Origin of the sequence: Streptomyces sp. NPDC048197 (assembly GCF_043202395.1) — a bacterium.
Classification (GTDB): Bacteria; Actinomycetota; Actinomycetes; order Streptomycetales; family Streptomycetaceae; genus Streptomyces; species Streptomyces siderophoricus.
On record NZ_JBIDAJ010000052.1, the window covers coordinates 1 to 42,576 of the forward strand.

The following is a 42,576-nucleotide window of genomic DNA, read 5'->3' on the forward strand; positions in this document are numbered from 1 at the left end:
GGGACGTAAAGCGTCAGCAGTCCCAAACACCGGCCCCGCAGGCCCGTCACCGCACCCACCACAAACCCAGCCCGCCGCAGGCGCAACGGCGAGACGACCCGCGGCGCCGCAGACAGCTACGTACGGGGCGCCGCAAAGCGCAACGGCGACCAAGCCCCGCGGCGGGACAGCCAGCTACGTACGCGGCGCCGCAAAGCGCAACGGCGAGCAACCACCGCGGCGGGAGAGACGGGTACGTACGCGGCGCCGCAAAGCGCAACGGCGGGAAAGCCAAGTACGTGGGACCCTCTCACCTGCCGGTACCTGGTCCACCCGAACACAGGAGAGCGCACATGCGGACACCGATGACGATCGCGGACTTCCTCGACCGTGCCGAGCTGGGGTTCCGGGACAGTCCCGGCGTGGTCGACGAGCCGCGGCAGCCTGCGCCGCCGGTGGCCGTGGCGAGTTACGGGCGGTTCGCCGAACGGGTCCGTGCCTGGCAGGCGGGACTGGACGCCCTCGGGGTCGGTGAGGGCGAGCGGGTGGCCGTGGTGAGCCACAACTCCGCGCGCCTGCTGGAGTTGTTGTTCGCGGTGCCGATGAGCGGCCGCATCTGCGTCCCGGTGAACTTCCGCCTCAAGCCGGAAGAGGTCGATTACGTGGTGGCGCAGAGCGGGGCGTCGGTCCTGCTCGTCGACCCGGAACTCGACGCCGCGCTGGCCGAGGTGAAGGCCCGCCACCGCTTCGTTCTCGGCGAGGAGACCGAGACCGGGCTGATGCGGTTCGGGGTCGAGCCGCGCCCGTGGTCGCAGCCGGACGAGGACGCCACCGCGACGATCAACTACACCTCGGGTACCACCGCCCGCCCCAAGGGCGTGCAGCTGACCCACCGCAACATCTGGGTCAACGGTATGACTTTCGGGCTGCACACCCGTGTGTGGGAAGGCGACGTGTACCTGCACACCCTGCCGATGTTCCACTGCAACGGCTGGGGCATGCCGTACGTGATGGCGGGTCTGGGCGTCAAGCAGGTGGTGTTGCGCAAGGTCGACGGCGCCGAGATCCTGCGGCGTGTCGACGAGCACGGGGTCACCCTGATGTGCGGTGCCCCGGCCGTCTGGAACATGGTGCTCGACGCGGCGGCGACCTGGGAGGGCGGGATCCCGGGCCGCGACCGCGTGCGGATCGTCTGCGCGGGGGCCCCGCCGCCGACCAGGACCATCCAGCGCGTGGAGGAGGAACTGGGCTGGGAGTTCACCCAGCTCTACGGCCTGACCGAGACCTCACCGATGCTCACCTTCAACCGCACCCGGCCGGCCGATGCCGCCCTCCCCGCCGAGGAACGGGCGCGCAAGCTGTCCCGTGCGGGGCTGCCCGCGCTGGGGGTGAAGCTGAAGGTCTCGGCGTCCGGTGAGGTCCTGGCCCGCTCCAACACGGTGCTCGACGGGTACTGGGACAAGCCGGAGGAGACGGCGGAGGCCCTGGAGGACGGCTGGTTCCACACCGGCGACGGCGGCGCCCTCGACCCGGGCGACGGCCACCTCACCATCTCCGACCGGAAGAAGGACGTGATCATCACCGGTGGGGAGAACGTGTCGTCCATCGAGGTGGAGGACACGATTTTCAGCCACCCGGCGGTTGCCGAGGTCGCGGTCATCGGGGTGCCGCACGAGAAGTGGGGCGAGACGATCAAGGCCCTGGTGGTGCTGGCCGAGGGCGCGACGGCCGACGAGTCCGAGATCATCGCCCACTGCAAGCAGCACCTGGCCGGCTACAAGGCCCCGACCTCCGTGGAGTTCCGCGAGTCCATTCCGCGTACGGCCACCGGCAAGATCCAGAAGTTCAAGCTCCGGCAGCCGTATTGGTCGGGGATCGAGCGAGAGGTGAACTGAGAGCGAGAACTGAGAGCGAGGGGTGAACTGAGGGAGCGTACGTTGCTCCTCGCGTGTCCGAGGGCGCCCGGGGCGGGGCGGGGTGCGGCCGTACGGCGGCACCGTGCCCCGCCGCCGCGCCGGGCCGTCAGGTGGCGGCCGGCGGGGTCGGCCGTACGGCGATCGCGTCGACCTCGAACAGCATGCCGGGCAGGGCGAGAGCCGCGACACCGCTGAGCGTCTGGGCCGGCAGCCGCTCACCGAAGCGCGCGTGCAGCGCCTTGCCGAGGACCTCCAGTTTGTCGGTGTCGTGGTCCACGACGTACGACCCGAGCCGGACGACGTGGTCGAAGCCGAGCCCGACGCCTTCGAGCGCCAACTGGAGCCGGTCGAAGGCGAGTTCCACCTGGGCGGCGAAGTCACCGGGCACCGGCGATCCGGTGGCGTCGGAGGCGTACTGGCCGGCGATGAAGACGACTTCGCCGGGCGCCGAGGCGGCGTGACTGTAGCCGAACGGCGTCGGGTCGTGGAGAGTGGCCGGGTTGGTGATCGTGCGCAGGTCGCTTGTCATGATCAGTGGAACATCACCTGTCGCCCCCTCCATTCCCCGGTCCGCGGCCTCGGGGCCGCTAGTGGCGCACCGTCACCACGATCTTGCCGATCTGGCTGTTGGACTCCAGATGGCGGTGCGCCTCGACGATCTCCTCGAAGCCGAAGGTGCGGTCGATGACCGGATCCAGGGTGCCCGCCCGTAGGCCGGCGTCCAGGAAGTGCCAGATCCGGCGCCGCGTCTCCGGATCCCCGGTGACCTGGAGGTTGCCGTAACCGAGGATGCGCAGCGTCCAGTTGAGCGGCAGGGGCGTCGGCCTCGGGTCGAGCCAGCCGTAGACGATCAGCAGCCCGCCCGGTGCGACCGCCCGGGCGACCTCCGCCAGTCCGGGGCCGGACACCGGGTCGAAGACGATCTCGGCCCCGCGCCCGCCGGTGACCTCGGCGACCTGGTCGAGCAACCCGCCCTCGTCGAGCGCGATCACATGCGCCGCGCCGAGCTGCGCCAGACGCTCCCGCTTCGCCGCGCTGCGGGTGACGGCCACCGGGATCGCGCCGAGGTGGCGGGCTATCTGGATCGCCGCCACCCCCACGCTGCTGGAGGCTGCGGTGATCAGTACGGTGTCGCCCGGCCGCAGTCCGCCCTTCTCCACCAGCGCGCCGTAAGCAGTGCTGTACGACAGCCAGAGGGCGGCCCCCGTCGCCGCGTCCGTGCCGCCGGGGCGACGGAGCAGGCTGTCGGCCGGGATGCGCAGGTGGTCGCCGTACACGCCGTGGGTGCTCATGTCACCCGCGCCCGCGGTCAGCACCGGGTCGCCCACCGAGAAGCCGGTCACGCCTGCGCCGACCGCCAGCACCTCCCCGGCCGCCTCGTAGCCGATCCGGGACCCCGGGAGGGCGGCCTGGTAGTAGTAGCCGCCAGAACGGAACAGCGCCTCCGCCCGATTGAGGCCGAGTGCGTCCACGCGGAGCAGCACCTCGCCGGGACCGGGCGCACCGAGTTCCACGTCCTCGATCCGCAGTACTTCCGGGCCGCCGAGCTCGTCGAACACCACGCGTTGGGCCATCATCACCGTGAATCCGTTCCTGTCATTTTTCTGTCCTGCGACATGCGTGAATCACCTGGGAAGCAGGGGATTTCGCCTCCGTCGTGGAGGCGTGGATCCACCGTAGGAAGAGCAGGTTCGCCGGCCCATGCCACAACGTCTTGCGATCATGTGCAGGCGTCTCCTCGGTACGCTCACCGGCATGGACGTACTCAGCGACGCGATCACCGCGATGCGCACCGGGCGGCCGCACGCCTCCCGCAAGCAGCGGCACGGCTCGTGGGGCCTGCGCTTCCCGGCCACGACCGGCGTCGGTTTCCATGCCGTACTGGAGGGCTCCTGCTGGATGCTGCCCGAGGACGGCAGCCCGCCTCTCCGGCTCACCGCCGGTGACCTCGCGTTCGTCCATGGAGTCGGGCACGGCCTGGCCGACGACCCGGGGACGCCGCTGGTCGAGGTCCGTCAGAACCCGGACGGCTCGTGGCCGCCCGGTCCGGACACGCCCGACGACGGAACACCCCGCACGCTGACGCTCTGCGGCGCCTACCGCCTGAACCGGTCCCGCCCCCACCCGCTGCTGACCTGTCTGCCAGGCCTGGTCCGGCTGCCCACCCACGGCCGGCCGCTGGGCGCGGTACTGGACCTGCTCCGCACCGAGACGGCCCACCCGCGGCCCGGGGCGGAGGCCGCCGTCTGCAACCTGCTCGACACCGCCCTGCTGTACATCCTGCGGGCCTGGTACGAGGAACACGCCGCGGCCACGAACGGCTGGGCGGCGGCCTTGCGCGACCCGGCGGTCGGACGGGCCCTGAGCGTGATCCACCACGATCCGGCCCACCCCTGGACGGTGGAGGAACTGGGCGCGGTGGCGGGTCTGTCCCGGGCGGCCTTCGCGAAACGCTTCACCGCTCTCGTCGGCGAGCCGCCGCTCGGCTATCTGACGTGGTGGCGGCTGACCCTGGCCGGCCGTCTGCTGCGCGAAGGGGACCAGCCGCTCCGCGTCATTGCCCAACGCACCGGCTATGCCTCGGAGTTCGCTTTCGCCAAGGCCTTCAAGCGGGAATACGGCACCGCCCCGGGCCGCTACCGGGCAGAGCCGGTGGTTCTGCTCGGCAACGCCGGCTGAGCGCTCGACTGCCCCTCGCCGGCCGCCCCTGAGGTCGTTCCGCGGCCACGTGCGCCTCAGGCGCCACGCGCGCGGTTCCCGTCCGGGTCAACTTGCCGAAAAGGGGCTTCGCGCGGCCGCGTCGAGCCTTCACGATGGCGATCGTGAATGGTGATCGCCCTCGTGCCATGGACCGTAGCCGGGCTCTTCGGGCCGGTCTGGCCACCCTCAGCCTGCTGTCGCTCCTGTCCGCCCTGCCCGCCGCCGCCCAGCCGACCAACTCCCGTCCGCGGTCAGCGCCTTCCGTACGTCCGCGCACCGCGGCCGAAGTGCGGACCGCCGCCTATCTGGAGTCCATCCGCCAGGAGCCGAGCAGGCTCCGCGATTTCTTCCGGGCCCTGCCCAAGGGCGGTGATCTGCACAACCACCTGTCCGGCGCCGTCCCCACCGAGTACCTGATCGAACTCGCCGCCGCGGACGGACTGTGCATCGACGAGAAGACGATGACCGCCGTCGTGCCGCCGTGCGGTCCGGGGAAGCGGTCCGCTGCGGACGCCCGGACCGACCGGGCGTTCCACGACGCGCTGGTGCGTGCCTGGTCCATGCAGGACTTCCCGCCGGGCCGGTCGGGGCACGACCACTTCTTCGACGCCTTCGGGAAGTTCGGGGAGGTGACGTGGCGCCACCGCGGCAAGCTGCTGGCCAGGGTCGCCGACGTCGTCGTCGCGCAGAACCAGTTCTACCTGGAAACGCTGGTCACCCCCGCGTCCGAGGAGGCCAAGCACCTTGCCGATCAGGTCGGTTGGCAGGACGACCCCGGCCGTATGCACCAGGCGCTGCTTGCCGACGGCAAGCTGGACCGCCTGGTGGCCACCGCCCGCAAGGAGGCCGACGACGCGGACGCCGAGTTCCGTACCACCTCGCACTGCGGCACCTCCCGTCCCGCGCCCGGCTGCCGCCTGACCGTGCGCTGGAACGCCCAGGTGTCCCGGGGCAGCAGTCCCGAGCGGGTGTTCACGCAGATGGAGCTCGGCATGCGGCTGGCCGAGCGGGACCCGCGGTTCACCGCGGTCAACCTGGTGGCGCCCGAGGACTGGGACAGCTCGCTGCGCAACTACACCAGCCAGATGCGGATGCTCGACTTCCTGCGCCGGAAGTATCCGCGGGCCCACCTCACCCTGCACGCCGGCGAGCTGTGGCCGGGCCTGGTCAAACCGGAAGACCTGAAGTTCCACATCAACCAGGCCGTCACCCTCGCCCACGCCGAACGCATCGGCCACGGCGTCGACCTCGTCCACGAGGACAACTGGCAGGAACTGGCGAGGACCATGGCCGCCCGCCAGGTGGCCGTCGAGGTCCCCTTCACCAGCAACGCCCAGATCCTCGGCGTCAAGGGCGCCGAGCACCTCTTCCCGGCCTACCGCGCGTACGGGGTGCCGATCGTGCTGGCCACCGATGACCCCGGCATCTCCCGTATCGACATCTCCCACGAGTACCGGTACGCGTCCACGACGTACCACCTCGGCTACGGCGACCTGAAGGACCTGGCCCGGGCCTCACTGCAGTACGCCTTCCTGCCCGGCCGCAGCCTGTGGCGGGGCAACCCGACGCGGGACGGCTACCGGCCCGTCGACGCCTGCCGCGGCGGGCTCCCCGGCACCGGATCGCCCGGCGCCGCCTGCCGGCAGCTGCTCGCGTCCAGTCCCAGGGCGGCCGTCCAGTGGCGGCAGGAAACCGCCTTCGCCGCCTTCGAGCGGCGCTTCACCACCCACCGCTGAACCGCCCCTCTCCCGGCCTCGGCGCCCCCGCCCGCAGCGGGACGCCGAGGCCGTCCGCTGCGACAGCCCGGACGGTCTCGAACTTTTCTTCATGAGGCGAACGGATGGGTGGTTGTGGTCCCGTCCGGGCACGCCGGACGCCATCCTGTACACGGCGCGCACCGGGTGTCCTTGGAGCGGCTCGTCCCTTCCGACGGGCAACCTTGCGGGTGTGTGGCAGCGATGGCCGATGCCGGGCTTCTGGGAGCAGCTGATGAACGCAGTGGAGGCGCCGCGGGACGCGCCGCCGGAGGGGGAAGCGATGCTTCTGCCCCTTGAGTCACGGGGACGCACCGTCCCCCGGCCGAGATGCTCGGAGACGATGAAGGCGATCACCGAGCGCACCACCTACGAAGTCCCGGCCCCTTACCCGCACATCCGGCGTCCTGAGGTCGCCGTCCTGCCGAAGACCGTCCCCGGCACCCTCGGCCGCAGTGAACGGCCCGCGCGCACCGCGCCGGGCGGCGGTGGTGCCGCGTACTGGGAGGAGAACCACCGATGAGCCCGTCGCACCAGGAGCTGTCGTACGCCAGCGGGGCCGCCGAGCGGCCGCTGCTCGGGCACACCATCGGCGCCGACCTGGCCCGCACCATCGCCCGGTGCGGTGACCGTGAGGCGCTGGTCGAGAGGGCCGGCGGCCGCCGCTGGACCTATGCCGAACTCGGCCGGGCCGTCGACGAGGTGGCGCTCGGCCTGCTCGCCAAGGGGGTGGCCAAGGGCGACCGGGTCGGCATCTGGGCGCCCAACTGCGCCGAATGGGTGCTCGTCCAGTACGCCACCGCCAAGATCGGCGCCATCCTCGTCAACGTCAACCCGGCCTACCGGGTGCACGAGTTGGCGTACGTCCTCCAACAGGCCGGCATCACCGTCCTGGTCTCCGTGCCCCGGCACCGGACGAGCGACTACCGCCGGATGATCGAGCAGGTCCGCGCCGAGAGCCCGGCGCTGCGCGATGTGGTCTACATCGGCGACCCCACCTGGGGCGGACTGCTGGCCGCCGGCGCCGGGGTCCCGCACACCCGGCTCGCCGAGTGCGAGAAGGCCCTGACCGCGGACGACCCGGTCAACATCCAGTACACCTCGGGCACCACCGGCTTCCCCAAGGGCGCCACCCTCTCGCACCACAACATCCTCAACAACGGCTACTGGGTGGCCGAGACGCTCGGCTACACCGAAGCGGACCGGGTCTGTCTGCCGGTGCCCTTCTACCACTGCTTCGGCATGGTCATGGGCAACCTCGGCATCACCTCGCACGGCGGCTGCATCGTCATCCCGGCCCCCGCCTTCGACGCCGGCGCCACCCTGCAGGCCGTCCAGGACGAGCGCTGCACCTCGCTCTACGGCGTGCCCACCATGTTCATCGCCGAGCTCAACCACCCGGACTTCGCCGACTACGACCTGACCTCCCTCCGGACCGGCATCATGGCGGGCTCGCCCTGCCCCGAGGAGGTCATGAAGCGGGTGGTCTCCGAGATGCACATGGCCGAGGTCGCCATCTGCTACGGCATGACCGAGACCTCACCGGTCTCCACCCAGACCCGCCGCGACGACGACCTGGAGCACCGCACCGCGACGGTGGGGCGGGTGCTGCCGCACATCGAGGTCAAGGTCGTCGACCCGACGAGCGGGGTGACCGTGCCGCGCGGCACCCCGGGCGAGCTGTGCACCCGCGGCTACAGCGTGATGCTCGGCTACTGGCAGGAGCCCGAGCGCACCGCCGAGGTCATCGACCCGGCCCGCTGGATGCACACCGGCGACCTCGCGGTGATGAACGACGACGGCTACGTCCGGATCGTCGGCCGCATCAAGGACATGATCATCAGGGGCGGGGAGAACGTCTACCCGCGGGAGATCGAGGAGTTCCTCTACACCCACCCCAAGATCGCCGATGTCCAGGTGGTCGGCGTCCCCGACGACAAATACGGCGAGGAGATCGCCGCCTGCGTCATCCTCCGCGACCCCCAGGACCCGCTCACCCGCGACGAGTTGGCCCGCTACTGCCGCTCCCGCCTCGCCCACTACAAGGTGCCGCGCTACCTGGAGATCCTCGACGCCTTCCCGATGACCGTCAGCGGCAAGGTCCGCAAGGTCGAGCTGCGCGAACGGCTGGCGGAGGGGGTGGCGAAGGTGGGGAAGGCGGCGCCCTGACCGGTACTCAGTGGTGAGGTGTCGGGCCCCCGGTGGGGTCGTCCAGTGCTCCGTAAATCGCTGGACGGCTCCACCCCTCGATGTAAAGATATGCATCATGACGCATACGAATGCAACAGGGTCCGGCGTTGAGGCCGGCTCCCTCTCCTGGCCGACCGGATTCCGTGCCTACACCGGCCACGGCGGGCTGCGCGACCAGGGCGATGACATCTCGGTCGTCGCCTCGGACCGCCCGGCGGTCAGCGCCGCCATGTTCACCCGCAGCCTCTTCGCCGGCCCCGCCGTCGTGCTCAGCCGCACGCACGCCGCCGGGCGGGACCTGCGTGCCGTCACCACACTGGCGCAGAACGCGAACGTCGCCACCGGGCGCCAGGGCGAGGCCAACGCCGCCGAAGTCGTCGGCCGGGTCGCCGCCCTGCTGGGCATCGACGACCGCCAGGTGCTCATCGGCTCCACCGGAGTCATCGGGCGCCCGCTGCCGATGGACACGATCCGCGCCCACTTCGACGGCGCGGCAGGATTCGGACCCGGAGCCTTCGGAGCCGGGCCGCTGGACGTGGCCCGCGCCATGATGACCACCGACACCCGCCCGAAGACCGCCGTCCGTACGGTCGGCGCCGCACGGATCGTCGGTGTCGCCAAGGGCGTCGGCATGCTGGAGCCGAACATGGCCACGATGCTGGCCTACCTCTTCACCGACGCCGAACTGCCGCCGGACGACCTGGACACGGCGCTGCGCACCGCCGTCGACCGGACCTTCCACTGCCTGAGCGTCGACACCGACACCTCCACCTCCGACACCGTCGCGGTCCTCGCCAACGGCGCGGCCGGGCCGGTCGACCCGGCGGAGTTCACCGCGGCGCTCACCGACCTCTGCCTGGACCTCACCCGGCAGCTCGCGAGCGACGGGGAGGGCGCGACCAAGCTCCTGCGCGTCACGGCCGGCCGGGCGCGGGACGAGGCCCAGGCCCGGCGCATCGCCAAGAGCGTGGTGAACTCGCCCCTGGTCAAGACGGCCGTCCACGGAGCCGATCCCAACTGGGGCCGGGTGGTGATGGCCATCGGCAAGAACACCGAAGACCGCGACATCACCCCGGACCGCGTCACGGTCGCGTTCGGCGGCATCGAGGTGTATCCCGAGGAACCCACACCGGAGACCCTGGACGCGCTCACCGACGCCATGCGGCAGCCCGAGGTCGCGATCACCCTCACCCTCGGCCTCGGAACCGCCGAAGCGACCGTCTACGGCTGCGACCTGTCCGCCGGCTACGTCCGGGTCAACGCGGACTACACCACCTGACCGAAGAGCGCGCCGTCGGGGTCGAGTACGGCACGCCCGCCCACGGGCGGTCAGCGGCGCCGCGACTCGCCCGGCCAGTCGAGCAGCAGGCGCTGGGCCCGCGGCAGCGAGGCGACCACCAGGTCGTAGGAGTCCTCGATCAGGTCGCGGACGAGTTGGTCGGGCAGCGCCCCGGCCAGCGAAACGGTGTTCCAGTGCCGCTTGTTGAGGTGGTAGCCGGGCACCACTTCCGGGTGGGCCGCCCGCAGCCGCTCGGCCAGCTCCGGGTCGCACTTGAGGCTCACGCTGAGCGGCGTGTCCGTGAGCGTCGTCAGCGCGAAGATCTTGCCGCCGACCTTGAAGGTGCAGACGTCCTGATGGCGCGGGAAGGGGAAGTCCTCGGTCGCACCGTTGAAGGCCAGGCAGTAGTCCCGGAGCGCACTCGCGTCGATCATGTCCTCATTATGGGCGGACGATGTTCATGACCGCTCCGGCACCTGACGGCTCATCAGCTGTGCGCCCGGGCCGATCGGCCGCACGCCCGGCTCGCGGCGCATGCACACCCGCGGCCAGCGGTCCAGGCCCAGCGCCGCTTCCTGCGCCCGTACCGCCCTGATCCCGGGGGTCAGTTCGGCGTCGGTGAGCACCCGGAAGCCGAGGCGGGCGTAGTACGGCGCGTTCCACGGTACCTCGGCGAAGGTGGTCAGGGTCAGCGGCACCGGGCCGCCGTCGCGCGCCGCCCGGTCGATGAGGGCCCGCCCGATGCCCCGGCGGGCGTGGTCCGGGTGCACCGACACCTGCTCGATGTGGGTACAGCCGTCGACCGGCTCCCAGAGGAGATAGCCGACCGGCCGGCCGTCCCGCCCGGCCCCCTCGTACGCGGCCAGGGCCCGGCCGGCCCGCTGAAACCGCGTCAGGTCAGCCAGCGGGGGCGGTTCATCGTCCGCGACCGGGACCATGCCCAGGTGACGGAACGGCTCGCCGGCGGCACGTTCCAGGTCGCGCAGCAGGGGGAGTTCGGCGGGCGACGGGACAGAGATGATCACTCCGCCAGTGTCGCCGGTTCCGCCGGGCCGGGCGAACGGGTTTCCGCGGCCCGCGGGGCGAGGGTGTCGTGGCCTGCGGCGTCGCGGACGGTGGCCTCACGGGCGGGCCGCGCCGTACCTGATCAGTTCGTCGGCCGGGTCGTTGACCGGCTGGGGGGTGCCTGTGAGGTCCATGACGAACAGTGGGATGTGCAGTTCGTCGGCGCGGGTCCGGGCGTCCCTGGCGTAGCCGGCGAGTGAGAAGAAGACCGCGATGGCGGAGTCGTTGAGGCCGTTCAGCCAGACGCACTCGATCTCGCGGAGCTGGGTGGCGCGGGTGGTCGGGTCGACCTGGGCCACCACGCCGGTGCCCCGCAGGTCCACACCGGTGGCGGTGCGTTCCTGGGCCCGGGCGACGTCGGCGTAGCCCAGCCACTTCAGATACTGCTGGGCGGCGGTGACGCAGTCACGGGCGGTACGGATCGTCACCGGGCGGAAGGCCGGCCGGAGGACCGCGCGCCGGGGCTCGGCGACGGGTGGTGCCTCGGGGGCCGGCCGCGCGGGCGAGGGGAAGTTCGGCGGGGGCGGGGTGGGCGCGGGGACGACCGGGACCCGGACCACCGTGCCGCACACGCAGCCGGACTCCGGCGCCGGCCATTCGTCGTGCCGGCCGCACACGTCGCAGCGCACCTCCACCCAGGACGCCTGCCAGGTGCGGTGGAGTATCTCGACCGGCACCCCGCCGCGCAGCACGGGCATGGTCAGCGGGGCACCGCATGCGCACGGGAAGGTGGGCGGGGTGAAAGCGTTCTCGCGGCGGCACGTGGGGCACCGCACCGGCACGCTGTCGGCCATGGTCGGCTCCTGGCGGTAGGGCGGCAGGCAGTTGGGTTCTGCTGCTGTCCCATAGTCTCCGTAAACAAGGGTGCCGTGGGGGGGAATTACGGCGAGAGGGCGCGGGGCGGGGAGATTCCGCGGAGGAAACCACGGCGCACGCGGCGCACCCGGCGCGCACGGCGGCGCACGGCGGAGTGCACAACGGAGCCGGTCGGTGGTGGCGCGTCAGCAGCGAGCCCCGAGCGGGCCAGCGGGCCCGGCACCGGCCCGAGGTCCCGGCATGACACAAGGCCCGGGATCCGTGACCGTACGGATGCCGGGCCCTGTGCGGTGGTTCCCGTCCGACAGTGCGAGAGTTGGGCGCGACGGGACATCGCACCGCCGGACGGAGTCTGGGGGAGGGGTCAAGGAAGAGGGAGCAGGCGGGCTCCGCGGTGTGGGGAGGTGGCTCGCCCTTCCTGTCGGGCGAGCACTGCCACCGCACTGGACTCCCGGTGACCGCGGAGCTCGCGCTACCTCTCCGTACCGGCCGACCACCCCTCAACGGGCCGGCCGGTACGGAGTGCGCAAGGAAGCTGACCTCCCGTCAGTCCTCGCGCAGTTCGCGGACCCTGGCCTCGACGCGCTTGCCGTAGTCCTGGTCGGCGGCGTGGAAGTGGGCGAGGTTCTTCTCGATCACGTCGTCCCGGCTGACCTGGGAGAGACCGCCGGCGATGTTGTCCACCAAGCGCTTCTTCTCGTCCTCGGACATCAGGCGGTAGAGCTCACCGGCCTGGAAGAAGTGGTCGTCCTTGGTGTGCAGCGGCGCCTCGTGGGTGCCGGTGTGGCCGGCGACGGCGAGCGGGGCGGAGAGCGCCTCGTTCGTCTGCACCGGGCCGCCGTAGGAGTTCGGCTCGTAGTTCTTGGCGTGCCGGTCGTAGGCGTTGGTCGCCATGAAGCCGTCCCGGCCGTAGTTGTTGGCCTTCGCCGCCTTGGGGGCGTTCACCGGCAGCTGGGTGTGGTTGACGCCCAGGCGGTAGCGGTGCGCGTCGGCGTAGGCGAACAGCCGGCCCTGGAGCATCTTGTCCGGGGACGGGCCGATGCCGGGCACGAAGTTGTTCGGCGAGAAGGCGGCCTGCTCGACCTCGGCGAAGACGTTGTCGGGGTTGCGGTCCAGGACCAGCCGGCCGACCCGCTGCAGCGGGTAGTCCGCGTGCGGCCACACCTTCGTCAGGTCGAACGGGTTGAAGCGGTAGTCGGCCGCCTCGGCCGCCGGCATGATCTGCACGTAGAGCGTCCAGGAGGGGTACACGCCCCGCTCGATGGACTGCAGCAGGTCGGTCTGGTGGCTGTTGGGGTCCTTGCCGGCCAGCTCGGCGCCCTGCTCGCTGCTCAGGCAGCGGATGCCCTGGTTGGTCTTGAAGTGGTACTTGACGAAGAAGGCCTCGCCGTCGGCGTTCGTCCACTGGTAGGTGTGCGAGCCGTAGCCGTTCATGTGGCGGTAGGAGGCCGGGATGCCGCGGTCGCCCATGAGCCAGGTGATCTGGTGGGTGGCCTCGGGGGCGTGCGCCCAGAAGTCCCAGACGTTGTCCGGCTCCTGCTTGCCCGTGAAGGGGTCGCGCTTCTGCGAGTGGATGAAGTCCGGGAACTTGATCGGGTCCTTGATGAAGAACACCGGGGTGTTGTTGCCGACGAGGTCGTAGTTACCCTCCTCGGTGTAGAACTTCAGGGCGAAGCCGCGCGGGTCGCGGGCCGCGTCCGGGCCACCGAGACTGTCGGCGACGGTCGAGAAGCGGAGGAACGTCTCGGTCCGCTTGCCCACGGTGTTCAGGAAGTCGGCCCGGGTGAAGGCCGTGACGTCGTCGGTCACCTCGAAGTAGCCGTACGCGCCGGATCCGCGGGCGTGCACCACGCGCTCCGGGATGCGCTCGCGGTTGAAGCGGGCGAGCTTCTCCAGCAGGTGCTGGTCCTGGAGGATGATCGGGCCGCCGACGCCGGCGGTTGAGGAGTTCTGGTTGTCGGCGACGGGGGCGCCAGCCTCCGTAGTGAGAACGCGCGCCGTCGGCGTGGGCTTCGACATGGTGACCTTCCGTACGAGAGCGCGGAAGTTGACTTCCGCATGTCGGAGCGTAAGAAGAGCTCCGACCAAACGTCAACAGTTTGTTGAAACAAACCTGGGTGGGTATTCCGGGCGGCGGCCGCGCCTGGGCGCGACAGGACAGGTGTCAGCGCAGCCACCGCCCGGAAGTTCGGGGGCCGGGCCCTCGGCGGGTGCCTAGGGCCCGTGGGTGTACGCGTGCACCGGCTCGGCGGCCGGGCCGGCGGGAAGGCGTACCGCGGGACCGGTCCGGACGTCGACCAGGACCGGCCGCCGGGTGGAGACGGCCTCCTTGCGGGCCCACTCGACCGCCGTGCGCAGCTCCGCCGGATCGACGAGGTCCCGGCCCGTGCAGCCGTACGCCTCGGCGAGCTTCACGGGGTCCGCGAAGTCCTCGCCGGCCCGGTCCGGGGTGTGCAGGAGCAGCACCATCGGGACGCCGAAGCGTGCCGCGGCAGCCAGTTCCCCGGCCAGGGACGGGAACCCGTCGCCGTCGAGGACCACGACGACCTCGGCGTCCCGCTCGCCCCGGCCGTCCAGGGCCTTGCGGACCCCGATCGCGGCCGGGACCTCCCAGCCGGGCGGCCCGCTGCGGCCGTAGAGGTACCGCAACCGGGAGCCGCCCGGACCGACCGCGGACGGTGCTTCCGGAGGGCCGCTGACCAGGTACGTGTCCGACGCGGTGGCCGGGTCCTGGCCGGTCCCGAAGATCGCGGCGAGCTCCGTCAGGAACCAGGGCGGCGCCCCGCGGACGGTACCGGGGTCGGCATGCCCACCACGGTCCGCCGTCAGGCCCGCGGGCGCCGCCGCCCTGGTCGGCGGGACGGACCACCGGCCGCCACCGGTGGCCCGCCCCGCGTCGGATGCGATCTCCGCCACGGCCAGATCGGCCGGGACGTCGATCAGCACCGGGCCGGGACGGCCCTCCCGTGCGATCCGGAAGGCCTCACGGAAAGCCCCCGGGATGCGCGCGGGATCCTCGATCCGCTCGGCCCGCTTGGTGACCGGAGCGGCCAGCCGGACCAGGTCCGGCGGACGGTGGGCCGCCCGGCGCGGCGGCCCGGCGGCGGTCGGCCGGCCGGTGAGGCACACCAGCGGGACCGCGTCCTCGGCCGCCGCGCACAGACCGGCGACCAGCCGGGCCGCTCCCGGCCCCGCGGCCACCGCGACGACCCCGGGCCGGCCGCTCGTCCGGGCCCAGCCGTCGGCCATGTGCACGGCGGCCTCGGCATGGCGCACCGGCAGGTGGGCGATACCGCCGGCCTCCGCCATCGCCGCGTACAGCGGGAGCAACGGGCCACCGGGGCAGCCGAAGACGAGGTCGATGCCCTCGTCCCGCAGGATCTGCACGGCCGCCCGTGCGGCCGGGATCCGCTGCGCCGGCATGGACGTCAGGCCCCGGTCGGGTATCCGGAGAGGCGTTCGACGCCGCGGAGGAGGGCGGAGTGGTCCAGGCCGCCGTCGCCCTGGGCGCGCAGGGAGGCGACGAGTTGGGCGACGACGGAGCCGACGGGCAGGGCGGCGCCGACGGTGCGGGCGGCGTCGGTGACGATGCCCATGTCCTTGTGGTGCAGGTCGATGCGGAAGCCGGGGGCGAAGTCGCGGGTTTTGAAGTTGTCCTTCTTGCGGGCCAGAACGGTGGAGCCGGCCAGTCCGCCGCCCAGGACGTCCAGGGCGGCACCGAGGTCGACGCCGGACTTCTCCAGGAAGACCACGGCTTCGGCGCAGGCTTGGATGTTGACGGCGACGATGAGCTGGTTGGCGGCCTTGACGGTCTGGCCGGAGCCGTGCGGTCCGCACCGCACGATGGTCTTGCCCAGGGCTTCGAGGATCGGGCGGGCGGCGTCGAAGTCGGCCTGTTCGCCGCCGACCATGATGGACAGGACGGCTTCGATGGCGCCGGCCTCCCCGCCGGAGACGGGGGCGTCCAGGACCCGGATGCCCTTCTCGCCGGCGGCGTGGGCCAGGTCGATGGAGGTCTGCGGGGTGATCGAGGACATGTCGATCAGCAGTGCGCCGCGCTGGGCGTTTTCCAGGATGCCGTCGGGTCCGTAGGCGATGGCTTCGACCTGGGGGGAGGCCGGGACCATGGTGATGACCACGTCCGCGTCGGCGACGGCCTCGGCGATCGAGCCGGCCGCACTGCCGCCGGCCTTGGCCAGCCGGTCGAGCTTGTCGGCCTCCAGGGTGTAGCCGGTGACGGTGTAGCCGGCCTTGATCAGGTTCTCGGCCATGGGCGAGCCCATGATGCCCAGACCGATCCACGCGATCTTGGGGAGGTTGCTCACAGGGGTGCCTTTCACAAAACGAAAACGTCAGACGAGGGGAGGGCCGCACTCAGAAGCGGCGCGGTCAGGAGGTGGTGGCCGCGCGCAGCGGGGCCGGGAGCCATTCGAAGGCGCCGGCGCTGGGGCCGTCGCCGGGCTTGTACTCCAGGCCGATCCAGCCGTCGTAGCCGGCCTTCCTCAGCCGGTCGAGCAGGTCGGGGAAGTCCAGTTCGCCGGTGCCGGGGGCGCCGCGGCCGGGGTTGTCGGCGATCTGCACATGCGCGGTCTTGGCCGCGTAGCGGTCGATGACCTCTTCGAGGTCCTCACCGTTCATCGACAGGTGGTACAGGTCCATCAGGAACCGGGCATTGTCCAACCCGGTCGCGGCGTTGACCGCGTCGACGATCTCGATGGCCTTGGGCGCCGAGACGATCGGGCACTTCGGCGACTCGGGCGCATTGAGCGCCTCGATCAGCAGCGTCCCACCCACCTCACCGACCGCCCGCGCCGCGAACACCAGATTCGCAAGCGCCAGCGCATCCTGCTCGGCCGCCGCCACGCCCTCGACGCGGTTGCCGTACAGGGCATTGAAGGTCGTGCAGCCCAGCGAGCGGGCGAACTCGATCGCCACCGGCACATTCGCCCGGAACTTCTCCGACTCCTCCCCCGGAACCGACAGCGCACCACGATCGGGGCCGGGCAGCTGGCCGGCGTAGAAGTTCAGCCCCACCAGTTGCGTACCGGCCTCGCTCAGCGCGTCCCGCAGCGCGGCCAGCTCCGCCTCGTCCGGAACCGGGGCGTCCACCCACGGCCACCACAGCTCCACCGCCGTGAAACCCGCCGCCCGCGCGGCCGCCGGCCGCTCCAGCAACGGAAGCTCGGTGAACAGGATCGACAGATTGACGTTGAAGCGCGTGTCCGTGAAACCCATGAGGGCCGGCGCTCCTTCCGGATAGTGGAACTGTTTTTCTGCGTACTGGAACATTGCCCGCCGTGCTCGGAGGCTGTCAAGGGGGCTCCCGAGCAATTTCTGGTGAGTCGGGCCCGCCACGCGTAGGTTGAGCGACGTGCGATTGAGAGTTGAGTTCACGACGGAGCCGTTCGATCTGGACGAGGCGCCGGCGCATGCGGTGGTGGCCCGCGAGATCGTCACGGGCGCCGAGCTGGACGCCGTGGACGTCGGTCCGTTCGGCAACACGGCCGAGGGTGACGCGGACCAGGTGCTCGGTGCGGTGACCGCGCTGCTGCGGGAATCCCTGCGGGCCGGGGCCACCCGGGTCTCCCTGCAGGTCAATGTGATCGGGGACGCCCGGCAGGACGAAGGGGGCGCGTCGTGACCGAGCCTGCCGACCACCCGTTCGTCCAGGCGGTCAAGCCGCTGGTGGACGCGATGGGTGGACAGATGGTCGCGCCGGACCAGGCCCGGGGCGACGATGTCGTGCTGGCCTGGGAGGGGGAGGACCGGGTGGCCGTCCGGCTCCCGCACCTGTCGGATTCGCTCGACCACATCCTCGCCGAACTCCAGCGCCGGCACGGCATGCCGCTGTCCGAGCTGGACCGCAAGACCAAACAGTCGGTGGTCCGGATACTGGAAACCCGGGGCGCCTTCTCGGTCCGGCACGGCGTCGAGACCGTGGCGGGGGCCCTTGGCGTCAGCCGTTTCACCGTCTACAACTACCTGAACAGGGAGAACGCCGCGAAGGACGCCGACTGAGGCGAAGCGGGCAGCCACCCCGCCCAGGCCGCCGAAGCCGTCGTCCCGCAACCCCGGACGGCGGCTTTTGTGTCGCCGAGTTTTCAACAAAGTGTTGACGTGATGTTGCCGGGGGTCTTAGCTGTTTCCAGCCAAGCAGAGCTGTCCAGCACCAGGCCACGGAGGCTTCCCGTGTCTTCGAGTACCACCCCGGCGGCGCTCGCCCGGTTCAACACCTCCGACGACGGTACGGCCCGCTCCGTACTGCACGAGGTGTGCGCCAGCCGGGCATGGGGGAGCAAGGTCCTCGCCCAGCGCCCCTACGCCACCACCGACGCCCTGTTCGCCGCCAGCGACGCCGCCATGGCGGAGCTGACGGCACAGGACCTGGCCGAGGCGATGGCCGGGCACCCGCCCATCGGCCGGCCGAAGCCGGGCGACCCGACCTCGAACCGCGAGCAGAGCGGGATGGCCGGCGCCTCCGACGAGCTCAAGGCGGAAATGCTCGAACTCAACCTGGCCTACCAGGAGAAGTTCGGGCACGTCTTCCTGATCTGCGCCTCCGGTCGTACCGGGGAGCAGATGCGCGACGCGCTCCGTAACCGGATCGACAACTCGCCGGAACAGGAACGGGAGATCGTTCGTGTGGAGCTCGGCAAGATCAACCGCATTCGCCTGACCCGTATCGCGGAAACCGCGGAAGGAGACGCAGCATGAGCAGCGAGACGGCTGCACAGACGTCGGTGTCCACGCACATCCTGGACACCAGCGTGGGCCGCCCCGCGGAGGGCGTCGCCCTCACGCTCTCGGTGCGCTCCGGCGGCGACGGTGCCTGGACCGCCCACGGCGCGTCCAAGACCGACGCGGACGGGCGCTGCAAGGACCTCCCGGCACTGCCGGAAGGCACCACCCACGTACGCATCGAATTCGAGACCGAGGCGTACTTCCTTTCCCATCAGCACAGTTCCAGCCAGCAAGCCGAGGAACAGCAGGACGCCCCCCGCGTAAGGGACAGCGGAGCTTTCTTCCCGGAGGTGGCAATCACCTTTGCCGTCAAGCCGGGCGAGCACTACCACGTACCGCTGCTGCTCAACCCGTTCGGCTACTCCGTATACCGAGGGAGCTAGCACCGACATGACTGCCCATTCCCGCCCGGCCCGCCCGGTGATTCTCGGCCAGAACCAGTACGGCAAGGCGGAAAACCGCGTCGTCAAGATCACCCGCGACGGCGACACGCACCACATCAAGGACCTGAACGTCTCCGTCGCGCTCTCCGGCGACCTGGAGGAGGTCCACCTCTCCGGTTCCAACGCCCACTGCCTGCCCACCGACACGACCAAGAACACCGTGTACGCCTTCGCCAAGGATTACGGGATCGAGTCGGCCGAGCAGTTCGGCATCCACCTGGCCCGGCACTTCGTGACCAGCCAGGAGCCGATCCACCGGGCCCGGATCCGCATCGAGGAGTACGCCTGGGAGCGGATCGAGACCTCCGACGCCAACTCCAAGTTCATCGGCTCGGACGAGGTCAAGCACTCCTTCGTCCGCAAGGGCCAGGAGACCCGGGTCACCGAGATCACCTATGACGGCGAGCAGTGGCAGGTCATCTCGGGTCTGAAGGACCTCGTGGTGATGAACTCCACCAACTCGGAGTTCTGGGGCTACATCAAGGACAAGTACACGACGCTGAAGGAGGCCTACGACCGCATCCTCGCCACGCAGGTGTCCGGCCGCTGGCGGTTCAACTGGACCGACGACGAGCAGCGGATGCCCAACTGGGAGCGTTCGTACGAGCAGGTGAAGAAGCACATGCTGCACGCCTTCGCCGAGACCTACAGCCTCTCGCTCCAGCAGACCCTGTACCAGATGGGGTCGCGCATCATCAACAACCGCTCCGAGATCGACGAGGTGCGGTTCTCCCTCCCGAACAAGCACCACTTCCTGGTGGACCTGGAGCCGTTCGGGCTCAAGAACGACAACGAGGTCTACTACGCGGCGGACCGCCCGTACGGCCTGATCGAAGCCACTGTTCTGCGCGACGGTGTCGAAGCCAAGATCCCGGTGGATCTGACGAACCTCTGAGGGCTTCAGACGCAGCGCCGTGCCTCGCGTCCCCTCCTCGCACCGCAGCGGGGAGGGGGCGCGGAACCCGAGGGGAACGACCCATGGCACAGCAATCGCAAGTCCCGCACCATCCCTCGTCCCCGGTCCATCCGGTCGACGAGAAGCCGGCGGCCAGGCGGCTCGTCCCCGCCGCACTCCAGCACATCGCGGCCATGTACGCCGGCGTCGTCACCCCTCCGCTCATCATCGGCCAGGCCGTCGGCCTGGACACCGCGGGCCGGACCCGGCTGATCGCCGCCAGCCTGCTCATCGCCGGGCTCGCCACGCTCCTGCAGACGCTCGGCATCCGGAAGTTCGCCGGCAACCGGCTGCCGTTCGTCAACGCGGCCAGCTCCGCCGGCATCACCCCGATGCTCGCCATCGCCGAGACCACCGCCAAAGGTCACCAACTCCCCGCCATCTACGGCGCGGTGATGGTCGCCGGGGTCTTCTGCCTCGCGATCGGCCCGTTCTTCGGGAAGCTGCTCCGGTTCTTCCCGCCGCTGGTCACCGGCGTGGTGATCACCCTCATCGGGGTCACCCTGATGCCCGTACCGGTCGGCTGGGCCCAGGGCGGCGACAAGCACGCCGCCGACTTCGGCGACATGAGCAACCTGGCGCTCGCCGCCTTCACCCTCGTGGTGATCCTGCTGATCCAGCGCTTCACCCAGGGCTTCGTCAAGCAGATCGCGCTGCTGATCGGCCTGGTCGTCGGCACCCTCGCCGCGATCCCGTTCGGGATGGCGAGCTTCGAGGGACTGCGCTCCGCCCCGATCGCCGCACTGCCCACCCCGTTCTCCTTCGGCCCGCCCGAATTCCAGCCCGCCGCGGTCCTCTCGCTGTGCATCGTGATGCTGGTGCTGATGACGGAGTCCTCGGCCGGCATGCTGGCCCTCGGCGAGATCTGCGACCGGCCCACCACCGGCGCCACCATCACCCGCGGACTGCGCACCGACGGCATCGCCACCCTCCTCGGACCGGTCTTCGGCGGCTTCCCGACCAGCGCCTTCGCGCAGAACGTCGGAGTGGTCTCGCTGACCCGGGTCCGCAGCCGGTACGTCGTCGCACTGTCCGGCGCCGCGCTCCTCGTCCTCGGCGCCTTCCCCGTCCTGGGCGCCGTGGTCTCGCTGGTGCCGATGCCGGTGCTCGGCGGTGCGGGTATCGTCCTGTTCGGATCGATCGCGGTCAGCGGTATCCGTACGCTCTCCGAGGCCGGTCTCGACGACAGCTCCAACATCATCCTGGTGGCCGTGTCGCTCGGCGCGGGCATCATCCCGCTCGCCGCGCCGACCTTCTACGCGGACTTCCCCGCCTGGGCACAGACCGTGCTCGGCTCCGGGATCAGCGCCGGAGCACTGGTCGCGGTCGCACTCAACCTGTTCTTCCACCATCTCGGCACCCGGAGCACCCCACGGGCAGCGGTACTGTCAGCCGCCTCGCCCGGCTCCGGCACTCAAATCCCCTAGGGCCATGCCGTGCCCAACCGCCATCACCGAAAGTACGAGGACAGCACCATGGCTGCATCGGCATCCCCTGACAGCGCGGTGAAGCAGCGCATCGTCATCGAGAACTGCGCCATCGCCACCGTCGACGCCGACGACACCGAGTACGCCTCCGGCTACCTGGTCGTCGCCGACAACATCATCGAGTCGGTGGGCGCCGGCCAAGCCCCCGAGGGGCTGGAGAACGTCGTCCGCCGGGTCGACGGCACCGGGCACCTCGCCACCCCGGGCCTGGTCAACACCCACCACCACTTCTACCAGTGGATCACCCGCGGCCTGGCCACCGACCACAACCTGTTCAACTGGCTGGTCGCGCTGTACCCGACCTGGGCCCGGATCGACGCGGAGATGCTGGCCGCGGCCACCCAGGGCTCGCTCGGCATGATGGTCAAGGGCGGCGTCACCACCGCCTCCGACCACCACTACGTCTTCCCGCACGGCTCCGGTGACCTGGTGAGCGCCGAGCTCGCCGCGGCCGCCGAGATCGGCGCCCGGATCACCCTGGCCCGCGGTTCCATGGACCGCAGCGAGAAGGACGGCGGCCTGCCCCCGGACTTCGCCGTCGAGACCACCGAGGGTGCCCTGCTGGGCACCGAGGAGGCCATCGACAAGCACCACGACGCCTCCTTCGGCTCGATGGTGCACATCGCCGCCGCACCCTGTTCGCCGTTCTCCATCTCCACCGAACTCCTGCGGGAGGGCGCCAAGTTGGCCCGCCGCAAGGGCGTACGCATGCACACCCACGGCTCGGAGACGGTGGAGGAGGAGAAGTTCTGCCACGAGCTGTTCGGCATGGGCCCGACCGACTACTTCGAGTCCACCGGCTGGCTCGGTGAGGACGTGTGGATGGCGCACTGCGTCCACATGACCGACTCGGACATCGCGGCCTTCGCCCGGACGAAGACCGGCGTCGCGCACTGCCCGTCCTCCAACGCCCGCCTGGCGGCCGGTATCGCCCGCGTCCCCGACATGCTCGCGGCCGGCGTCCCGGTCGGCCTCGGCGTCGACGGCACCGCCTCCAACGAGTCCGGTGAACTCCACACCGAGCTGCGCAACGCCCTGCTGATCAACCGCCTCGGCAGCCACCGCGAGGCCGCCCTCAACGCCCGCAAGTCCCTCCGCCTGGGCACCTACGGCGGTGCGCAGGTCCTCGGCCGGACCGCCGAGATCGGCTCGCTGGAGCCCGGCAAGCTCGCCGACCTGGTGCTCTGGAAGCTCGACGGACTCGGCCACTCCTCCATCGCCGACCCGGTCACCGCGCTGGTCTTCGGCGCCGCCGCACCGGTCACCCTCTCCCTCGTCAACGGCAAGCCGGTCGTCGAGGACAACCACCTCACCAACGTCGACGAGGACGCCATCGCCCGCACCGCGCGGGCCGAGGCGCAGCGTCTGGCCCGGATCGCCGCCGAGGGCTGACCCCCGGCGCGGCACCGCCGCCGACGAAACCCCCCAACTCGGCCGGGAGGGACGGCTCCCGGCTGAGCTTGTGGATCCGAGCGGGATCCGCAAGCGCCGGACCCCGGGGGTGCGGGACTTCTCGTACCCCCGGGCCGGTCGGTCCGGTTCGCCCGTACCTGCGCCACAAGCGCGGCCCACCACTCGACGCTCACCAGGCGACTTCTCCACCCCGCACCACATGGCAAGCCCTCCGTGACAGCCTCGCCTCGCCGGCCCCGGCGACGCAGAAATCGACAGGAGGCCCGCAGTGGCCGCAATTACCGGGCAGAAGTCGGAGGGGGACCGGAAGCATCCGGTCGACGAGACCCTCCCGCCCTTCAAGATGTTCACCAGCGGCCTGCAGCACGTGGCCGCCATGTACGCGGGTGTGGTGGCCCCGCCGATGATCGTGGGGCCGGCCTGCGGGCTGAGCGCCACCGAGACCGCGTTCCTGATGGGCGCCAGCCTCTTCACCGCGGGCATCGCCACCCTCCTGCAGACCCTCGGTTTCTGGAAGGTCGGCGCCAAGCTCCCGTTCGTCAACGGCGTCTCGTTCGCCGGCGTCACGCCGATGGTCGCCATCGGCAAGGCCCAGAGCCCGCAGCACGCCCTGCCGATCATCTTCGGCGCGGTGATCGTCGCCGGGGTGCTCGGCTTCGTCCTCGCCCCCTACTTCTCCAAGCTGGTCCGGTTCTTCCCGCCGGTCGTCACCGGCACCGTCATCACCCTGATCGGCGTCTCCCTGCTCCCGGTCGCCTTCCGGTGGTCCCAGGGCGGCAACGAGGCGGCGCCCGACTACGGTTCGCTGACGAACATCGGGATGGCCGCGCTGACCTTCCTGATCGTGCTGGTCCTGCGCCGGGTGCTGCGCGGCTTCCTCCAGCAGATCGCCATCCTGCTCGGCCTGATGGCCGGCACCCTGATCGCCATCCCCGTGGGCATCACCCACTTCTCCGCGATCACCAAGGCGAGCCGGATCGGCTTCCCGACGCCGTTCCACTTCGGCGCCCCCGAGTTCGACGTCGCCGCGATCGTCTCGATGTGCATCGTGATGCTGGTCTGTATGACCGAGTCGACGGCCGACATGCTCGCCCTCGGCCGGATCGTCGACCGCCCGGCGGACGAGCGCACCATCGAGGGCGGACTGCGCGCCGACACCCTCGGCACGGCGCTCAGCCCGCTCTTCAACGGCTTCGCCAACAGCGCCTTCGCCCAGAACATCGGCCTGGTCGCGATGACCAAGGTGCGCAGCCGGTTCGTGGTGGCGACCAGCGGCCTGATCCTGATCGTGCTGGGGCTCTGCCCGATCGCCGCGTCCGTGATCTCGCTGGTGCCGCTGCCGGTCCTGGGCGGCGCCGGGATCGTGCTCTTCGGCTCGGTGGCCGCCAGCGGCATCCAGACGCTGGCCACCGCGGCGATGGAGAAGGGCGACAACGCGCTGATCGTCGCGGCCGCCGTCGGCATCGGCCTGATCCCGATCGCCGCGCCGGACTTCTACCACAACCTCCCCAAGGACCTGCTGGTCGTGCTGGACTCCGGCATCAGCACCGGCTGTCTGGTCGCCATCGTCCTCAACCTCGCCTTCAACCACTTCGGGAGGCGAGACCCGGAGGCAGAGGCAGAGGCAGAGGAAGCGGCCGCGGAGGCCGCGCCCGGCGATCCACAGATCCCGCACCAACCCGACCGCGGCGCGGTGGATGACAGCGGGGAGCCGGCGACCACCCCGGCCCACTGACGTTGGGCGCGGCGGCATTACGGAACCCGCACGGCTACGGCCCGTAGGAAAGCGGCAACTGCCGTTCTCCTACGGGACGTTCCGGTGCTCGTGGCTCAGCCGATGTGGTAGCTGTCCCCGTAGACCTTCCAGTCCAGCGGGGTGTGCAGGTCGAGGTTGCCGTTCTTGAGGAACACCCGCTGCTCGGTGTCCACCCGGCTGGTGTCGCTGTGCGCCTCCTCCTGCTTCATCGCCCAGACCCGGGCGTCGAGGAAGGCATTGAGGTACGTCTTCTCGTCGCCGCCCTGGGCCGGCGGCTTCGCCTTGGCCAGCGCCCGCTTGCGGATGCCGGAGAAGCTCGTCGGGTCGTCGCCGTCACCGTGCATCACCAGCGCGTCGTAGTACGCGAACTGGCCCAGGACGCCGATCCCGTCGGCCTTGCCCCGCTTGACCGCGGGGTTGAAGTAGACCCGGTCCCGCTCGTCGTTCTGGGCCTGCTGGAACGCCGGGTCCTGGGCGGCCTTCTTCCAGTCCTTGGTGTAGTTGGGGTCCAGGCCCTCGTGCGAGTCGCTGCCGTCCACCTCGCGCAGTGCGGGGAGGTACTTGGCGAGGACGTTGCCGGGCTTGCGCTGTGTGTAGAGCTCGACGAGTTCGAGCATGTCGTGCGTGCCGGAGGTGAAACCGATGATGCCGCCGGTGTAGCCGCGGCCGTCGCCGATGTCCTCGATGTACTTGTACTGGGCCTTCCAGTCCAGCGAGGAGTTCTCCGCGCTGGAGACCAGCTGCATGGCGATCTCCTTCTTCGCCGGGTCGTCCAGGCCGGTCGCGGCCCGGGCGGTCCGCGCGGCGTCGTGGGCGGCGGCCGGGCGGTGGTGGTCGGCGGGGATCGCCGTGGTGGCGACGGCGGTGGCCGGTACGGCGACGAGGGCGACGCCCAGGGCGACCCGGACGCTGGTCCGGGAGAGCAGGGGGCGGGTCCTGCCGGCTGTCGATCGGGTGCGCATGGAGTTGGTCCTCCAGTCAGGCGAGCCGTGGGGGGTTCGGGATTCCCCAATCGTTAGGAAGCTTTCCTACCAGACTTGAGGAAGGTCGTACAGCCGTCCGGGCGGACCCAACTCCCTTTCGGCGGGCCACGGTTGTCCACCCCGACGGCCCGTGCGGCGACCCAGCGGCGAACGGGCCGCGCCGCCCGCCGCCCGCCTCCTGCCCCTCGCCCCGCTATGGCCGATATGCTTCCTTCGCCCTGAAATGACGTCAGCACAGCAAGTGCGCGCACCGGTCCGGTGCCACGGAAAGGGGTTCCGCGGTGAATCAGGAAACCAACGATCCACCCGCCCGGGGCTCCGGCGCCCCGGCCCTGGAGGACACCGTCGACGCCCTGATGGACGGGGTGTGTGCCGACCTCAAGCGGCTCGCCGCCATCCCCTCGATCGCCTTCCCCGGCTTCTCGCCCGAGCCGGTCCTGCAGGCCCGCGACCTCGTCGTGGCCCTCCTCAGGGACGCCGGCGTGGCCGACATCGGCGAGCTCAACCTCCCGCACACCGCCCCCGTCATCACCGGCTCCGTCCCACCGCCCACCCCCGACGCCCCCACCGTCCTGCTCTACGGCCACTACGACGTCCAGCCGCCCGGCGACGAACGGCTCTGGTCCTCACCACCGTTCGAACCCACCGACATCGAGGGCGGCATCCGCGCCCGCGGCATCGCCGACGACAAGGCCAACCTCCTGGTCCACATCGGCGCGCTACGGGCCTACCGCGGCCGCCCGCCGGTCGGCATCCGGATCGTCTTCGAAGGCCAGGAGGAGTACGGCAGCGCCTTCGAGGACTACCCGCCCAGCGAGCCCGGCCTGTTCGCCTGTGACGCGATGATCATCGCCGACACCGGCAGCATCCGCCCCGGCACACCCACCCTCACCACCGCCCTGCGCGGCTCGGTCGTCGTCCACGTCGAGGTCCGCACCCTCGACGCCGCCGTACACAGCGGCGAATACGGCGGTGCCGCCCCGGACGCCCTGCTCGTCCTGCTCAAGGCCCTCGCCACCCTCCACGACGTGCACGGCGACGTCGCGGTCGAGGGCCTGCGCCGCGAACCGTGGCACGGCACCACCTTCACCGACGACGAGTTCCGCGAACTGGCCGGCGTCCCGCACGGCACCCCGCTCATCGGCTCCGGCGGCCTGGGCGAACGCCTCTGGAGCGGCCCCGCCCTCACCGTCACCGGCCTGGACGCCCCGTCCGTCGAGCGCGGCGCCTCGGCCGTCGTCCCGTACGCCCGCGCCAAGCTCAACCTCCGCATCCACCCCCGGCAGGACCCGCACCAGGCCCAGACCGCCCTCGTCCGCCACCTGACGCGCCTGCGCCCCTACGGCATCCCCCTCACCGTCACGCCCACCGACGCCGGCCCCGGATACGAGGCGGCCACCGACGGCCCCGCCTACCGCGCCGCCCGCACCGCCCTGCGCCGCGCCTGGGGCGCCGAACCCGTCCACACCGCCACCGGCGGCTCCATCCCGCTCGTCAACGGTCTGGCCCGGGCCGTACCGGACGCCGAGATCCTGCTCTTCGGCGCCGAGGACAACCTCTGCAACCTGCACGCCCCCGACGAGCGCGTACTGCTCTCCGAACTCCGCGCCGCCCTGCTCGCCGAGGCGGCCTTCTTCGCCGAATACGCCGCCACCCACCGCGCCGGCGCCGGATCCGCCCCGTGACCTCCCCGGTGCCGGGTACCTGACGGACCGGCTCAGTCCTCGGCGTGGGACGTGCGCCGCCGGACGTCGGTCATCAGCTTCTCCAGCAGCGTGACGAGGGCGTCGCGTTCGTCCGCCGACAGATCGCTGACGAGGGTGGCCTCGCGGCCCAGGACGGCGTCGACGGAGCGCTCGATGAGGGCATGGCCGTCGGGCGTCAGTGACACCAGCACGGTGCGGCGGCCGGTGGTCCCCGGGCTCCGCCGGACCAGGCCGTCCCGCTCCGCCCGGGCCACGCGCTGTGAGATGGCCCCCGCGGTCACCAGCGTCAGTTCGGCGATCTCGCGGGTGCTCAGGGCGTACGGCGGTCCGGAACGCCGGATGACGGACAGCAGGTCGAGGGTGGCCGCATCGATCCCCGCTTCCCGCAGTACCCGGTTGCGGTCATTGGCGAACAGCTTCGCCAGCCACCACAAGGGCGTGACGATCTCGATCGACTCGGTGGGGGTCCCGGGGCGTTCCCGCCGCCAGGCCGCGGCGATCCGCGCGGCGGGATAAGAGGGCACGAAGTCCCCTGCTGCGGAGGTGGGTTCAGCCACGGCGCGACCCCTTGATCCCTTGCGTGTACGGTTGTGTTTAGACCTAAACGTAGCAGCGAGGGGAAGGGCCCCATGACCCGCACCGTGCTCATCACCGGAGGAACCAGCGGTATCGGCCGAGCGATCGCCGCACGATTCGCCGCCGACCACGCGGAGGTCCACATCACCGGGCGCCACGCCGACACCGTCGAGCAGGCCGCCGCGGAACTGGGCGTACAGGGCGCGGTCTGCGATGCCACCGACCCCGGACAGGTGACGGAACTCGCCGCCCACTTCAGCGAGTTGGACGTACTCGTCAACGCGTCCGGCGGTCTGCCCCAAGGAACGCCGGGTGACGGACCGGCTCTGGAGGCGGTACTGGCCCAGTGGCAGGCCAACCTGGCGCAGAACCTGCTGGGCGCGGTCCTGACCACCACCTCGGTTCGGGACAAGCTCACTTCGGGCGGTTCCGTCCTCAGCATCGGCTCGATCGGAGCCGAACGCGGAGGCGGCTCCTACGGCGCGGCCAAAGCCGCACTGGCCGCATGGAACGCCGCACTGTCGGCCGAGCTCGGCCCCCTCGGCATCACCAGCAACGTCATCTCCGCGGGCTATATCGCCGGTACCAACTTCTTCCAGGGCCGGCTGACCGACGAGCGGCAGAGCGCGCTCGTCGCGGAGACGCACAACAAGCGGCCCGGCACGGTCGAGGACATCGCCGAGACGGCGTACTTCCTCGCCTCCCCGGGCGCCCGGCACATCACCGGCCAGACCCTCCACGTCAACGGCGGTGCCTTCACCACACGGTGAGGCCGAAGGGCGGGGGCGGCGAGGCCGAAGGCCGGGGAACACAGCGCCCGCGGCCGGGTCCCGCGACCCGGCGGCGGGCGGGCCCCGCCCTCCTACGCTTCCTGAAGCGCCTTCACCAGTCCGGTGACGAGGTGTGCCCGTTCCGCCATCGTGTCGACGACCAGGTACTCGTGGTCGGCGTGGGCGCCGCCGCCGACCGCTCCGAGGCCGTCGAGCGTGGGCACCCCGAGTGCGGCCGTGAAGTTGCCGTCGCTTCCGCCGCCGACCGCCGTGGCTTCGATGCCGGGAAGCAGCCGCTGGGCCAGCGCGAAGAGCCCGGCCGACGCCGACTCGGGCATCGGCGGGCGGCCGATGCCTCCCGTCACCGCCACCTGCGCCTCGTCGAGATGCGGAGCCAGTGCCGCGAACGCGGATTCGATGCGTTCCTTCTCGTCGGCCGACTCGACCCGGACGTCGACGACCACGGTCGCCTCCGCGGGAACGACGTTGTCGAGGGTGCCTGCGGACGCGACGGTCGGGGTGACGGTCGTGCCGGTCCCGGGTCGGGCGAGTGCCGCGATGTCCAGCACCTGGTGTGCCGCTTCGACCAGGGCGTTGACCCCGGCCGCGGGCTCCAGTCCGGCGTGTGACGCCCGGCCCTTGATGACGACCTGGAACGTGCCGCAGCCCTTCCGGCCGGTCTTCAGTGCCCCACCGTCCGCGGCGCCCTCGAAGACCAGCACCGCCCCGCACGCAAGGGCTCGTTCTTCGATCAGCGCACGGGAGGAGCGGGAGCCGACCTCCTCGTCGGCGGTCACCAGGATCTCGGCGCCCGACCGGTCGTCGAGCGCGGCCAGGCCATGAACGGCCTGCACCAGACCGCCGAGCATGTCGAAGACCCCGGGGCCGGTGGCATGCCCGTCCTCGACCCGGAACGGGCGGCGCTCCAGGGTGCCGAGCGGAAACACCGTGTCATGGTGCCCGAGGAGCAGCACCTTCGGATCGCCGCCACCGGACCAGCGGACGTGCGGTCCGGCCTCGCTCTCCACCAGAACGGCCCGCCCGCCGAGACGGTTCTCGATGACGGCGGCCACCGCTTTCGCCGAGGCCCGCAAGGCGTCGACATCACGCGAGGGAGACTCGATCTCGACCAGTGTCCTGAGGTCCGCAAGCATCGCGTCGACACTCACATCGACCGCCTTGTGCATCGTCACGGGGCCAGCGTACGCGGCAGGCTCACCACCCTGCCCTCCGCTCCCAGGACGGCGGTGGCAACTCCGGATCCACCACCGGCCCCGGCGTCACCACCCGCCAACCGTCCTCCCGGGCCACCCGCTCGAACCCGCGGATCTTGTACGCCAGCCCCTCCGGCTCCCCGACGTCACAGGAATCGGGCGCCCGCTCCCACTCGCGGCTCCACCTGCCGCAGCAGCAACCGGCCACCACTCCGCCCGGCGACAAGAAGCGGCACCCACTGCCCGCCCAGCCACACCCGGAACACCAACTCCTCGCCGGCCCCGACCACTTCGTATCTCGGCCGCTCGGCGACCCACTCCAGCGTCAGGCCGTGCTTCCAGTGCGCCACCTCCCCAATCGCTTCCGCACCCGCCGTTCCCCGCCCACCCCGAGCCCCTCCGGCTCGACCGTCTCGCCCGGCGCCAGCTCCGCCAGCGACGCCAGCTCCCAGAGCGCGAACCGCCGTCCCCCGCCCAGCCCGACGGGACGTAAGCCGCCGCCCCTGACCAGCACTTCATGCGCTCGTAGCGCTTCGTGATCCTTCATGTGCACATCGTAAGATCCGGCACTGACAACGCCGCCCGACACAAGCGGGTTCCAGCGGGGGGAGCGGCGGCATGCCGGCGGTGGTACTGGGGCATGCCGAAGGGCCGGTACGGCGGTTCGTACCGGCCCTTCGGTGTTCCTGCCTGAACGGGCTGCTCAGCCGAGCAGTTCGTACGCCGGCAGCGTCAGGAAGTCCGCGTAGTCCGCGTCCAGGGAGACCTTGAGCAGGAGGTCGTGGGCCTGCTGCCACTTGCCGGAGGTGAAGGCGTCCTCGCCGATCTCGTCGCGGATGGCGACGAGTTCCTCCTCGGCGATCTTGCGGACCAGGTCGGCGGTCACCCGCCGGCCGTCGGAGAAGGTCACCCCGGCGTCCACCCACTGCCAGATCTGCGAGCGCGAGATCTCGGCGGTGGCGGCGTCCTCCATGAGGCCGAAGATGGCGACGGCGCCCAGGCCGCGCAGCCATGCCTCGATGTAGCGGGTGCCGACCTGGACGGCGTCCACCAGGCCCTGGTAGGTGGGCTTGGCGTCCAGGGAGTCGATCGCGATGAGGTCGGCCGCCGCGACGGAGACGTCCTCGCGCAGCCGGTCCTTCTGGTTCGGCTTGTCGCCGAGGACCGCGTCGAAGGACGCGCGGGCGACCGGGACCAGGTCGGGGTGGGCGACCCAGGAGCCGTCGAAGCCGTCCCCGGCCTCGCGGTCCTTGTCGTTCTTGACCTTGGCCAGTGCCTTCTCGTTGGCCTTCGGGTCGCGGCGGTTGGGGATGAAGGCCGCCATGCCGCCGATCGCGTGCGCACCGCGCTTGTGGCAGGTGCGGACCAGTAGTTCGGTGTAGGCGCGCATGAACGGCGCGGTCATCGTCACCGCGTTGCGGTCCGGCAGGACGAACTTCTCGCCGCCGTCGCGGAAGTTCTTGACGATGGAGAAGAGGTAGTCCCAGCGGCCGGCGTTCAGTCCGGAGGCGTGGTCGCGGAGTTCGTAGAGGATCTCCTCCATCTCGTACGCCGCGGTGATGGTCTCGATGAGGACCGTGGCGCGGACGGTGCCCTGGGGGATGCCGACGTAGTCCTGCGCGAAGACGAAGATGTCGTTCCAGAGGCGGGCCTCCAGGTGGGACTCGGTCTTCGGGAGGTAGAAGTACGGGCCCTTGCCCAGGTCCAGCAGCCGCTTGGCGTTGTGGAAGAAGTACAGGCCGAAGTCGACCAGGGCGCCGGGGACCGGGCGGCCCTCGAACTGGAGGTGCCGCTCCTCGAGGTGCCAGCCGCGCGGGCGCATCACGACGGTCGCGAGCTCCTCGGCGGGCTTGAGGGCGTACGACTTGCCGGACTTCGGGTCGGTGAAGTCGATCCGGCGCTCGTAGGCGTCGATCAGGTTGATCTGGCCACCGACGACGTTCTCCCAGGTGGGGGCCGAGGCGTCCTCGAAGTCGGCGAGCCAGACCTTGGCGCCCGAGTTGAGCGCGTTGATGGTCATCTTCCGGTCGGTGGGGCCGGTGATCTCCACCCGCCGGTCGTTGAGCGCGGCGGGCGCCTCGGCGACCTTCCAGCTGTCGTCGGCGCGGATCTGCGCGGTCTCCGGGAGGAAGTCCAGCGCGCTGGTCCGGGCGATCTCCGCACGGCGCTCGGCGCGGCGGGCGAGCAGTTCGTCACGGCGCGGGGTGAACCGGCGGTGCAGCTCGGCGACGAAGGCGAGCGCGGCGTCGGTGAGGACCTCGCCCTGCCGTTCCGGGGTGTGGGCGGGGTCGACTTCGACGATGGCCAGCGGGGACGGCGCTGGTGCGGACATGAGCTGTCACTCCATTCAGCGGCGGTGCCTGGCGGCCGCCGGGACGCCGGGCGGCACGGGGTGCCGCGGGCTCCGGGATACGGTCGCGGGCGCCGTCTGGATTCAGGGCGCTTCTGACCAGTGGAGACTAGTTTCCTTATCGCGGAACTTCAATGGTTTGTTGATGTCGAGATTCTCAGGGTCGACAGAAGTGGTGATCGAATGGCTCTCGGTGCCACACCGGTCACTCTCCATCACACGCCCCCGGGGGCCGTGCAGCCCTGGTGAACCGCGCCGGCCCGGGCGTCACTCCAGGCGGTACAGGTCCTCCGGGGTGTCGATGTCGTACGGCTCGGCGATGTCGCCGCACTCGACCAGCGTGAGCGCGTTCACATGCTGCTGGAGGTAGGCGCGGGCGCCGCGGTCGCCCTCCGCGGTCGCGGCGATCCCGGCCCAGCGCCCGGCCCCGAAGAGGACGGGGTGGCCGCGCCGGCCGTCGTACGCGGCCGCCACCAGGTCCGCCCCCGCGGTGTACGCCTCGATCAGCCGGGCCACCACCGCGGCTCCGATGCCGGGCTGGTCGACGAGTGACACCACCACGGCGTCCGCCCCCTCACCGGCCAGTGCGGCGAGCCCCACCCGGAGCGAGGAGCCCATGCCCTGCGCCCAGTCGGGGTTGACCGAAACCCCGTATGCGGCGAGGTCGGCCCGGGCGCGTACGGAGTCGGCGGCCGCGCCGAGCACGATGTGCACCGGCCGGCAGCCGCCGTCCCGCAGGACCGCTGCCGCGTGCTCGACCAGCGGCCGTCCCCGGTGGTCGAGCAGCGCCTTCGGTCGTCCTCCCAGGCGCCGGCCGCCGCCCGCGGCGAGCAGCAGGCCGGCCACCCTCCCCTCGGGCCGGGACGTCGTGCTCCGCGCCTGTGGCGCTTCGGAGGTTTCGTTCGCTGTCGAGTTTTCGATCGCTTCGGATGTTTCGTTCGCTTCGGATGTTCCGTTCGGCGAGGTCGGTGCCATGGGGACTGCTTACCTCATGGCACCGTGCCTCGTGGGTCGTTGGCCGTCGTCGCCCGTGGGTCAGGCCGCATCGTCGGCGGCGCGCTGGCGGGGGATGCTCGGCCGGAACCGGTCCCGCAGGTCGTGCGTGCGTTCCTCCGCGCGCCGCCGCTCGGTCACATAGCGGTGTATGTGTTCCAGGGTGATTTCCGATGCGTCGGAAAGGCCGAACGCGCGGCAGATGAGCGTCACGACGCTGACGTCGTGACGGTTCGGTCCGGTGCCGGGGCCGGGTTGGGGCTCCATGCCGTTCTCCGATCCAGTGATATGCCGGATATTTCCTCGGAGGGAAGAATGCTCCATCTTGCCCCTCTGTACGCATCGGTTCGGCCGCGCCCACGCCAACGGGTGGCAGGGGGAACGTATGTGCACGCCACTCATGACGCATGGTCAGTTCAATACGGGGAACGGGCGCGTGATGCATGCGCCGGCGCTCCCTCGACCCCCGTCGCCGGGCCCGGCCGCAGCCGGAGTCGCCGCGAAAAGCGGTCGCGAAACCGGCTCTTCGGACAAGGCGCCCCCTGCTCGGCCGGCGATGTCACGGTGCCGCGTGCGGCCGGATAAGGTTCTGCCCCGTTGCGGGCAATCTTGGCCGTCTGCCGGTGGGGCGGACCGGGCCATTTTCTGAAGTCGGGGGACGTTCGTGGTGAACAGTGTGGGCTCGTCCGGGATCTTCCAGCCGCTGGAGGGCGACGACCCGCGGGCGATCGCGGGCTACCGCCTCACGGCCAAGCTCGGTTCCGGCGGCATGGGCAAGGTCTACCTCTCGTACACGCCGGGCGGCCGGCCGGTGGCCATCAAGGTGATCCGGCCCGAGTTCAGCGAGGACGCGGAGTTCCGCCGCCGCTTCAAGCAGGAGGTGCAGTCCGCGCAGCGGGTGCAGGGCCTGTTCACCGCGCCGGTCATCGACAGTGATGCGGACGGCCCGAGCCCATGGCTCGCCACCGCCTACGTCCCCGGCCCCTCGCTCTCCGCGGCGGTCGCCGAACACGGCCGGCTCCCGGTCCCCACGGTCCTGCTGCTGGTCGCCGGCATCGCCGAGGCGCTGCAGGTCATCCATGGGGCGGGCATCGTGCACCGCGACCTCAAGCCGTCCAACGTGCTGCTGGCCGCGGACGGCCCGCGGGTGATCGACTTCGGTATCGCCCGGGCCGCCGACGCGACCTCGCTCACCAGTAGTGGCGTCACGGTCGGCACGCCCACCTTCATGGCGCCCGAACAGGCCGCCGGCAGCACCATCAGCCCGGCCACCGACGTCTTCGCGCTGGGCCAGGTCGCGGCGTACGCGGCGATCGGCACCCCGGCGTTCGGCGAGGGCACCTCGCACGGCGTGCTCTACCGCATCGTCCACGAGGAGCCGGACCTGACCGGACTCCCCGAGGAACTGCGGGAGTTGGTCGGCCGTTGCCTGGCCAAGGACGCCGCGGACCGGCCGTCGGTGGCCGAGGTGATCGCGCTGTGCGGGGCGGCCTCCGGGCAGACCCAGCTGCGGCGTCCCGAGGACTGGCTGCCCAGCGCCGTCGCCGCCGACATCACCACGCGGACCGCGGCCCCGGCGCCCGTGCAGACCCCGCCGCCCCCGCTGGAGGCACCGACCGCCGGCGCCCCGGCCAGGCCCGCGCAGCCGCCCGTGCCGCCCGCCCAGCCGCCGGTCCAGCCGGCGCCCACCGTCCCGCCGGTGCCGACCCAGTTGGACCACCCGCAGACCCCGCCGCCGGGCTTCGGCCCCGCGGCCTACGCACCGACCGTCGGCGCCACCGCGCAGGGGACGCCGGCCGCCGCACCGGCCGCCACGGGCCCCACGCCCATCGCGACCGCCCCCACCGTCGCCACCCCGGCCGGCCCGACGGCCACCGGCCCCACCGCCGCCTACCCGGCCGCCGCCGCGCCGGCCCCGCAGCCGCCGAAGAAGAAGCGCAAGGGCCTGGTCACGGCGCTGGTGCTGGTCTGCCTGCTGGCCTTCGCCGGTGCCGGCGGCGGGGTCGTCTACGCCCTGATGAAGGACACCGGGCAGACGAAGAAGAACCAGGCCGACGGCAGCGCCAAGGCCAAGAACAGCGGTGCCTCGGCGACGCCGAGCACGGACCCGACCGCCACGCCGGGCGGGGACGGCACGAGCACGCCCGCCGCGCCCGTGCAGGACCCGACGCCGGTCGACTTCAAGAACATCAACCTGCCGGACGACTACCACCTGTCGATGGCCGACGAGTCGATGAAGCCGACCAACTCGGACAACGACACCGACGTCGACTTCTCCTACCAGGACAACAGCTACTCGGACGACCAGGTCGGCACCGAGAACGGCAAGCTGGTGCTGCTGAACCCGGGCGAGCAGGGCTCCCTCGACACCTGCCGCAACGAGACCCGGTTCACCGAGAGCATCCTGACCAAGCAGCTCACCAAGGGCGCGCAGATCTGCCTGACCACCGACTACGGCCATGTCGCACTGATCACCTTCAAGGGGTTCGCACCCAAGTCCGACCCCAGCAGCTACATGACCGTCGACGTCCGCGTCTGGCGCAACGCGGTCCAGCCGAAGCAGGACTGACCCGCACCGCCTCCCCCGCACCACCTCCCGCCGCCCATCCCCCGAAGGGGTGGGTGGCGGAGACGTTCGACCGGTGGTTTTTTCGCGCTCCGTGTGGCGCGGGCAGCACGCAGTGGCGTTAACTGTCCCGCATTGTGGGACGGGCAACGGCCTGGGAGGGCAGCCGTCGTTGTGGAACAACTGCAGGGGGACGTACGGGTGACCGGGGCCGACGGGGACCCGCGGGTGGCCGAGCTGCGCGGGGCGGTGGCCCGGCTGCGGCGCCAACTGGCCGTGCTGCCGGGGGAGTTGCCGGACCGGGCGGCCGCCGACGAGGAGCTGGCCGCACTGGATGCGATGGTCAGTCACGGGCTGCCGGAGGTGCCCCGGCTGCGCCGCTCGTTACTGCTGATCGCCGGGGCGGTCGGTTCGGTGAGTGCGCTCTCGCCCGCACTGAGCGAGGTGCGTGCGGGCATCGACCGTTTCGGCCAGCTGCCGGGCGGCCGGTGACCAGGACGGCCGGTGTCGGTGAGGCCGGTAATCAATAAGGGCCAGTGATCAACAAGGCCGGTGACCGGGGCGGTCGTGCCGCCCCCGGCCGGGGTCCCGCGGGCGTTACGCCGGTGTCTGGTTGGCGAGGGCGACCGACAGCTGGGCCGCGACGTCCTGCAGTACCGGGACGATCTTGTCCGTCGCCGCCTCCGTCACCCGGCCGGTCGGACCGGAGATCGAAATGGCCGCGGAGGTGGGAGAGTTGGGCACCGGCACCGCGAGGCAGCGGACGCCGATCTCCTGCTCGTTGTCGTCCACCGCGTAGCCGAGCCGGCGGACGTCGGCGAGCGCCTCCAGGAAGCGCTCCGGTTCGGTGATGGTCTTCTCGGTCGCGGCGGGCATGCCCGTACGGCCGAGCAGCGCGCGGACCTCCTCGGGCGGGTGGTTGGCCAGCAGGGCCTTGCCGACGCCGGTGGAGTGCGGCAGGACGCGGCGGCCGACCTCGGTGAACATCCGGACCGCGTGCCGGGACGGGACCTGGGCGACGTAGACGATCTCGTCACCGTCGAGCAGCGCCATGTTGGCGGTCTCGCCGGTCTCCTCGACCAGGCGGGCCAGGAACGGCCGGGCCCAGGTGCCCAGCAGCCGGGAGGCGCTCTCGCCGAGCCGGATCAGCCGGGGGCCGAGCGCGTACCGGCGGTTGGGCTGCTGGCGGACGTACCCGCAGGCGACGAGCGTGCGCATCAGGCGGTGGATGGTGGGCAGCGGCAGTCCGCTGCTGCCGGAGAGCTCGCTCAGGCCGACCTCGCCACCGGCGTCGGCCATCCGCTCCAGCAGGTCGAAGGCGCGCTCGAGGGACTGGACACCGCCGCTGGCGCCTGCGGGCTTGGCTTCGGCGGCGGAGGTGCTGGCGCTGGACGGCGGCACGGCGCGTTCCTTTCGGGGCGGGTCGGATCGGTCTCGGCTGGGACTTGCGGGCGCCGGGCCCGACCGCGCCAGCCTACCGGTCCCCCCACGTTGACACATCGTCCTTCGCACACTCGTTCTCGCCGGTCAGGCCCTCTTTGTCCCACCGTAGGGGGTGTCGGACAGGCGGGTAGTCGCGATCCCTTGACGGTGCCAGTGGCCGTAGTTACGTTCTGCTGCGCGAAACCTACTGTCCATTCTGTGGAATCCTCCAAATCGTTGGAGCGTCATGCGCATACTCGTCATGAACCCGAACACCACGGCTTCCATGACCGCGTCGATCCGCGCCACCGCCACCGCGGCCGCCGCGCCGGGCACCGAAATCGTCGCCACAGAACCCCTGTGGGGACCGGTGTCGATCGAGGGACATTTCGAGGGCTACCTCAGTGCCGCGGCCGTCCTCGACCGGCTCGCCACCCTCGATACGCCCTTCGACGCCCTGGTCATGGCCGGTTTCGGCGAGCCCGGCCGGGAGGGCGCCCAGGAACTGCTCGACGTCCCCGTACTGGACATCACCGAGAGCGCCGCCCAGATGGCGATGATGCTCGGCCACGCCTACGGCGTCGTCACCACCCTCGACCGCGCCGTACCGCAGATCCAGGACCGGCTGCTGACCGCCGGACTGCTCCAGCGCTGCGCCGGCGTCCGGGGCACCGGGCTCGGGGTGCTGGAACTGGAGGAGGATCCGGAGCGCACGGTCGAGGTGATCATCGAGACCGCCCGGGCGGTCGTCCGGGCCGGCGCCGAGGTCATCTGCCTCGGGTGCGGCGGGATGGCCGGACTGGACGAGAAGGTCGCGGCGGAGCTCGGGGTGCCGGTCGTCGACGGGGTCGCGGCCGCGGTGAAGTTCGCCGAGGCGGTCGTCGGCCTCGGACTGGCCACCAGCAGGAGCCGCAGTTTCGCCCCGCCCCGGCCCAAGGTCATCGGCTCCTGGCCGCTGAGCACCCACCTCGACCTGGGGCGCGCCCAGAACTCTCCACGGCACACCGATTTTTCCGCACAGACATCAGACATCTGACAACTCTGCCCACTCTCGCCCTGAGCTCCACCCAACCTGCCTGGGAGGACACGTGACGACATCCCCGCAGCACCCGCAGCCGGACCCGCGGCTCTTCAACGCCGACCTCGCGCCGGCCGCCACCCGCACCTGGGGCACGTACAGCATCTTCGCGCTCTGGATGTCCGACACCCACGCGATCAGCAACTACGCCTTCGCCGCCAGCCTCTTCGTGCTGGGGCTGCCCGCCTGGGAGGTCTTCCTGTCCCTGCTGGTCGGCATCACGATCGTCCACCGGCTGATGAACCGCATGGGTCATGCCGGCCACCGGACCGGCGTGCCCTACCCCGTGCTCGCCCGCGCGAGCTGGGGCGTCTACGGCGCCAACATCCCCGCCCTCCTCCGGGCGGTCATGGCCGTGGCCTGGTACGGCATCCAGACCTGGCTGGCCTCGACCGCCGTGGTCCTGCTGACCCTGCAGATCGCGCCGGGCCTGGACGCGTACAACCACAACTCGGTGCTGGGCCTGTCCACCCTGGGCTGGACCGCCTTCATGGTGATGTGGGGGCTGCAGGCCGTACTGCTGACCCGGGGCATGGAATTCATCCGCAAGGTCCAGGACTTCGCGACCGGGCCGGTGGTCTGGCTGGTGGTGCTGGCGCTCGCCGTCTACCTGGTGATCAAGGCGCACGGGGAGATCTCGCTGACCCGCAGCCTCACCGGACTCAGCGGTTCCGCGCAGCTCCAGCAGAGCCTGATCGCGGTCAGCCTGACCGTCGCCACCTTCCTCACCCTGGTCCTCAACTACGCCGACTTCGCCCGCTTCACGCCCGACCACCGCTCCTACCGCCGCGGCAACCTGATCGGGCTGCCGGTGAACTTCACCGCCTTCGCGGTCGTCGCCGTACTGGTCACCGCGGGCACCATCGCGGTCTTCGGGGAGGCGATCTACGACCCGGTGAAGGTGATCCAGAAGATCGACGACCCGGTGGTCACCGTGATCGGCGCCCTGGCCTTCATCGTCGCCACCATCGGCATCAACGTCGTCGCCAATTTCGTCTCGCCCGCCTACGACTTCGCCAACCTCGCGCCGAAGTACCTCGACTTCAAGCGCGGCGGCATGATCACCGCGGTGCTGGCCGTTCTCGTCATGCCCTGGAAGCTGTACTCCTCGGCGCTGGTGATCCAGTACTTCCTCGGCGCGCTGGGCGCCTTCCTCGGCCCCCTGGTGGCCATCCTGCTCGTCGACTACTACCTGGTGCGCCGGGGCCGGATCGACGTCGACGCGCTCTTCTCCGCCGATGCCGCCGGCGCGTACTACTACCGCCGGGGCTACAACCCGAAGGCCGTGATCGCCTTCCTCCCGGCCGCCGCGGTCTCCGCCGCGCTCGCCCTGGTGCCGGCCTTCGACGCGGTCGCGCCGTTCTCCTGGATCTTCGGGATGGCGCTGTCCGGCGGGATCTACGCCGCGGTCTCCCGCGAGGGACGGGTGCCGTCCGGGGGCGGTCCGATCCCGGACGGGATCATCCCCGCGCAGGTCGGCCCGGCGGCCGAGGAGCGGACGGACGGCCCCCGGATCGCCGGCCCGGCGGTCGCGCCGGTGGCCGCGGAAGGGTCTTGACGGGCCGGGGTCCGGAGTGAAGACTCATTCAACAGACTGTTGAATCCTGAATTCCAGATTCCGAATTCCGGATCCGGCTGCGCCGACGGCGGCATTCCGCCGCGCCGCCACGCGACCATGAAGACACGATATGAGGAGGGGACCGGGTGTCCGAGATCGAGCTGGTGCTGCGCTCCACGCGCGTCGTGACGCCGGAGGGCACGCGCGCCGCGTCCGTCGCCGTCAAGGAGGGCAGGATCGCCGCGGTGCTGCCGCACGACGCCGAGGTACCGGCCGGGGCGCGGCTCACGGACGTCGGCGACGACGTCCTGCTGCCCGGCCTCGTCGACACCCACGTCCACGTCAACGACCCCGGCCGCACTGAGTGGGAGGGCTTCTGGACGGCCACCCGCGCGGCCGCGGCCGGCGGTATCACCACCCTCGTCGACATGCCGCTCAACAGCCTGCCGCCGACCACCACCACCGCCCACCTCGACACCAAGCGCGAGGTCGCCCGCAGCAAGGCACACATCGACGTCGGCTTCTGGGGCGGCGCCATCCCCGGCAACGTCAAGGACCTCCGCCCGCTGCACGACGCCGGCGTCTTCGGCTTCAAGTGCTTCCTCTCGCCCTCCGGCGTGGAGGAGTTCCCCGAGGTCGACCAGGAACAGCTGGCCGCCGCGCTCGGCGAGATCGCCGGCTTCGACGGACTGCTGATCGTGCACGCCGAGGACCCCGGCCACCTCGACGAGGCACCCGAACCGCACGGCCCCAAGTACGCCGACTTCCTCGCCTCCCGCCCCCGCATCTCCGAGAACGAGGCCATCGCCGGGCTCATCGTGCTCGCCAAGCAGCTCGACGCCCGGGTCCACGTGCTGCACCTGTCCTCCAGCGACGCGCTGCCGCTGATCGCCGCCGCCAAGCGCGAGGGCGTCAAGGTCACCGTCGAGACCTGCCCGCACTTCCTCACCCTGACCGCCGAGGAAGTCCCGGACGGCGCCACCGAGTTCAAGTGCTGCCCGCCGATCCGCGAGGCCGCCAACCAGGACGCGCTGTGGGAGGGCCTGGCCGACGGCACCATCGACTGCATCGTCTCCGACCACTCACCCTCCACCGCCGACCTCAAGACCGCCGACTTCGGCGCGGCCTGGGGCGGCATCTCCTCCCTCCAGCTCGGCCTGCCCGCCATCTGGACCGCGGCCCGCGAACGCGGCCACAGCCTCGACGACGTCGTGCGCTGGATGTCCACCGCCCCCGCCGCCCTCGTCGGCCTCGACCGCAAGGGCGCCATCGAGGCAGGCCGGGACGCCGACTTCACGGTGCTCGCGCCCGACGAGACCTTCACCGTCGACCCGCAGGCCCTCCAGCACCGCAACAAGATCACCGCGTACGCCGGCAGGACCCTCTACGGCGTCGTCCGGTCCACCTGGCTGCGCGGCCGGCAGATCAACGACGGCACCACCCTCGCCGAACCCACCGGCGAACTGCTCGAAAGGCCGCAGCGCGCATGACCACCGACGGCATACCCCGCTACACCGGCGATGCCGGCCCCTACCAGGGCGGCGACCCGTACGCCGACTACCGCACCCCCGGCGCGGCCGGCTTCCCCTTCACCCACCTCCCCGACCTCGCCGACCGCCGGCTCGGCGCCGGCGTGATCGCCGCCAACGACGAGTTCTTCGCCGAGCGGGAGAACCTCCTCAAGCCCGAGCCCGCCCACTTCGACCCCGAGCTGTTCGGCCACAAGGGCAAGATCATGGACGGCTGGGAAACCCGGCGCCGCCGCGGCACCGACGGCGCGCACCCGTTCCCCGCCGAGGAGGACCACGACTGGGCGCTCGTCCGGCTCGGCGCGCCCGGCGTGATCCACGGCATCGTCGTCGACACCGCCCACTTCCGCGGCAACTACCCGCAGTCCGTCAGCATCGAGGGCACCTGCGCCGAGGGCACGCCCTCGCCCGGGGAACTGCTCGCGGCCGACGTGACCTGGACGCCGCTCGTCCCGCGCACCGCCATCGCCGGCCACGCCGCCAACGGCTTCACCGTGGACCCCACCCGGCGCTTCACCCACCTCCGGCTCAACCAGCACCCCGACGGCGGCATCGCCCGCCTGCGGGTTTACGGCGAGGTGGCCCCCGCCCCCGACTGGCTCGCCGCGCTCGGCACCTTCGACCTCGTCGCGCTGGAGAACGGCGGCCGGGTCGAGGACGCCTCGGACCGCTTCTACTCCTCACCCACCCACACCATCCAGCCGGGCCGCTCCCGCAAGATGGACGACGGCTGGGAGACCCGGCGGCGCCGCGCCACCGGCAACGACTGGGTCCGCTACCGGCTCACGGAGCAGTCCGTGATCCGCGCGGTCGAGATCGACACCGGCTACCTCAAGGGCAACGCGGCCGGCTGGGCGGCCCTGTCCGGCCGGGACGGCGAGGACGGCACCTGGACCGAACTCCTGCCCCGCACCCGCCTCCAGCCCGACACGGTGCACCGCTTCCTGCTCGACGACGCGCCCGCCGTCACACACGTCCGCCTCGACATCTTCCCGGACGGCGGCATCGCGCGCCTGCGCCTGCACGGCTCCCTCACGGATGCGGGCTACGCCCGCCTTCGGGGTACGCCCACGTAGTTGGCTTTCCCGCCGCGGGGCGCTGCGCTTTGCGGTGCCTCCCACGTACTTGGCCGTCCCCGCCGCGGGGGTTGCTCGCCGTTGCGCTTTGCGGCGCCGCGTACGTGGCTGTCTGCGGCGCCGCGGGTCGTCTGGCCGTTGCGCCTGCGGCGGGCTGGGTTTGTGTTGGGTGCGGTGACGGGCCTGCGGGGCCGGTGTTTGGGACTGCTGTCGCTTTACGTCCCAAACACCGGCCCCTCCGGCCCGTCCCCTCCCGTTGGG

The 42,576-nt window shown here is 71.2% G+C and carries 40 protein-coding genes; 22 read left to right on the plus strand and 18 right to left on the minus strand.

All coding sequences use genetic code 11. The annotated features are described in order from the left end of the window. The first annotated feature begins 332 nt into the window (after nucleotides 1-332). Complete coding sequence (locus ACGF4C_RS36690; RefSeq protein ID WP_393572549.1) at nucleotides 333-1,874, plus strand: AMP-binding protein; 1,542 nt, start codon at nucleotides 333-335, stop codon at nucleotides 1,872-1,874. A gap of 127 nt (nucleotides 1,875-2,001) precedes the next feature. Here the strand turns inward: ACGF4C_RS36690 and ACGF4C_RS36695 are convergent, their stop codons facing one another. Further along, a complete protein-coding gene (locus ACGF4C_RS36695) occupies nucleotides 2,002-2,424 on the minus strand; it encodes a RidA family protein (RefSeq protein ID WP_393572551.1) in 423 nt (140 codons plus the stop codon). Nucleotides 2,425-2,482: 58 nt separating this feature from the next. Beyond that, nucleotides 2,483-3,472 carry a zinc-dependent alcohol dehydrogenase family protein gene (locus tag ACGF4C_RS36700; RefSeq protein WP_393572553.1) on the minus strand — a complete coding sequence of 330 codons (990 nt, stop codon included), beginning with the start codon at nucleotides 3,470-3,472 and terminating at the stop codon, nucleotides 2,483-2,485. Between the two features lie 178 nt (nucleotides 3,473-3,650). On the opposite strand from ACGF4C_RS36700, the gene ACGF4C_RS36705 reads away from it, so the two are divergent. The 5 genes from ACGF4C_RS36705 (at nucleotide 3,651) to argJ (ending at nucleotide 9,818) form a co-directional block, all read left to right on the plus strand. Continuing rightward, nucleotides 3,651-4,574, plus strand: coding sequence for an AraC family transcriptional regulator (locus ACGF4C_RS36705; protein ID WP_393572555.1), 924 nt, complete (start codon nucleotides 3,651-3,653; stop codon nucleotides 4,572-4,574). A 167-nt stretch (nucleotides 4,575-4,741) separates the two neighbouring features. Next, on the plus strand, nucleotides 4,742-6,331 hold the full coding sequence (locus ACGF4C_RS36710) for an adenosine deaminase (protein WP_393572557.1): 1,590 nt from the start codon (nucleotides 4,742-4,744) through the stop codon (nucleotides 6,329-6,331). A gap of 361 nt (nucleotides 6,332-6,692) precedes the next feature. Continuing rightward, nucleotides 6,693-6,872 (plus strand): hypothetical protein, encoded by a 180-nt coding sequence (locus ACGF4C_RS36715; RefSeq protein WP_393572559.1) that lies wholly within the window; start codon nucleotides 6,693-6,695, stop codon nucleotides 6,870-6,872. Continuing rightward, a complete protein-coding gene (locus ACGF4C_RS36720; protein WP_393572561.1) occupies nucleotides 6,869-8,518 on the plus strand; it encodes an AMP-binding protein in 1,650 nt (549 codons plus the stop codon). Before ACGF4C_RS36715 ends, ACGF4C_RS36720 begins: the two co-directional genes overlap by 4 nt. Nucleotides 8,519-8,615: 97 nt before the next feature. Next, nucleotides 8,616-9,818 carry a bifunctional glutamate N-acetyltransferase/amino-acid acetyltransferase ArgJ gene (gene argJ / locus ACGF4C_RS36725; protein ID WP_393572563.1) on the plus strand — a complete coding sequence of 401 codons (1,203 nt, stop codon included), beginning with the start codon at nucleotides 8,616-8,618 and terminating at the stop codon, nucleotides 9,816-9,818. Nucleotides 9,819-9,868: 50 nt separating this feature from the next. On the opposite strand, the gene ACGF4C_RS36730 is transcribed toward argJ, so the two are convergent. From ACGF4C_RS36730 to ACGF4C_RS36760, 7 genes are all read right to left on the minus strand, one after another. Further along, nucleotides 9,869-10,252 (minus strand): MmcQ/YjbR family DNA-binding protein, encoded by a 384-nt coding sequence (locus ACGF4C_RS36730; RefSeq protein ID WP_393572565.1) that lies wholly within the window; start codon nucleotides 10,250-10,252, stop codon nucleotides 9,869-9,871. A gap of 24 nt (nucleotides 10,253-10,276) precedes the next feature. Next, the gene (locus ACGF4C_RS36735) at nucleotides 10,277-10,843 is read right to left on the minus strand and encodes a GNAT family N-acetyltransferase (RefSeq protein WP_393572567.1); all 567 of its coding nucleotides are present in this window, start codon (nucleotides 10,841-10,843) and stop codon (nucleotides 10,277-10,279) included. 96 nt (nucleotides 10,844-10,939) lie between these two features. After that, complete coding sequence (locus tag ACGF4C_RS36740) at nucleotides 10,940-11,677, minus strand: hypothetical protein (RefSeq protein ID WP_393572569.1); 738 nt, start codon at nucleotides 11,675-11,677, stop codon at nucleotides 10,940-10,942. Between the two features lie 568 nt (nucleotides 11,678-12,245). Continuing rightward, entirely contained in the window at nucleotides 12,246-13,718 is a 1,473-nt protein-coding gene (locus ACGF4C_RS36745) for a catalase (RefSeq protein ID WP_393572571.1), read from the minus strand. Between the two features lie 195 nt (nucleotides 13,719-13,913). Further along, the gene (locus ACGF4C_RS36750; RefSeq protein WP_393572573.1) at nucleotides 13,914-15,122 is read right to left on the minus strand and encodes a thiamine pyrophosphate-binding protein; all 1,209 of its coding nucleotides are present in this window, start codon (nucleotides 15,120-15,122) and stop codon (nucleotides 13,914-13,916) included. A 5-nt stretch (nucleotides 15,123-15,127) separates the two neighbouring features. Beyond that, nucleotides 15,128-16,024: a 2-hydroxy-3-oxopropionate reductase gene (locus ACGF4C_RS36755; RefSeq protein ID WP_393572575.1), complete on the minus strand. Its 897-nt coding sequence runs from the start codon at nucleotides 16,022-16,024 to the stop codon at nucleotides 15,128-15,130. A gap of 64 nt (nucleotides 16,025-16,088) precedes the next feature. Next, nucleotides 16,089-16,934, minus strand: a complete 846-nt coding sequence (locus ACGF4C_RS36760) for a TIM barrel protein (RefSeq protein WP_393572577.1) — start codon at nucleotides 16,932-16,934, stop codon at nucleotides 16,089-16,091. Nucleotides 16,935-17,070: 136 nt separating this feature from the next. On the opposite strand from ACGF4C_RS36760, the gene ACGF4C_RS36765 reads away from it, so the two are divergent. The 8 genes from ACGF4C_RS36765 to ACGF4C_RS36800 all read left to right on the plus strand — a co-directional run bounded on the left by ACGF4C_RS36765 (nucleotide 17,071) and on the right by ACGF4C_RS36800 (nucleotide 24,473). Continuing rightward, complete coding sequence (locus tag ACGF4C_RS36765) at nucleotides 17,071-17,340, plus strand: hypothetical protein (protein WP_030415159.1); 270 nt, start codon at nucleotides 17,071-17,073, stop codon at nucleotides 17,338-17,340. Next, nucleotides 17,337-17,717 (plus strand): helix-turn-helix domain-containing protein, encoded by a 381-nt coding sequence (locus ACGF4C_RS36770; RefSeq protein WP_030415158.1) that lies wholly within the window; start codon nucleotides 17,337-17,339, stop codon nucleotides 17,715-17,717. Before ACGF4C_RS36765 ends, ACGF4C_RS36770 begins: the two co-directional genes overlap by 4 nt. Nucleotides 17,718-17,888: 171 nt before the next feature. Beyond that, nucleotides 17,889-18,413 (plus strand): 2-oxo-4-hydroxy-4-carboxy-5-ureidoimidazoline decarboxylase, encoded by a 525-nt coding sequence (gene uraD / locus ACGF4C_RS36775; RefSeq protein WP_393572580.1) that lies wholly within the window; start codon nucleotides 17,889-17,891, stop codon nucleotides 18,411-18,413. Next, nucleotides 18,410-18,823 (plus strand): hydroxyisourate hydrolase, encoded by a 414-nt coding sequence (gene uraH, locus ACGF4C_RS36780; protein WP_393572582.1) that lies wholly within the window; start codon nucleotides 18,410-18,412, stop codon nucleotides 18,821-18,823. Before uraD ends, uraH begins: the two co-directional genes overlap by 4 nt. Nucleotides 18,824-18,830: 7 nt before the next feature. Next, complete coding sequence (gene pucL / locus ACGF4C_RS36785) at nucleotides 18,831-19,778, plus strand: factor-independent urate hydroxylase (protein WP_393572584.1); 948 nt, start codon at nucleotides 18,831-18,833, stop codon at nucleotides 19,776-19,778. 83 nt (nucleotides 19,779-19,861) lie between these two features. After that, nucleotides 19,862-21,265: a nucleobase:cation symporter-2 family protein gene (locus ACGF4C_RS36790; protein ID WP_393572586.1), complete on the plus strand. Its 1,404-nt coding sequence runs from the start codon at nucleotides 19,862-19,864 to the stop codon at nucleotides 21,263-21,265. A gap of 48 nt (nucleotides 21,266-21,313) precedes the next feature. Beyond that, complete coding sequence (locus ACGF4C_RS36795; protein ID WP_393572588.1) at nucleotides 21,314-22,717, plus strand: 8-oxoguanine deaminase; 1,404 nt, start codon at nucleotides 21,314-21,316, stop codon at nucleotides 22,715-22,717. Between the two features lie 289 nt (nucleotides 22,718-23,006). After that, complete coding sequence (locus ACGF4C_RS36800; RefSeq protein WP_393572590.1) at nucleotides 23,007-24,473, plus strand: nucleobase:cation symporter-2 family protein; 1,467 nt, start codon at nucleotides 23,007-23,009, stop codon at nucleotides 24,471-24,473. A 95-nt stretch (nucleotides 24,474-24,568) separates the two neighbouring features. Here the strand turns inward: ACGF4C_RS36800 and ACGF4C_RS36805 are convergent, their stop codons facing one another. Further along, a complete protein-coding gene (locus ACGF4C_RS36805) occupies nucleotides 24,569-25,456 on the minus strand; it encodes a chitosanase (RefSeq protein WP_393572592.1) in 888 nt (295 codons plus the stop codon). 302 nt (nucleotides 25,457-25,758) lie between these two features. On the opposite strand from ACGF4C_RS36805, the gene ACGF4C_RS36810 reads away from it, so the two are divergent. Further along, nucleotides 25,759-27,162 carry a M20/M25/M40 family metallo-hydrolase gene (locus ACGF4C_RS36810; RefSeq protein WP_393572594.1) on the plus strand — a complete coding sequence of 468 codons (1,404 nt, stop codon included), beginning with the start codon at nucleotides 25,759-25,761 and terminating at the stop codon, nucleotides 27,160-27,162. A 32-nt stretch (nucleotides 27,163-27,194) separates the two neighbouring features. Here ACGF4C_RS36810 and ACGF4C_RS36815 read toward each other — a convergent pair whose 3' ends face one another. After that, nucleotides 27,195-27,740: a MarR family winged helix-turn-helix transcriptional regulator gene (locus tag ACGF4C_RS36815; RefSeq protein WP_393572596.1), complete on the minus strand. Its 546-nt coding sequence runs from the start codon at nucleotides 27,738-27,740 to the stop codon at nucleotides 27,195-27,197. 72 nt (nucleotides 27,741-27,812) lie between these two features. Between ACGF4C_RS36815 and ACGF4C_RS36820 the strand changes: the two genes are divergently transcribed. Then, nucleotides 27,813-28,529 carry an SDR family NAD(P)-dependent oxidoreductase gene (locus tag ACGF4C_RS36820; RefSeq protein ID WP_393572598.1) on the plus strand — a complete coding sequence of 239 codons (717 nt, stop codon included), beginning with the start codon at nucleotides 27,813-27,815 and terminating at the stop codon, nucleotides 28,527-28,529. Between the two features lie 92 nt (nucleotides 28,530-28,621). Here ACGF4C_RS36820 and ACGF4C_RS36825 read toward each other — a convergent pair whose 3' ends face one another. From ACGF4C_RS36825 to ACGF4C_RS36850, 6 genes are all read right to left on the minus strand, one after another. Next, nucleotides 28,622-29,716 carry a M20 family metallopeptidase gene (locus ACGF4C_RS36825; protein ID WP_393572621.1) on the minus strand — a complete coding sequence of 365 codons (1,095 nt, stop codon included), beginning with the start codon at nucleotides 29,714-29,716 and terminating at the stop codon, nucleotides 28,622-28,624. Between the two features lie 173 nt (nucleotides 29,717-29,889). Further along, the gene (locus ACGF4C_RS36830) at nucleotides 29,890-30,093 is read right to left on the minus strand and encodes a hypothetical protein (protein ID WP_393572600.1); all 204 of its coding nucleotides are present in this window, start codon (nucleotides 30,091-30,093) and stop codon (nucleotides 29,890-29,892) included. Beyond that, on the minus strand, nucleotides 30,069-30,290 hold the full coding sequence (locus ACGF4C_RS36835) for a hypothetical protein (protein WP_393572602.1): 222 nt from the start codon (nucleotides 30,288-30,290) through the stop codon (nucleotides 30,069-30,071). The genes ACGF4C_RS36830 and ACGF4C_RS36835 overlap by 25 nt, the downstream gene beginning before the upstream one ends. A gap of 156 nt (nucleotides 30,291-30,446) precedes the next feature. Further along, nucleotides 30,447-32,075, minus strand: coding sequence for a malate synthase A (gene aceB, locus ACGF4C_RS36840; protein ID WP_393572604.1), 1,629 nt, complete (start codon nucleotides 32,073-32,075; stop codon nucleotides 30,447-30,449). Between the two features lie 285 nt (nucleotides 32,076-32,360). Beyond that, nucleotides 32,361-32,939: an NTP transferase domain-containing protein gene (locus tag ACGF4C_RS36845; RefSeq protein WP_393572606.1), complete on the minus strand. Its 579-nt coding sequence runs from the start codon at nucleotides 32,937-32,939 to the stop codon at nucleotides 32,361-32,363. Between the two features lie 189 nt (nucleotides 32,940-33,128). Beyond that, nucleotides 33,129-33,410, minus strand: a complete 282-nt coding sequence (locus ACGF4C_RS36850) for a hypothetical protein (RefSeq protein ID WP_234442243.1) — start codon at nucleotides 33,408-33,410, stop codon at nucleotides 33,129-33,131. 340 nt (nucleotides 33,411-33,750) lie between these two features. On the opposite strand from ACGF4C_RS36850, the gene ACGF4C_RS36855 reads away from it, so the two are divergent. Beyond that, the gene (locus tag ACGF4C_RS36855; protein WP_393572609.1) at nucleotides 33,751-35,655 is read left to right on the plus strand and encodes a serine/threonine-protein kinase; all 1,905 of its coding nucleotides are present in this window, start codon (nucleotides 33,751-33,753) and stop codon (nucleotides 35,653-35,655) included. Between the two features lie 198 nt (nucleotides 35,656-35,853). Further along, nucleotides 35,854-36,144: a DUF5955 family protein gene (locus ACGF4C_RS36860; RefSeq protein ID WP_030415143.1), complete on the plus strand. Its 291-nt coding sequence runs from the start codon at nucleotides 35,854-35,856 to the stop codon at nucleotides 36,142-36,144. A gap of 105 nt (nucleotides 36,145-36,249) precedes the next feature. Here ACGF4C_RS36860 and ACGF4C_RS36865 read toward each other — a convergent pair whose 3' ends face one another. After that, on the minus strand, nucleotides 36,250-37,053 hold the full coding sequence (locus tag ACGF4C_RS36865) for an IclR family transcriptional regulator (protein ID WP_393572611.1): 804 nt from the start codon (nucleotides 37,051-37,053) through the stop codon (nucleotides 36,250-36,252). 268 nt (nucleotides 37,054-37,321) lie between these two features. Between ACGF4C_RS36865 and ACGF4C_RS36870 the strand changes: the two genes are divergently transcribed. From ACGF4C_RS36870 to alc, 4 genes are all read left to right on the plus strand, one after another. Continuing rightward, the gene (locus ACGF4C_RS36870) at nucleotides 37,322-38,110 is read left to right on the plus strand and encodes an aspartate/glutamate racemase family protein (RefSeq protein WP_393572613.1); all 789 of its coding nucleotides are present in this window, start codon (nucleotides 37,322-37,324) and stop codon (nucleotides 38,108-38,110) included. 52 nt (nucleotides 38,111-38,162) lie between these two features. Further along, entirely contained in the window at nucleotides 38,163-39,710 is a 1,548-nt protein-coding gene (locus tag ACGF4C_RS36875) for an NCS1 family nucleobase:cation symporter-1 (RefSeq protein WP_393572615.1), read from the plus strand. A 146-nt stretch (nucleotides 39,711-39,856) separates the two neighbouring features. Then, nucleotides 39,857-41,200 (plus strand): allantoinase AllB, encoded by a 1,344-nt coding sequence (gene allB, locus ACGF4C_RS36880; RefSeq protein ID WP_393572617.1) that lies wholly within the window; start codon nucleotides 39,857-39,859, stop codon nucleotides 41,198-41,200. Further along, nucleotides 41,197-42,315: an allantoicase gene (gene alc / locus ACGF4C_RS36885; RefSeq protein WP_393572619.1), complete on the plus strand. Its 1,119-nt coding sequence runs from the start codon at nucleotides 41,197-41,199 to the stop codon at nucleotides 42,313-42,315. Before allB ends, alc begins: the two co-directional genes overlap by 4 nt. Nucleotides 42,316-42,576: the final 261 nt, after the last annotated feature.

Excerpts from the sequence above, each read along its gene's own strand:
- ACGF4C_RS36820 (WP_393572598.1), top strand. The coding sequence starts at position 27,813 with ATGACCCGCACCGTGCTCATCACCGGAGGAACCAGCGGTATCGGCCGA.
- aceB (WP_393572604.1), bottom strand. The coding sequence starts at position 32,075 with ATGTCCGCACCAGCGCCGTCCCCGCTGGCCATCGTCGAAGTCGACCCC.
- ACGF4C_RS36835 (WP_393572602.1), bottom strand. The coding sequence starts at position 30,290 with ATGAAGGATCACGAAGCGCTACGAGCGCATGAAGTGCTGGTCAGGGGC.
- ACGF4C_RS36870 (WP_393572613.1), top strand. The coding sequence starts at position 37,322 with ATGCGCATACTCGTCATGAACCCGAACACCACGGCTTCCATGACCGCG.
- ACGF4C_RS36745 (WP_393572571.1), bottom strand. The coding sequence starts at position 13,718 with ATGTCGAAGCCCACGCCGACGGCGCGCGTTCTCACTACGGAGGCTGGC.
- ACGF4C_RS36825 (WP_393572621.1), bottom strand. The coding sequence starts at position 29,716 with ATGCACAAGGCGGTCGATGTGAGTGTCGACGCGATGCTTGCGGACCTC.
- ACGF4C_RS36790 (WP_393572586.1), top strand. The coding sequence starts at position 19,862 with ATGGCACAGCAATCGCAAGTCCCGCACCATCCCTCGTCCCCGGTCCAT.
- ACGF4C_RS36690 (WP_393572549.1), top strand. The coding sequence starts at position 333 with ATGCGGACACCGATGACGATCGCGGACTTCCTCGACCGTGCCGAGCTG.
- pucL (WP_393572584.1), top strand. The coding sequence starts at position 18,831 with ATGACTGCCCATTCCCGCCCGGCCCGCCCGGTGATTCTCGGCCAGAAC.
- ACGF4C_RS36795 (WP_393572588.1), top strand. The coding sequence starts at position 21,314 with ATGGCTGCATCGGCATCCCCTGACAGCGCGGTGAAGCAGCGCATCGTC.
- ACGF4C_RS36710 (WP_393572557.1), top strand. The coding sequence starts at position 4,742 with ATGGACCGTAGCCGGGCTCTTCGGGCCGGTCTGGCCACCCTCAGCCTG.
- ACGF4C_RS36700 (WP_393572553.1), bottom strand. The coding sequence starts at position 3,472 with ATGATGGCCCAACGCGTGGTGTTCGACGAGCTCGGCGGCCCGGAAGTA.
- ACGF4C_RS36715 (WP_393572559.1), top strand. The coding sequence starts at position 6,693 with ATGAAGGCGATCACCGAGCGCACCACCTACGAAGTCCCGGCCCCTTAC.
- ACGF4C_RS36850 (WP_234442243.1), bottom strand. The coding sequence starts at position 33,410 with ATGGAGCATTCTTCCCTCCGAGGAAATATCCGGCATATCACTGGATCG.
- argJ (WP_393572563.1), top strand. The coding sequence starts at position 8,616 with ATGACGCATACGAATGCAACAGGGTCCGGCGTTGAGGCCGGCTCCCTC.
- ACGF4C_RS36805 (WP_393572592.1), bottom strand. The coding sequence starts at position 25,456 with ATGCGCACCCGATCGACAGCCGGCAGGACCCGCCCCCTGCTCTCCCGG.
- ACGF4C_RS36730 (WP_393572565.1), bottom strand. The coding sequence starts at position 10,252 with ATGATCGACGCGAGTGCGCTCCGGGACTACTGCCTGGCCTTCAACGGT.
- alc (WP_393572619.1), top strand. The coding sequence starts at position 41,197 with ATGACCACCGACGGCATACCCCGCTACACCGGCGATGCCGGCCCCTAC.
- ACGF4C_RS36750 (WP_393572573.1), bottom strand. The coding sequence starts at position 15,122 with ATGCCGGCGCAGCGGATCCCGGCCGCACGGGCGGCCGTGCAGATCCTG.
- uraH (WP_393572582.1), top strand. The coding sequence starts at position 18,410 with ATGAGCAGCGAGACGGCTGCACAGACGTCGGTGTCCACGCACATCCTG.
- ACGF4C_RS36705 (WP_393572555.1), top strand. The coding sequence starts at position 3,651 with ATGGACGTACTCAGCGACGCGATCACCGCGATGCGCACCGGGCGGCCG.
- ACGF4C_RS36695 (WP_393572551.1), bottom strand. The coding sequence starts at position 2,424 with ATGACAAGCGACCTGCGCACGATCACCAACCCGGCCACTCTCCACGAC.
- ACGF4C_RS36720 (WP_393572561.1), top strand. The coding sequence starts at position 6,869 with ATGAGCCCGTCGCACCAGGAGCTGTCGTACGCCAGCGGGGCCGCCGAG.
- ACGF4C_RS36740 (WP_393572569.1), bottom strand. The coding sequence starts at position 11,677 with ATGGCCGACAGCGTGCCGGTGCGGTGCCCCACGTGCCGCCGCGAGAAC.
- ACGF4C_RS36760 (WP_393572577.1), bottom strand. The coding sequence starts at position 16,934 with ATGGGTTTCACGGACACGCGCTTCAACGTCAATCTGTCGATCCTGTTC.